This window comes from Maribacter algae (assembly GCF_047345745.1).
In the GTDB taxonomy this organism is placed as follows: domain Bacteria; phylum Bacteroidota; class Bacteroidia; order Flavobacteriales; family Flavobacteriaceae; genus Maribacter.
Genome location: NZ_JBLFES010000001.1, coordinates 173,015 through 230,685 on the forward strand (window position 1 = coordinate 173,015; position 57,671 = coordinate 230,685).

Below are 57,671 nucleotides of genomic sequence, written 5' to 3' on the forward strand. Positions count from 1 at the left end.
GATGGATTACGTATTTACACCACTATAGACTCTAAAATGCAAGCCAACGCGGAGGCTGCGGTAGAGGAACATATGTCTCGCTTACAAGCGGAGTTTTTCAACCAGAATACGAAAAAAAGAAATCCCACAACACCATTTTTAGATTTGACTACGGAAGAAACCGATCGCATTATGGAAAGAGCGATGAAAACTTCCGAGCGATGGCGAAAAATGAAAGCTGCCGGAAAATCCGAAAAGGAAATTAGAACTTCGTTTACTAAAAAGGCAGAAATGACGGTGTTTGATTGGAAAAGCGACACCCGTGAAAAAGATACTATTTTAACGCCTTTGGATTCCATCAGATATTACAAAACCTTTTTAAGGGCTTCCATGATGTCCATGGAACCACAGACCGGTCATGTTAAAGCTTGGGTGGGCGGTATTGATTACAAACATTTTCAATATGATAATGTAATACAAGGAGCTAGGCAGGCAGGCTCTACCTTTAAGCCATTTGTATATGCCGCGGCCATTGACCAATTGCGTTTGTCACCTTGCGAAACTTTGCCAGATACCCAATATTGTATTGAGGCCAATAAACATGGAAACCCTGAACCTTGGTGTCCAAGAAACTCCGATTTAAAATATTCGGGGAAAGATATGACCTTAAAGCATGCCTTGGCCAATTCGGTAAACACGGTCACTGCACAGTTAATAGATAAGGTGGGTCCTAAATCGGTTGTATCTATCGTTAAAAATCTTGGATTAACCAGGGAAATTCCTGAGGTACCTTCCATTGCTTTGGGAACGCCAGACTTCAATGTATATGAAATGGTGGGCGCTTACGGAACTTTTGCCAATCAGGGCGTTTATGTTAAACCGGTAATGGTCACGCGCATAGAAGATAAAAACGGTACGGTACTTTATGAATATGTTCCAGAAACCAAAGATGTATTGAGTAAAGAGGTTTCCTACGCCATGATAGATTTAATGAAAGGAGTTACCCAAGGGGGATCCGGAACAAGACTGCGCCATAGTTACAATAAAAATCAAACAGTCTATAAAGAGATTATTACGGGCTATCCGTATAATTTAACGAATCCGATAGCCGGTAAAACAGGAACTACGCAAAACAATAGTGATGGTTGGTTTATGGGCATGGTGCCTAATTTGGTCACTGGTGTTTGGGTAGGTGGTGAAGAACGCGCCACGCACTTTAAAAGCATTACTTACGGTCAAGGCGCATCTATGGCCTTGCCTATTTGGGGCTTATATATGACCAAAAACTATGCTGATGAGGAATTGAACGTTTCCAAAGAAGATTTTGAAAAACCTGAAAATATGAGTATTCAGACAGATTGTGTAAAATTTGCGGAAAACCAACAAACGGATGAGGATATCAAGGAAGATCTGGAAGATTTGGATTTTTAATTACCATCATTATAAATGGATTATAATAACCTGCTTTTCGGCAGGTTATTTTTTGCGTAAAATTTAAAATCAGGAACTAAAAAGTGGTACATTAGAAAAGGTTTTAATTTAAGGGATTATGATACGAAAAACAGTTCCAAATGTCGGCAGGGCGTTAGAAGGCGTCGCGGATAACATGACATTCATGCTCGGAGGTTTCGGGCTATGTGGCATACCGGAAAACGCGATTTCGGAATTAGTGAGGTTAGGCGTAAAAGACATTACCTGTATCTCCAATAATGCCGGTGTTGATGATTTTGGACTTGGATTATTGCTACAGCAACGCCAGATAAAAAAAATGATTTCCTCATATGTTGGGGAAAATGATGAGTTTGAACGGCAAATGTTAAGTGGAGAATTGGAAGTGGAACTTACCCCGCAAGGTACTTTGGCCGAAAAATGTAGGGCGGCTCAATCCGGATTCCCTGCTTTCTATACACCTGCAGGCTACGGAACTGAAGTTGCGGAAGGAAAGGAAACACGGGAATTCAATGGGAAAATGTATGTGATGGAGGAGGCTTTTAAGGCAGACTTTTCGTTTGTAAAAGCCTGGAAAGGTGATGAGGCCGGAAACTTGATTTTTAAGGGTACGGCAAGAAATTTTAACCCGTGTATGTGTGGTGCGGCCAAGATTACGGTCGCTGAGGTAGAGGAATTGGTTCCTGCTGGAGGATTGGACCCCAATGAAATTCATATCCCTGGAATATTTGTACAACGCATCTTTCAAGGGGAACACTATGAAAAGAGAATAGAGCAGAGAACAGTGAGGCAAAGAATTGATTAATTTAAAGATTTTTCAATTTGAAAATGAGAAGTGATAAGAAAAATTTAATAGTAGAGTTAACTTTCGAGTTTTCAATTAAAATCATTTCCTTTTCTGAGCAAATTAGGGATATAAAGAAGTTTGAGATGGCTTCCCAAATATTTAGAAGTGGCACTTCTATAGGAGCAAATGTAAGAGAAGCACAAAATGCAGAAAGTAAGGCAGATTTTATACATAAGTTAAAAATTTCTGCAAAAGAGGCTGATGAGTTGTTCTATTGGTTAAAGCTATGTGAGGCATCTAAACATTATCCAGCGCCCAAGCAAGAACTATTTCAAGAATTAGAATCGATTACATTGATTTTATCAAAAATAATAGGTACAAGCAAGAGAAGTAAATCTTCAAATTAGTACATCACCAAATTTTAAAATCGACAAAATGTTGGATAAGAACGGAATAGCAAAAAGAATAGCCAAAGAAGTACAAGACGGTTACTATGTCAACTTGGGTATTGGTATCCCAACCTTGGTGGCCAATTTTGTGCGGGAAGATATAAATGTAGAATTCCAAAGCGAAAATGGCGTATTGGGGATGGGCCCATTTCCTTTTGAAGGGGACGAGGATGCGGACATCATTAACGCTGGGAAACAAACGATAACTACCTTACCGGGAGCATCGTTCTTTGATTCTGCCATGAGCTTTGGAATGATAAGGGGCCAACATGTGGACCTCACTATATTAGGAGCTATGGAGGTTTCCGAAAATGGGGACATCGCCAATTGGAAAATACCGGGAAAGATGGTCAAAGGTATGGGAGGGGCTATGGACTTGGTAGCATCCGCAGAAAATATCATCGTGGCGATGATGCACACAAACAGAGCTGGAGCGTCCAAATTGCTTAAAAAATGCTCGCTGCCATTGACCGGAGTACAATGTGTTAAAAAAATAGTGACAAATATGGCCGTTCTAGAGGTAACTAAGGATGGCTTCTTATTATTAGAAAGAGCCCCCGGAGTTACCGTAACGGATATTGAAAATGCTACAGCCGGAAAGTTGATTGTTCCGAAGGATGTCCCGGAGATGATGATTGACTAGGGAAAGCGATTTTATCGACGAAAGGAAACCAATTGTTTTTTTCACAACATTTACGGGTGTGTTCACAACAATAATTTCAATAACAGTTCTTGTTGAGCGTATCTTTAACTCGTAGAAAATAAATATCCAAGTCAAAATATAACTTAGCCAAAATGAAATTCCGAAATAACATCGCATCAGAAGAAAGAGTACAAGTTTATAAAAACGATTTTTTTAGTGGAATTGTACTTCTGACCAAAAAACTATTTATGTTATAGATTTTTAAAAGAATCAAAACAAAAAGAGCAACCTCCCCAAGTTGCTCTTTTTTTATGCCCATTAATGAATGATTCTTTCACCATATTAAAATCTTTGGATTTTTTAATATTCCTGACTTAGTTCAAAACAAAATTTCTAGGAGAGTTTCATTTTATATTTACTCAGGTAGTATCACTTTATTAAATAATAAAATGTTAATAAATGCATTTCATCGATAAAAATTGTTTTTAATCGATGAAATTAATTAGATTTGTTTGGTTCGCAACAAGAATACTGTATTTGACCACAAAAATTACTATGTAGGAAAATTCTTTCATATATTTGAATTGTAATTAAAAGTGACCCCAAATCGCTTTATAAATCTTAACCTACAAATGAAAGTTTTTTTACAGTGCTTAGTAGTATGTGTCCTTGTTGTGTCTTGTTCAAAAATAGAGGAAAATAACGATGCCGTTATTGGAATTTGGAAAAATGAAGTAAAGACCGCGACCAATACCAATAAATTGGTAATCGATACTGAAGAGTGGATTTTTAATGATGTATATCTAGGTCGGTTTCACGGCTATAAAGATGGTGAGGTATCGTTTTTGAACGATTTTACCTGGACTTTGGAAGATAATGTTTACACCATTTCTTATACAGGGACTGATTTTCCAGATGAATATGTAATCATGGAGAAAACCGAAAACGGAACCATATTGAAAAAAGTATCAGGAGAGCTGTTCGCTAAGCGACAAAATTAAAATGTTTTATACCCAAAATGCCTACAATTATGCAAACCCAGATGAACCATAGACCAATTGTTCATGATGGCCAAAAGAAAACTCGTGGTAGTTTTTATGAAGGCCTGTTACAACTTACCAAGAAGTTATTCATGCTATAAACTTTTAGGTAAAAATCCCCCAGAAAGGAGCAAAATTATTTGCTCCTTTTCTTATTTTAGGGAATATGGTACTTCAATATGAAAAATGTGACGAAAGTAATCTTGAACAACTTTTAGAAATCTCTAAGAAAACCTTTAGTGATGCTTTTGAAACTGACAACGACCCAAACGATTTTAAAACGTATTTGAATGTCGCCTTTACCAAAGAAATACTTAATTCAGCCATAAACAATCCTAATATCGCTTTCTTTTTCACATACCTAGGCGAAAAACTTGTTGCTTATTTTAAACTAAATACGAGTGAGGCCCAAACCGATGTAAAATTATCGGAAAGTATGGAGTTGGAACGAATCTATGTCTTAAAAGAATTTCAGGGAAGAGGAATTGGGGAAGCCATACTTACCAAAATCAAAAAAATTGCATTTGAATCGGAAAAGGCATTTTTATGGCTTGGGGTCTGGGAGGAAAATCAAAGAGCCATAAAATTTTATCAGCGGCACGGTTTCTCCAAATTTGGAACACACCCTTACTTTATTGGAACAGACAAGCAGACCGATTGGTTAATGCGATATGATTTGGTTAACTTCATCCCTAAATAAAACCTAAAAATGAAAAAACTCGTTTACGGCTTCATTCTATATACCATGACCTTGCCCGTAAGAGGTCAGGAATACTATTTTCCAAAGAAAAATGAAGTTTGGGCAGATAAACCTGCCAAATCCTACAAAATAGACACAGAAAAGCTGGATGATGCCGTTTCTTTTGCCGAAAAAAATGAATACTCTGGCTCAAGAGATTTACGCATGGCCATTTTAAAAGGCTTCGAAAGAGAACCTTTCCATGAAATCCTAGGACCCACAAAAAAACGTGGTGGTCCTGCAGGAATAATTCTTAAAAACGGTTATATCATTGCCAAGTGGGGAGATACCAAACGGGTAGATATGACTTTTAGCGTGACCAAAAGCTTTTTGAGCACTATGGCAGGGCTGGCGGAGGATAAAGGTTTGATTGCCAACACAACCGATAACGTTATAGATTATATATGGGACGGTACTTTTGATGGGACTCACAACTCAAAAATCACTTGGGAGCATCTTTTACAGCAGAATTCGGCATGGTCCGGGGAGCTTTGGGGTGGAAAGGATTGGGCTGACCGTCCACCACGTGAAGGAGGCTTGGACGATTGGAAATTAGAAAAACCAAAAGAACCGGGTACTATGATGGAATATAACGATGTGCGGGTAAATGTTTTGGCCTATGCACTCACCCATATTTGGCGAAAGCCCATGCCATTGGTACTTAAGGAAAATATCATGGATAAAATAGGTGCTTCTACTACGTGGCGCTGGTATGGGTATGACCATGCATGGACAGAGGTGGACGGGTTGAAGATGAAATCGGTTACTGGTGGAGGGCATTCCGGGGCAGGGCTTTTTATCAATACAGAAGATATGGCGCGTTTTGGGATGTTGTTTCTAAATAATGGAAAGTGGAACCAAGAGCGGTTAATTAGTGAGTCTTGGATTCAAAAAGCTACAACACCTTCCAAACCTAATGCAAATTATGGTTACATGTGGTGGCTTAACAAAAAAGGAGAACGCCATTGGGAAGGACTTTCAGAAAATATATATTACGCAGCAGGGTTTGGCGGCAACTTCATTATTATTGATAAGGAACACGATTTAGTGGTAGTGACACGGTGGCTGGAACCTAACAAAATAGGAGAATTTATGAAATTGGTGAACGCTGCTTTAGATTAAAGTCCGTTAAGTATAGTTGCTGCTTTTCGTAAAGTTTCCTCCTTTTTGGCGAAACAGAAACGGAGCATATGATCATTTCTATCATTGAGGTTAAATTCGGAAACAGGGATACTTGCTATTTGGTGTTCCACTATCAATCGCTTTACGAATTCATCATCACGTTCATCCGTAATCTTGGAATAGTCCAAAAGCTGAAAAAAGGAACCTTGGCTCGGCATAAAGGTAAAACGGGAATCCTTAATGGCATTTAAAAAGAAGTCGCGCTTCTGTTGATAAAAAGCACCAAGGTTTAAATAATGACTTTCCGTTTTAAGATAGGTCGCCAATGCGTGCTGTACTGGTCTCGGCGCACAAAAAACATTAAATTGATGCACTTTTTGAAATTCTTGCATCAGTTCTTTGGGAGCCACACAGTAGCCAATTTTCCACCCGGTCACGTGAAAGGTTTTGCCGAAGGAAGAACAAATAATACTTCGGGAAGCCAAATCGGGAAAACGGGAGGCGCTTTGATGTTGTTCGCCATCAAAAATTAAATGTTCATATACTTCATCACTCAATAAGATAATATTGGTATCGCTCAAAATCTCCTGTAATTGCAGCATATCTTTCTTTGAAAAAATACGTCCGACAGGATTGTGAGGTGTATTGATGATGACCATTCTTGTTTTAGAGCTTATTTTCGTCTTAAAAAACTCCCAGTCTATTTGATAGCACGGTGCCTCTAATGATACATGAACAGGCACACCACCGTTTACCTTTATGGCCGGTTCATAACAATCATATGCAGGTTTTAGGACAATAACCTCATCGCCGGGGTGAACAAATGCGGTAATTGAGGTGAAGATAGCCTGTGTAGCTCCTGCAACCACGGTAATTTCCGAAATTGGGTCATAATATTTTTTATGCAGCTTTTTTATTTTGTGGGACAAAACTTCTCTTAATTCCAAAAGCCCCTGCATAGGTGAATATTGATTATGACCGTTTTCCATGGCTTGGTTTACCAACGCGATCAAGGAGGTATCTACTTCAAAGTCTGGAAAGCCTTGTGAAAGGTCTATTGCCTTATGCTTTCTGGCCAAATTACCTACGGTAGTGAAAATAGTGGTCCTTATTTTTGGTAACTTGGAGCGTATGTTCGGAGTCATTTTTAAAAATACACATTTATAGGATAAAAAAAGCCCGACATTTCTGTCGAGCTCTATACTGAATCATATAATGATTATGCATGTTGCGCTTCGTGCTTTCCTTCCTTAATCTCTTCGATTAATTTTGCGTTAAAGGCGGGTAAATCATTTGGATTTCTACTGGTTACAAATCCCTCGTCTACCACTACTTCTTGGTCTACCCAATGTGCTCCTGCGTTTACCAAATCATCTTTGATAGAATTAAAAGAAGTCAACTTTCTTCCTTTTACGACATCAGCACTAATCAATATTTGTGGTGCATGGCAAATGGCCGCTACCGGTTTCTTCGCCTTAAAGAAATCACGCACAAACAAAAGTGCATCTTCATTTCTTCTTAAGGTATCCGGATTAATGACTCCTCCTGGTAATACAAGCGCATTATACTCATCAACTTTAGCTTCGTTTAAGCTTCTGTCTACGGTATATGAATTAGACCAATTTCCGTTGGCCCAACCTTTGATTTTCCCTTTTTCGGGACTAATTACATCTACTTGGAAGCCTTCTTTTTCCATGGCCTCTTTTGGAGATTTTAATTCACTTTCTTCAAATCCATTTGTTGCTAAAATTGCAATCCTCTTCATTTGTTTTTGTTTTTAAGATTAATAATTCGTTTTCATTTAATATAAAATATAGAAGTGAAAATATCCGTTAAAACCCCTTTAAAATATGGGATTGAAAGGTTAATCGTATGTTAAATCAAATTGACGAATGTTAATTTGGGATAATATTTTTTAGATGGGCAATAACTTTCTGAAGGCAACTATCAAGATTCTTTTTGATTTCACTTTCCCAAAAACGAAATACAGTATTGCCCAATCTTTTAAGTTCGGCATTCACTTCTTGGTCACGTTGCATGTTACGTTCTATTTTAGCGATCCAGAAGTTGCGGTTTTAATTTGAGTTTACGTGCTGCCTAATGATGACCGATTTTGCATATGAAGTTGAAATATGGTTATAAAAGGTCGTTTAAATATTTCTTATCACCCTCTGCCTGTAACTGTAATGCCAATGAATTGTCAAAAGCAACTTTGGTCAATGCGATGATCGCTTTTGAGTTGGATTTTGTTAAGCTGTTAGTTCTATATACCACATCTCTAATGGTAGAAAAACTAATGCTTGTAAGTGCCGCTATATTGGCAAAATCATCTTTAGAGGTATTTCTTCTTAAAATAATCGATAATTTTTCACTAATGGGTTTTCCATAGTCATTTTCACTGAACATTGGCTGCAATGTATTAATCGTTGGTATTTTATCTTATTCTTCAGAACATATCATTAAGAATTGGCTTCTGTAATTTATTTACAAATAAAATAGTTACGCATTTTGCTATATTTGTTTGTAAACGAATTACAAATAGTGTAATTAATCTGCGTATTCAACAAAATATGTAAGAATATTACGCAATAATACAATATTATGTTTGTATTGAAAGAGCTGAGGCGAAAAAAAAATATAAATCAGACCGATTTGGCCCATGCGATAGGTGTTAGTTTGCGAACCATTCAATTATATGAAAAAAAAGATGCTAACATACCCATAAAAAATCTCACAAAAATTGCTCAATATTTTGACGTAAGTATTGCCGATCTATATTCACATGAAAGCGTGAACGAGAATGGAAGCACATATAGAAGGGAATCTAAAAAGCCGGATAAGCTCCATACGATATTTAAATTGAATCCAGGTAAGTATCTACTTGAAGTCCCTTTGGTAGTGGCGGAAGTATTTACGGAATATATACTTGAATATCAAAGCGTTACCTTTATGCAATCGTTGCCACATGTTGGTTTCATTATAGACCAAGTAGCGGTAAGCGATTACATAGCTTTTGAGATTACCAATGACGCTATGGACGATAATACTATATACAGGATTCCAAAAAAAGCCATCGCACTCGGTAAATCTATTTCAATACCTAATGTGAAGAAAAGATTGAAAAACACGTATGATGCCCATTGGATTATTGTTCATCAACGGGGTATTATGTGTAGGCAAATCATAGCGTATAACGCCAATCAAAAAACAATAACCTGTCATAGTCCGAACAAATCCCCGGAATATGTGGATTTTGATATCCATATGGATGAAATAGAACAGATTTTTGAAGTGGTGGGGATGCAGATTTAATCTATTTTGCTTTCTAAATGGGCAATAACCTCTTGAAGGCAACTATCAAGATTCTTTTTGATTTCGCTTTCCCAAAAACGGAACACCGTATAGCCCAATCTTTTAAGTTCGGCATTCACTTCTTGGTCGCGCTGCATATTGCGTTCTATTTTAGCGATCCAGAAGTCGCGGTTTGTTTTTATTTTGGGTTTGCGTGCTGCCCATTGGTAACCGTGCCAATATTCCCCATCAATAAAAATAACGGTCTTATATTTTTTTAAAGCGATATCAGGCTTGCCAATGAGCTTTTTATAATCTACCCGATAGCGATAGCCAGCAGCATAAAGCGCTTTTCTAAAAGCTAGTTCGGGCTTGGTATTCTTGCCCCGAATTTTACTCATGATTTTGGAGCGTTGGGGTGTAGTGTAAAACCCAGACTCTTCGTTGAAACGAGGGACTTTAATGCGCTCTTCCGAGTAATTCTTGGCCATATCCTAAATATATTAAATGTCTTGACGGATAGAAAACTAAACCGAAATTTAACAAATCTTGCGACCTTTAGGGCTATACTTTATCCGATATGGATAAACATTTATTTTTAGAAGTCAAAGTGACAGATATGAAAAATGAGCAACAAATCTTATATATCAACAGAATAAATAAAGTAGTAGAATATATAGATGCCAATCTGGACGCTGATTTGTCCCTGGAAAAATTGGCGGACATAGCCTGTTTCTCTCCTTTTCACTTTCATCGCATTTTCACCGCTTTATTAGAGGAAACACCGAACAACTATATTACAAGGGTAAGAATTGAAAAGATAGCTGGGCGCTTATTATTTAATGGGAATACGAATACGTTGACCAATCTAGCGCATCAATACGGTTTCAAGAGTATTCATTCATTTTCTAGAACGTTTAAGAAGTTTTACGGCATCAGTGCTTCTGAGTTTCAGAGAAGGGGGCAAAACGAGTTTAGCAAGATTGGTAAAATTGAAAGCAAGAAAGGAGAAAATAAAGTTTCCTTTCAAAAATACTTTTACACTATGGATAATCTTAAAAACTGGTTAGAGATGAAAACAAAAGTAGAAGTAAAAGTGATGCCCGAATTAAAGTTGGTACAGGTAAGGCATCAAGGGGCCTATGACAAAATTGGAAAAGCGTTTGAAAAATTGATGCAATGGGCAGGGCCGAGAGGATTATTGAATTTTCCAAAAACAAAAATGGCGGCAATCTACTACGATAGCCCTAGGATAACCGATGCTTCAAAAATGCAATCAAGTGCTTGTATCACTATTGATGATGACGTTGAGGTCACGGGCGAAGTTTCAAAAAACACCATTCCTGAAGGCAAGTTTGCTGTAGGTAGTTTTCAAATAAAGGCGGAAGAGTTTGAGAAAGCATGGAACAGTATGTCACTTTGGATTCCGGAAAATAATTTTGAATTAAGAGACGGTCATCATTATGAAATCTACCATAATGATGGTATGAGCCATCCCGAAGGTTTATTCTTTGTAGATATTTGTATCCCCGTTAAATAAAAAAATCCTGTGTTTCCTTATCATACGAAACACAGGACTTAAATTTTAACGGACGTAAAACCTATCCCTTGATATTTGCCGCTAAATATTCCCTATTCATACGGGCGATGTTCTCCAAGGAAATTCCTTTGGGACATTCCACTTCACAGGCTCCTGTATTGGTGCAGTTCCCAAAGCCTTCCAAATCCATTTGGCGAACCATATTCTGAACGCGGTCCGTAGCTTCTACCTGCCCTTGCGGCAGCAGTGCATACTGGGATACCTTGGCGGAGGTAAATAACATGGCACTTGCGTTTTTACAGGCTGCGACACAGGCTCCGCAACCAATGCAGGCAGCAGCGTAGAAAGCATCGTCCGCATCCGCTTTTTCAATGGGAATAGCGTTGGCGTCTATGGTGTTTCCGGATGTATTTACCGAAACATATCCGCCGGCTTGCTGTATTCTATCAAAAGCACTTCGGTCTACGATTAAATCTTTGATGACCGGGAATGCCTTTGCCCTGAACGGTTCAATAACAATTGTATCGCCATCATTGAACTTACGCATGTGTAACTGGCATGTAGTAATCAATCTATCCGGTCCATGGGGCTCCCCGTTAATCTGCAACGAACACGATCCGCAAATACCTTCGCGGCAATCATGGTCAAACTCTACAGGCTCTTCACCTTTTGTGATAAGATCTTCGTTCAGAACATCCATCATTTCGAGAAAAGACATATCTCCGTCTATTCCACCAATGGTATAATCCACCATCTTCCCTTTAGTGTTGGCATCTTTTTGACGCCATATCTTCAATGTTAATTTCATAACTATTTAGTTGTTCGTTGCCCGTTGCCCGTTGTTGGTCTTCACCTTCAGCGTACAACTACAACTATTTATAACTTCTAGTTTTTAATTCGATATTCTCATATACCAACGCTTCCTTATGAAGCACGGCATCCTTGGGCTCTCCTTTGTATTCCCATGCGGATACGAATTTGAAGTTTTTATCGTCACGCAACGCTTCACCTTCCGGGGTCTGGTATTCCTCGCGGAAATGACCTCCGCAGGACTCATTTCTCGTTAAGGCATCCTTTGCGAACAGTTCGCCCAATTCAAGGAAATCCGCTACACGGCCTGCTTTTTCCAATTCTTGGTTCTTGCTATCGGCCGTTCCGGGTACACGTACGTTTTCCCAGAAGTCCTTGCGCAGGGCGGAAATCTCATCAATGGCTTCCTGTAGCTCTTTTGCATTCCTGCTCATGCCACATTTGTTCCACATGATCTTGCCCAATTTCTTGTGATAGTAATCTACGGAATTGGTTCCTTGCCCGGTCATTAATTTCTCGATCCTATCGCGAACTTCTTTTTCAGAAGCGTCAAATTCTGGAGTGTCCGTTGGAATTTTACCGGTCCGGATATCTTTGGACAGATAGTCGCCAATGGTGTAAGGCAATACAAAATAACCATCGGCCAAACCTTGCATTAATGCGGAAGCACCCAATCTATTTGCGCCGTGATCACTAAAATTCGCCTCACCGGCCGCATAGCAACCTTCAACCGTAGTTTGCAGATTATAATCCACCCAAAGACCCCCCATGGTGTAATGTACCGCGGGATAAATCATCATTGGGGTTTTATATGGATTTTCATCTACGATTTTTTCGTACATCTGGAAGAGGTTTCCGTATTTTGCTTCTATGACTTCTTCACCTAGCGCCCGGATTGCTTTGTCATCGGCATCTTTCATACCGGAAGTCAATGCCTTTTCCTTTCCGTAACGCATAATGGCGGCATCGAAATCCAAATACACCGCTTCTCCCGTTTTGTTTACGCCAAAACCGGCATCACAACGCTCTTTCGCAGCTCTGGAAGCTACATCGCGTGGTACAAGGTTTCCAAAGGCGGGATAGCGTCTTTCCAAATAGTAATCCCTATCCTCTTCTTTAAGCTGTGTGGGTTTCAATTTTCCTTCACGTATGGCCTGGGCATCTTCCAATCTGGCAGGAACCCAAATGCGACCATCATTACGAAGGGATTCCGACATCAACGTTAGTTTGGACTGTGATTCCCCGGAAACCGGAATACAGGTAGGGTGAATTTGTGTGAAACACGGGTTGGCGAAAAAAGCCCCCCTACGATGCGCTCTCCATGCTGCCATAACATTGCTTCCCATCGCATTCGTGGAAAGGAAGAATACGTTGCCATAGCCCCCTGTGGCCAAAACCACGGCATGGGCAGAATGTCTTTCAATTTCCCCTGTAACCAAATTGCGTGCAATAATACCTCTCGCCTTACCATCGATTTTTACCAAATCCATCATTTCATGACGGTTGTAAGGCTTTATTTTACCGCGGTTTATTTGACGGTTCATAGCGGAATACGCACCTAACAATAATTGCTGACCGGTCTGTCCTTTCGCATAGAAGGTTCTGGAAACCAAAACCCCGCCAAAAGAACGGTTATCCAATAAACCACCATATTCACGGGCAAAAGGAACACCTTGGGCCACACATTGGTCAATAATATTGACCGACTCTTGTGCCAACCGATATACGTTGGCTTCACGAGAACGATAATCACCGCCTTTCACGGTATCATAAAACAGTCGGTAAGGACTATCACCGTCACCTTGATAATTTTTCGCTGCATTGATACCACCCTGTGCCGCAATGGAATGTGCACGTCTTGGTGAATCTTGATAGCAGAATGTCTTTACATTATAACCAAGCTCCGCTAAGGTTGCTGCGGCAGAACCTCCTGCCAAACCGGTACCTACTACGATTATATCTATGTTTCGTTTGTTTGCCGGATTAACAAGGTCAATTTCGTTTTTATGTTTTGTCCATTTGTCCGCTAACGGTCCAGATGGTATTTTAGAATCCAATACTCCCATACTTAATGTGTTATAGGGTTAAGGTGATGATATATTGCGATAAAGGCAAAACCTAAAGGAATTGCGACCGCAAAGATTTTAGTGAACGTCTGTATGGCAGGAGTGTACTTATTGTTGACGCCCATGGTCTGGAATGACGAAGCAAAACCATGCAATAAATGTAAGGCCAATAGTGCAAAAGCGATTACATACAGTACCACTCTCCAAATAGGCGCAAATTTTTCAACAGTTTCCGCATAATATCTTGTAGGGTCCTCCGGATTTGACTCAATGTACTTGTACGCCATTTCATGTACCCAAAAATCATACATATGCAACCCGATAAAAGCCAATACTACGGCTCCGGAAATAATCATGTTTCTGGAAATCCATGGTGCATTGGCACTTCCTTTATATTTTACATATCCTGTTCCACGGGCATTTCTGTTTTGAATTTCCAGAATAAAACCCATCACAAAGTGAATGATAACACCTGCAATCAATATAGGCTGCAATACATACTGTACCAAAGGGTTATAACCCATAAAATGGGACCAAGCGTTAAACGTATCAGGGTCTATTACAGAAGTAATATTAATGGTGAAGTGCTGACCAAGGAAAAAGACTAAAAAGAGACCGGATAGGGCCATTATGACTTTTCTAGCTATCGAAGATTTTATAAATCCGCTCATTTGTTGGTTTTTTAACTACACAAAGTTACGGCACGAACAAGTTATTAACAACTTTTCTACAGCTTTAGTATTCTATTTAGATAGATTTTAAGCAACTTGAAAAGGGTGTTTAATTTTTAACTAAAAAAGACTTGAAAAACAGGAAGAAGCCTAAACAAAAACCCTTGAAATGTCAAGGGTTTTATAAACTGGTCAAAGTAAGTTAAGCGAAGTAACTATTTCTTCAACATGAATTTAATTAAAATCTTCTCCTCACCCTAAAAAGGATGAGGGAAGAAACCATTTATTCAATAATATCAAAGTGGGCCATGATATCTTCGTAGGACATTTTGGTGTAGTCTATTTGAGACGTTTTGCTAGAGTTGTCGGAAGCTGGCTGACCACCGGGTATTAGTATATACCTGTACTCTTCAAATAGAGGGGTTCCGACAGAACTCCCATCTATTGATGAGACTTGAAACCTTAATATGCCCGGATCTTCAGCTCTAATGGAGTATTGGTTTGATGAAGATATCACAGGGAGCTGAAAAACATCCGGAGTGCCTATGAGAGGAATATTTTTTCCAAATCCCAAGATAACACCGTTGTTAATGATATCTTCGGTTAAATCGGGAGCATCCACCTCAAAACCTGAGCCTGTAGCAATGATGTTATTATCTAACTCCGAATCCATCCATTCGGAATAGATAACATTGGCCGTACCCGGTTCGCCCTGTTCTCCTTGAGGGCCCTCGGCGCCCGCTGGCCCTTGTTCCCCTTGAATGCCTTGAGGACCAACAGCACCGTCCTCCCCATCTTCAGGTGAACAAGCCATAAATAACGACCCTGCACAAAGAATTGTAAAAAATTGATTTCTGAATTTGATTGCTTTCATAATTTTAATTTATAATTATGCGGCAAACCTAATGGAGATAGGTACTTGGAGCGTCCTATATCTTTTAGTATGAAAGAATCAGGACAAAATCAAGCGTTTTTCTCGATATTCTGATGGCGTTAGTCCCGTATGCTTTTTAAAAGCGGAGTAAAAGGCCGATTTTGAGTTAAATCCGGCCTCCAGGCCAATGCCCAAAATAGTATAATTGGAAAATTTGGGGTCTGTCAATTTTAATTCGGCATCCCTTACCCTATACTGATTGATATAGTCGGAAAAGTTTTGATTGGAAATGGTATTGACCAATTGGGATAGGTATGTAACGCTTATATTCAAACGCTCGGACAGGGAAGATAAGCTCAACTCCGCATCCCGATAAATATGCTCCTTTTCCAAAAGGCGGGAAAGTTCTTTGAAATAGGCATTTTCATTGCTGATGGAAACAGTCGCTTTTTTAGAGATCTGGTTCAATTTTGCAGCGGTCAGTTTGCCGATCAACTGGAAAAGCAACAGATGTTTTTCCTTGAAAAATCCTTTTTTGGAATGCTCCGAATCCAGCACACCAAGGATGACACCCTCATATGTAATCGGCACTGCCAGTTCGGACTTTCTACGGATATCATCTTCGATATACCTTTTGTCGAGAGCAAGATTATCGATCAATTCCGGTATTCCCGTTTGAGCAACGGAACCTACAATACCCTTTCCCAAAGGTATTTCAATGGGGCTTAAAATCTTACGCGGCCCTACTTGTTTATTTCCAAAGGCTGCTTTTTGTATAAGTGTATTGTTGTCCTTGTCCAAAATATAGATAACACAGTCTTCCAGATTCAACTGGGAAATACAATTTCCCGTTATGCTCCACAAAACATCTTCCGGCTTATTTATGCCAAATAATGATGAGGCAAAATAACTTAATATGCCCGTAATGTCATATTGGCTTTCCTGTAGGGACTGTAATTCAGAGGAAGTGAATATCCTGTTCAATCTTTGCACTTGAAAATTTCCTGCAATTTCCTTCAGTTTTTCTTTTTCGCTCTCCTTCTCTCTTTTCAATTTTTTCAAGTGTTTGGAGCCATAAAACCAAAATGCATAATAAAAGCATAGAAACAAGAACCAAAGGGGATAATAAGGCCCATGCCCTCCAACATCAGGGTCTGCTTTGATATACATGATAACACCGACCCAAAGAAGGCATAGGACAACAAGCGTAGAATAAGACCGCCTGAGCCATTTGGTTTTTTTCATTACAATCTGATAGGGAAGCGAGCCCAAACCGTTCTCATATTTTCTAATGATCAAATAATTACAAACGCCCATGAACAATGAAAAGGATACCGCTAGATTTTCATCAAACTCCGCTCCTATGTATGCTACGGTCCGTTTGGAAATCCATGCATATCCAAAAACCGCATTTATTTTGACGAACGAATAATATAGGAAAGACAAAATGAAGGGGATTATTAGAAAATACCTATATCGTCTAAAAAGAGAAACCTTGTCCAAATAGGAGCAGGTAAATGCGGTAAAAAGTACGGGGGATAAAAATTGAAAAGGGATAAAAAGCAGCAGTAAGACCGGGTATGCTTGTACCGCTTTAGTATCTATCAACATGAGTTGCAACACTACAATATTTCCGGTGATAATAAACCAATATAGATATTTTGCCGTTCTATTTTTTTTAAAATACAACAGTTTTTCAATAGATAGCAATGTAATGGCACAAGAGGCTATTATTATGATAGTGTTATAGATATTCAATGTATTGGGGCATTTATTCTATATAAAAATAGGTTTAAGAAAGATTAATTTTTCTAATTTGTTTGCCGTTTGCACCGATACCTGTACGGTTGAGTAGAAAGCTAGTGTGGTTGGTAAAAACAGGACACTTTAAGAATTAATATCAAAATGAATTGGCTCAAATCCCTTTTTTGACCGATATTGATGATTCATTAATAAAAGACTGTTCCCAAGCAATGAATATTGGACTTCTTTCCGTAAGTATGAATGTATATTCTACTAAAAGAATTGCTGAGGAGGCTCAAAAAGCCGGACACTACATTGAGCAAATTGACCACACCAAGTGCTCCGTAAAATTGGGGTCCGGAAAACCTAAAATTTTTCTTAGGGAAGAAGATATTACAGGGGAGTTTGATGCCATTATTCCCAGAATAGGGACAAAAGTAACACGTCACGGTGTTGCCATCGTAAAGCAGTTTGAAATGAACAACGTCTTTAGTACCGCACGTTCCTTGAGTATTGCAAGGGCACGTAATAAAGTCAGGACGCTTCAAATTATGGCGCGAAAAGGAATTCCTATTCCGGAAACGTTGTTTTCCATTAATCCGGACAACATCAAAGAGCAGATAGAAATCTTGGGCGGCACTCCTGTTATCATAAAAATTCAGGAAGGCACGCAAGGGATGGGGGTCATCTTGGCGGAATCAAAAAAATCGGCAAAATCCATCATCGATACTTTTTATAAGATGGATACGAGTATTTTGTTACAGCGATATATTGAAGAAAGCAATGGAGAGGACATTCGGATTATTGTTGTAGGGCACAAAATTGTGGCCAGTATGAAGCGCACGAGCGAACTCGGTGATTTTCGTTCCAACGTACACCGTGGCGGTACGACCGAGGCCGTAAAACTTTCGGCCAAGGAACAATTTATTGCACTCAATGCCACAAAGTATTTGGGACTTGGTGTTGCCGGGGTAGATTTGATCCGCTCCAAAAAAGGACCGTTGTTGATAGAGGTGAACGCTTCGCCAGGCTTGCAGGGCATAGAAGCAGCTACGGGAGTGAACGTAGCCGAGGAGATTATAAAATTTGTGGAGAAGAATGGACGTAGAAAGCGCAAATAAAAGTATTGTTATAGGAGGAGTATCCGTATCTCCGGGAGAGGAGAAATTGCTCAAAATAGGGATTGACCGTTTACCAACGGGTACTCTTATAGATATACCGGTCTATGTATTCAACGCCAGAAAACCAGGACCAACAGTATTGATTCAGGCAGGACTCCATGGCGATGAAATCAATGGTATAGAAATAGTGAGGCGCATGCTGGAGGAGAAATCCCTGAATGTCATCTCAGGTGCCATCATTGCCGTTCCCATTCTGAATATTTTCGGATTCATTCATTTTTCCCGTGATGTACCGGATGGTAAAGATGTAAACCGAAGTTTCCCAGGAACCAAATCCGGTTCTATGGCCAGCCGCATCGCCTTTCATTACGTTACCGAAATTATGCATCAAATTGATGTTGCTATAGACTTGCACACAGGGGGAGGCCAGCGTCATAATTATCCCCAAATACGTTTTACCCAAGAAGATGAAAGAAGTGCCCATTTGGCAAAAATTTTTAATGCTCCTATTTCCTTTCCTTCCAAGCTCATTAGAGGTTCTTTTAGAAATGCAGCTTTTAAAATGGGCAAACCAACTATTGTTTATGAGGCAGGGGAGAGTATGCGTTTTGACGATTACTCCATTCAAAAAGGAATCGAAGGCATTGGGAACATATTGCAATATTTAAAAATGATCAGTAAGAACGAATCAAACCTTCATACTGAAAATACTACCGTTCAACTCAACGATCGCAGATGGCTCAGAGCCCCAACGGCAGGGATGTTCGTTCCAAAAGTAATCAATGGCGGAGAGATCCATAAAGGTCAGGAACTAGGATTGGTCTCCGATACGTATGCCAAGAAAACCAAAAAAATAAAAGCTCCTTTTGATGGCCATTTGATCTGTATCAATCACCAAGCGGTGGTCAATCAAGGAGATGCACTTTTTCATGTCGGGAGTGTTGTGAACAACAAATCGTAAGGGGTATGAAAAATCATTGGAAAGCACTAAGCTACACCTCTAAATTCTCTATCATTGCCTGCTTGGTTTGTTTTGTTCTGGGTTTTTTAAGTATGGGACTCACGGGAGGACTGCTTTATTATACGGTATTTTTCGTTTTGGGAAATTTTCCACACTTAGACGAAATCCACGGGGATTGGGTCTGGCCGGCAATGCTTCTTATAAGTTGGCTTTTTCCCTTGGGTTTTATTTTTGGAGGACTTGCATGGCATTATTTAAAAGAAAAGGTAGAAAGCAGGATACTACTTGTAGTTATATATGTAGTCACTGTGTGGTCATGGATAGCTTTTCTTTGGTATATGACTCTATTGGCAAATAACAAAGTGATGTGACCGCAATACTAGTCTTATTCTTTTTGGGAAGCGAGTTTTTCCAAACTCCATGTGATAGCTTCTTCCAAATCTGTAAACTTAGGGATGCTTTTTCTAAAAAAGAACCGCTCCAAGATAAGGCTGGACATACTTCCCTGAGTGCTTCCCACAACGGAATAAAAGTTGAGCTTCGCTCGGTTTCTATAAAATTTTATCCAGTCCAACGGCATAATGTAGTAATTGTTTATTCGATTTGAAATGTAAACGACCGGAGCTTTGTTCCCATTAATTTGGTGTGCTGCGTGCATAGCCTTCTCGGCCATTTTCCAACTGAAAATCACGCCTTCGTTCATTTCGGAAATGACCAAATCGTCAAAAAAATAGAAAACCCCAAATTCAAATTCCCTTACCTCTCTAATATTTTTGAAAAAGCCGAGCTCTTTGACGCGCTTCATAGGTGGTTGGTGTTTTAAGCGGAGGTAAATATAATGATATCTTATAATTTTTTTCGCAATGATAAGATTAACAAGAAGTTAGAATTTTGTGATATACTATATTTCCGTCGAAAAAACGTTTTTATAACAATATTTTAGCTAAAGATTTTAGTGCCCAGGAATGTTCTCGATAACGGATTGTTTTAGGAGACATTTTGAATCTGAGAATCTTCATTTTTATCAAGACTCCATTCAATGGCAGTTTCCAAATCTATAAATTGCCGTAAGGAATCCTTGAAAAACATTTTTTCCAATAAAATACTACTGAGGGTAGAAGCGGAGTTGCCCACAACGCAATAGCGCAACAGTCTATGCCTATGCTTATAAAACTTTAACCAATCCGTTGGAATTAGACTATAACTGTTTATTCTGTTAGAGATGTAGGTCAACGGCTTTTCATCACCGAAAATTTCTTGTGCGGCATCTAGAGCTACTTTGGCCATTTCCCAATTGAAAACGACGCCTTCATTGATTTCTGAAATAACGACACTGTCAAAATAATAGAAAGTACCAAAAGGAAATTCTCTTGTTTCTCTCACGTTTTTGTAAAAATCTATTTCCCTTACTGAAGTCATAGTATAAAATTGCAAGAAATTCTTTTGGTAAATACAAATCTACCAAATTGGTTTAATCTGGGGAGAACAAAGTAAGTATAGCGGCATGCTTGACCATTAAAAAAATTGATATAAAACACTTTTTGAAGGTTCTTTTGCAGAAATATAGATATAGCGTTTGTTTTCTTGGTTGAAAGAAATGAACCGCAATCAAGACCAAAGTCAATAACGCTCGATTATCGGTCTCGTTTGGGTTTGTTCCAGTTTTTAAGCTTCACTACATGTATGTTATTTCAATCTAAAAGAAAAGTTAATCATTTTCGCTCTGCGTCCAAAATTTTGATAATCGATAAATCTTGTCTTCAGAAGTCGTGATGCCTTTAAAGTTATGTGCTACTCCATGTCCTTAAGTTGGATTTCCAAAGCCTTTGTGGACAGTTGTACTTCAATAAATGATAATATCAAGGAAAGCATTAATGCCAAAAGGCTTAGGCCAAAAACGAGATTGGCCCAAAAACGTAATTCTACATAAATGAGGGACATCGTGATAACGGCAAGCAAAAAACTGAATATGGCGGTAGCCTGCATCTGTTTAATGATGGCAAGTCTTTTTTTCAACTTGCGCACCTGCAGCCGTACGGACTGCGATTCCGTTTCTTCATACTGTCGGTGTAATTGGCGTATTAGCGCTGCAATAGCCAGATACCGCGCATTATAAGCCAACATGGTCAATGAAATTGCTGGAAAGAGTAGCGCGGGGATACTAAGGTTCAGTTCCATATCCTTTATTATTCAGGAGTTCTAGAACTTGTTTTTTCGGCTGTGGGGAAATCTCCTGGAATTTCTTGCGTTACCTTTCCGGTGGCCGCCCATTCGGTGCCACGGAGCATGGTAGTTATAAACCCGACACAATTAACGGAATAATCTGCATGCCCCATGATGTTATGGAAAACACGGCCTTTTCCATAGGAAATTGTCATCAAAGCAGGTTCGTGACGCCCCGTTCCGTTGTTTTTTGGGTCGGCGTAGGCAGTAGCCAAAATTTCCATATTTTCTGCCGGACCTCGAAGACTATTGTACAATTCATCTTTTGTGTGCATCCAGGTTATGGGCATGTCTTTTGTAATAGGATGTGCTGTATTTCTTAGTTGAACCTGATATTCGCTTTGGGGTCCATGGGCACCTCCTTTCCCCGGTGATATGTCCCTAATTTCCTCACCTGCGTCATTAAAATAAACATAAGGCCCGTTTTTTTCCGTTCGGTTTCCCCACCCCCCTAGACCAATCATTTGGTTATAGGCTTCCCATTCTGGAAAAGAATTGTCAGCAGCGTGAAAAACTACCAAACCACCACCGTTCTCCATATAGGTTTCAAAGGCTTTTTGAGTAGTTTCCGGCCAATTGGCCGCGTTCCATCCGAAGTTGGAAATGACTACATCGTATTTTGAGAAATCAGGACTATAATCTGGATCGGTTTTCGGTTCTTCTAAAGACTGGGTCTCGGCTAGACCTTCTATGGCAAATTCTGCCAAGTAATCATTTCCTTTCCAAGTATATGCTGTTCGGCTTACAGCTACCGAAAAAAGTGTAGTTTCTTCTAAATATTGCTTTAGCATATAAGTGATTTTAGGCCATTGGTCGTGATTATTTTGACCATCAATAATCAAAACTTTTATGGGCATATCATCTTCTTGTGCCATTAGGTTTTGAGAAAACAGTACTATAAAGAGTGCAAGTATTAGGAGTGGATTTTTGTTCATGTGTTTAATTTTATGATAAAATATATACATTTTACTCCAATTGATTTAATGTTATTGATGTTTTCATAGGATTTACGAATAATCAGTCTATAGCAAAGTTGAGCTCTTGTTTTTCCCCGTTCCCTTTCAATATTACTTTATAATCGCCTTTAGGCAAATAGGTCTTCCCATTTTTGGCTTCGGTCAATTCGGTTTTATGTTTTTTAAGGTAGTTGGTTTTGCCGGTTTTGGAAAAAGCCACATCAAAAGAAAGGATGTTCAGCCCCTTGTCCGCAGGAACTTCCACGGTACTTACCGCAATGTTGTCCGATGATAGAACGGTCGCCTCAAAACGGCCCGCTTTGCCACTATAAAAAACAATATCCAATCCTGGGGTAGAAGGTTCTGCCCACGAGCTCCAGGCACTGCCCCAATTTTTAGAGTGTTTGATGTTTTCCAAGGAAAAGGCATGTAATTTTTTGTCCATTATTTCCGGGGTGAGTAATTGTAGCTTGGAAATATCTGCTTTATAGATACTTCTGCCATGGGTACCCACTAAAAGATGTTTGGCCTTGGGTTGAACGACCAAATCATGAATGGCCACATTGGGCATATTTTTTTGGAATGCCTCCCATGTTGTTCCGCGATCGAAAGATGCGTAAAGTCCATTATCCGTTCCCACGAATAACAGATCCTCGTTTTCGGGGTCTTCAAGAATTACGTTTACGGCAGCGGTCGGAATACCTTCACCAATGTTTTTCCACGTTTTCCCATAATCGTCGCTGCGATATACATAAGGTGTAAAATCATCCCATCGGTATCCATTGAGTGTCACATAAACACGCTCTTTTTTATGCTTGGAAGCTGCTACACGGCTTACCCATAAATCTTTTGGGAAGGCGTTGGAAATGATTTTCCAACTGCCACCAGCGTTTTTGGAAACATGTACCAGGCCATCATCACTTCCTGTATACAGAAGTCCGAATTTAAGCGGTGATTCCGAAATTGAGGTCAACGTGCCGTAAGCTACATTACCCGCTTTTCCCCCTTGTGTCAAGTCATCTGAGATGGCTTCCCAATCGTCTCCTTGGTTCATGGAACGGTGTAATTTATTTCCGCCCAAATACAAGATATCCTGATTGTGAGGGGAGAGCAGAATGGGGGTTTGCCAATTAAAGCGGTAAGGCGTTTCGCCCAATTCATGTTTTGGCTGAATGTATTTTTGACTTTCTTCGGAAAGATTCAATCTATAATAATTCCCAAATTGAAATCCGGTATACACCACATCGGCATTTCTGTTATCAACCTGTACTTGCATTCCGTCACCGCCCATAATCATCTCCCAAGGATATTTTCCCGTTTGGTGCCACCGGGTATGTTCGGGAGCGTTGTGCGGTCCTTTCCAAACCCCATTATCTTGCAAGCCACCGTAAACATTATAGGGTTCTTCATGGTCAACGTTAATGGCATAAAACTGCCCAACCGTTGGAGCGTTGTTCTTGGTCCAACTTTCGCCATCATCGTATGAAATATTTATGCCCCCGTCGTTTCCGTTAATAAGATGTCCCGGCATATTCGGGTTCACCCAAAGGGCATGGTGATCGGCATGTACATTATGCCCTACGATAGATTCATACGTTTTACCCGCATCGTTGGATTTAATAATGGGGACGCCGGCCAAATAGATTTTATTTACATCCGAAGGGTCTACATTGACCTGTGCGAAATAATAGCCATAACTATAAAAAAGGTCGTCTATATAATCTTCGTTCTGTTTTGTCCAAGTTTCTCCCCCATCATTACTCCTATAGACTTCCGCTCCGATAACGGGAGTATCGAACAAAGCAGTATTGGCATTCTCTAAATATTTAGCTAAATCTACGGGCTGCACCGCACCACTGCGTACCATTTGTTTTACGTTCTCCGAACGATATTTTTCCTGAAAGTTGTTGTTCTTTAGAAAGTCGTTCAATTTTTTATCCGAGATATTTAAAAAATCCTTGGCGGACATGTTTTTAAAATCGTCCTTGGTCAAACCTTCCGATTTCTTTTTCTCTTTTAAGGTGGAGGGTCTCCTAAACTGATTGTCATGAACGGCATAGATGGTATTTTCATCAAAAACGGCCAACCCGATTCTACCTACGCCTTCACCCGTTGGAAAACCACTTTTCTCCGTAGAAACTTTTGTCCAGTTAGTACCACTGTCCACACTTTTGTAAATACCGGATGCATTTCCGTTACCCTTAAAGTCCCATGCCTTTCTGTCTTTTTCCCATACGGCTGCAAAAAGAATATTGAAGTTCTCCGGAGCATGGGCCACATCAATAATTCCCGCTTCATCTGATATGAACAGTGTTTTTTTCCATGTATCGCCCCCATCAACTGTTTTATAAATACCCCTTTCGGAATTAGGGGAATATAAATGCCCCGTAACACCTACTATGACCTCATCCGGATTTTTTGGATTGATGAGCATCCGCCCTATATGGTGCGAGTCCGGTAGCCCCATATTTTTCCACGTTTTGCCGTTATCCGTAGTTTTTAAAACTCCTGTCCCAGCATAAGAAGACCTTGAAGAATTGTTTTCCCCAGTGCCTACCCATAGGGTGTTACTTTCCCAATGAACTGCAATATCGCCAACATTTTGTGTGCCGGAGTTATCCATGATGGGAGTGAATGTAGTTCCGTTGTTTTTGGTATGCCAGACTCCGCCAGAAGCATAACCAACATAAAATTCTGTTGGGTTTTTTGGGTTCACCGCCACATCGACCACTCGTCCGCTCATTACTGAGGGACCTATATTTTTAAGTGGAATATTTTTAACGATGGATGTTGCTTCCATTGTCGCTTTCTGCTCCAAGCTTTGGGTAATCTCATTTACGGGAGTAGGGTTTACTTGTGCAGTGGCCAGAGAAAAACACAAAAGGGATAAAAGGTAAAAAAGTCTCATAAGTTTCTAGTGTTGTAATAAAGTGTGGAAGTTAGTGATTCTTATAGCTGAGGACAAACAATTTAGTTTGTAGGATTTTATAACATTTATATTATCGATAATATAAATACATTACTATAAAATTGTTTAAATGATTAAAATATTGTTAATTTATTATGATATAACCAATTAAACAATTAAAAATGGAAGAGTATTTACCGTTAATAATTCAATTGATCTCCGGTGCGGTCGGAGGAAACGTGGCAGGAAAACTGCTGCCCAAGTTAAGTTTGGGGACATTGGGCAATTCTATCTCGGGAATTTTAGGAGGTGGTGTGGGAGGATATCTTTTAGGGATGCTTGGCCTTGGAACAGATGGCGGAATGGACGTTTCCGGAATTTTAGGAAGTGTAGCAGGCGGTGGTGTCGGTGGCGGTGTGATTATGGCCATTATCGGAGCTATAAAAAATGCGATGTCAAAATAAACGATAACTTGACCAACCTATAAGGGAAGGGGCTTTTTAGTCCCTTTTTCATTTATTTAATCTCTCAATATACCTCTGGTTGCGCTTTTTCAATCGTTCCTGGGCTGCTTTAATTTTATCTTTCAATTCTGGAATGCTCCGTTGTTGCATATCCATTACCGTTTCAAAGGATTTAGTATACCAATCTTCCCATGTTTTTAGAATTTTGGCCTGTAAGGTGTGCGACCCGTTTTCAGCGATAGCTTTTTTACCAAGTTTAAATTCGGTTAGGAGTCGCTCATTTGCGGCCGTTTCCAATTGTATTAAAATATTTAGCGCGGCATCAGTATCCGAATTCACCAATTGAAGTCCACTGGCAAGTGCGGCCACTCCAACGTTTTTCAGCGTTTCTTGTGACACCTTGTCCAAACGGTCGTTATCCGTATGGTAAAACTGATCTGTAAAATGCCATAACAACAATCCGGGAATACCTGCGTCTAAAAACGGAGTATGGTCGCTACCCCCTTCAAAAGGATTTGTATTTACTTGCCAATTAGCGTATGCTCCTTGTTTTTCAAAATTTGCAATGATAAAATCGTTGAGGTAATGCGGTGTCATGTCCGTTGACGATAATACTTCCCCGCCCCATTCGGAATGTTTGTCATTCCCTCTGGTCCAAATGGCACTGGGGTCCGGCATTTTTTCGATTAAAAAAGAGCCACCGGTCAGTGCAGTATTTTCACCCACCATGTCCAGACTAATGCCCCATTTAATTCCTTTGGCCCTAATCTTATCTTCTTGGATAAATCTTCTGGTGGAAATAATCTCGTCACCCCATAAGAAGGTAAGGGTCCTATCAATTTCTATTTTACCCTGACGAAACATATTGGCCGCCAAAATGGCCATTTCCAATTGCGCGCCTACACCTGTAGCATTATCATTGGCTCCGGGTTCCTGTATGTGGGCACTAAAGACCAATCTCTCATCGGGTAAAGCGTTTCCCCGAATATTAGCGACAACGGTAAGTTCTTCAGAAGGATAAATTTTGGTTTGGATGTTAACGTAGGCTTTGTTGTTTCCTTCTTTTAAAGCGACTTTGAGTTTCTCTTTGGCTTCGTACGAAAGGGCAATGCCCCAAAATTTTGTATCGGTTTGTGGCGGCAAACTTCTAAACTGGATGGAGGTGCTGTTTTTTTCGGGCTGTAGATAAGCCGGATTATTATAGGTAATAATTCCCAAGGCCCCTTTTTGTATCAGCTCTTTATAAAAGCGGCCGGCACTAGCTTCGGTAAACACTACTTTTCCTGTAACATCAATCTCGCCAATAGCCTCATCAATAGATACAATTTGAACATGTAGGCCTTCTTTTGGCGTGGATGCCGAGTTAAGATAGGTCATATTTCGGTTAGTTTCGGAAGATAATAATGGTTTATCCGAACCTGCTAATTTCAGTTCTGCAGAAATAGGTTCCCACGTAGGGTTTTCCATTTTTCTTTTTTCGATGCGGTAGATGAATCGGTCACTAGCCTTAGCCTCACTTTCCTCAACATAGCCCTCTTTTTCCAAATGTTCCGCAATCCAATATACCGTTTTATTGAAACCTGTATTTCCGGCCACGCGCCAGTATTTTTCCACATAAGCAGTGGTTTCGTAGGCTAGGTCGCCCGTAAATTCTGGACGTATGAGATCAAAATAGTTTTCGGGTCGAGGCTCTTGTGCACAGCTTGTGACAAGTCCAAAAAACAGCAATAACCATATTTTATTGTTCATAACACAAAAGTCTCAATGTAAGGCCAAGGTACTAAATTATGGAAGCAAGCAAATGCCGTTCTAGGAATGTATTCGTAATTTTAGGCTTTATTGAAATGGATTATGAAATACGAACAGATACCCAATACCTTATTTATAAAAAACCGTAAAAAGTTTATGGACCGGATGATGCCCAAAAGTATTGCCGTGTTCAATTCTAACGATATTTATCCGATAAGTGCGGATAGTACGCTTCCTTTTGAGCAACATAGGGATATTTTCTATTTGAGCGGAGCCGATCAGGAAGAAACAATTTTGCTGCTCTTTCCCGATGCGTTGAACAAAAAACATAGAGAAGTAATTTTTGTCAGGGAAACGAACGAGCATATTGCCATTTGGGAGGGAGAAAAGCTAACGAAGGAGAAAGCCACGGAAATATCGGGCATCGAAACTATTTATTGGTTGTCCGATTTTGATAAGGTGTTCTTTGATTTGATGACCGAAGCGGAGACCATTTATTTCAATACCAACGAACATTATCGCCAAGCGGTAGAAACCCAGACACGGGAAGACCGATTCATTATTGATTGTAAACAAAAATTCCCGGCACATAAAGTAGCAAAGAGCAATCCTATTTTACAAGAACTTCGTGGAGTAAAAGAACCAGAGGAAATTCACCTCATGCAGACCGCCTGTAATATCACGGAGAAAGGTTTTAGGCGTTTGCTCGGGTTTATAAGACCGGGCGTTTGGGAATATGAGATCGAAGCGGAATTATTGCATGAATTTGTTCGCAACCGTTCCAAGGGATTTGCCTATACCCCTATCATAGCGTCCGGCAACAATGCCAATGTGCTACATTATATAGAGAACAACCGACAATGCAAATCAGGGGATTTAATATTGATGGACGTAGCCGCGGAATATGCCAATTACTCCAGTGACTTAACACGTTCCGTTCCCGTGAACGGGAAATTCTCGGACAGACAAAAGGCCGTTTACAATGCCGTATTGCGTGTAAAAAAAGAAGCGACCAAATTACTGGTTCCCGGTACCCTATGGACGGAGTATCACAAGGAATGTGGTAAACTCATGACCTCGGAATTATTGGAATTGGGATTATTGGACAAGACCGATGTAAAAAACGAAAACCCAGATTGGCCCGCTTACAAGAAGTATTTTATGCACGGTACCAGTCACCATATAGGTTTGAACACACATGACTACGGTGTGTTGAAAACCCCTATGGAAGCCAATATGGTCTTCACGGTAGAACCGGGTATTTATATACCTGAAGAAGGTTTTGGTATTCGAATAGAGGATGATGTGGTCATTCAAGAAAACGGCGAGCCCTTTAATTTGATGAAAAACATTCCTATCGAGGTTGAAGAGATCGAGGAGCTGATGAACGGCCAATAACAATTACGGTCTTTATAAATAGATTTCTCAACCTATGCCCTACACCTCATTTCAAAATGAGAGCAAAATCCTTAATTTATTTTCTAGTTAAAGTTTAAGACCCTGCAATTTCATCGCAGTTACTTTTAGTTCCCATAAACTTTTAAGAGTATCTGTCATTTCGAACGCAGTGAGAAATCCCATGATGAATCGATACCATGGGATTTCTCGTCGCCGTGCTCTGTCGGAACGACTCTCGCTCAAAAAGAATTTCATTCTTCAAAGAAAACTATGGATTTTAAATCTATAGTTATCTATTCTTTTGATTTACGGATAAAAATAGTTAACCATATTAATTATTTTGCATATCCTTTTAAATCAGATGCTTACTGTTTATATTTGAAGTAAACGATACATCATATGGGAACAACGGTAAATAGAAGAAATTGGTTAAAGACGGCAGGTCTGGGCATCACCGGACTGGGTTTGAGCGCTTTTGAAGGATTGGCCTACGAGAAGGATTTGGTTGCGTCTCGCGAACTTTTGGAAGATTCCCGGATATTTCTGAACGCAAACGAGAATCCGTATGGTCCCTCGCCGATGGCAAGAAAGGCTATGGCCGAAAGCATTGAAAAAAGTAACCGATATGGAATGAAGATGATTTCCCAGCTGGTTTCCGCAGTGGCGGAGAAGAATGGGGTTACCGATAAAAATATATTGTTCGAAGCCGGCTCTACCAAAATTTTGGATTTAATATTACGTTATGCCGGAACGGAAGGTGGTAGTTTCATCACTCCTTCCAATACTTTTGATTTTTGGATGCGTCCTGCCGAACAATTTGGATTTGAACGTATTTCCGTTCCGTTGACCAAAGACCAAAAACATGATTTACCGGCAATGTTAGCGGCCATACGGCCTAATACCAAACTTGTGTATGTATGTAATCCCAACAATCCTACCGGGACCATTTGTAAGCATGAAGAACTGTTGGATTTCATTGAAAAAGCTTCTCAAAAAGCCATGGTTTTAGTAGACGAGGCCTACATTGAATTGACCGATGAAAAATCCATGGCAACGCTCATATCGGAAAACAAAAATGTGGTGGTTGCCCGTACTTTTTCCAAGCTTTATGGGATGGCAGGCGCTCGTGTTGGTTATGCGATGGCCCACGAGGAAACCTTATCAAAAATCAAGGCATTACAATCTTGGCCGCATGGAGGTGTTAGCAAGGTTTCCGTAGCAGGGGCATTGGCGGTCCTAAAAGATGATACTTTTCTGCAAGATGTAATTGTAAAGAATGCCGAGGCTCGTTCTTTTGCCATTTCAGGAATGGAAAAACTAGGGATTAAATGTATTCCATCCTATACCAATTTTTTTTACTTTTCCTTGGCCAATTATGAAAAAGACTTTTTTGAACAATTGGAAAAAAATAACATCCTTGGGACGCGAATGTATGAAGAAGATGGGAAATGGTCCAGAATTACGGTAGGCACCATGGATGAAATGAAAACGCTTATTAGGGCCCTGGCTTAAAAAAACAAAAAAAGCAGGTGAACTAAGTTCACCTGCTTTTCAACTACCTCAAACTTAACTTAAAACACAAACTAACTTTTTTTCATCTTTTCTTTTTTCATTTCGGCTTTTACCATTTCCTTCTTTTTCATCTCTTCTGCCTTCATCATTTTTTCCTTTTTAATGGCGGCTTCCTTTTTCTCGGCTTTGGCCATTTTTTCCTTTTTCATCATGGCCTCTTTTTTTGCCATTTCCTCTTTCTTCATGGCGTCCTCCTTTTTCATTACAGCAGTTTTATCATCTGCTTTCGCCATTTTATCCTTCTTCATGGACACTTCTTTTTTCATTTCCTTTTTTTCCATTTTATCTTGTGCATTGGCAGAGAAAGAAAATGCTACGGAGAATATGGCCAGTACTAGTAATTTTTTCATGATTTTATATTTTAAGATTAATTACACTCCAAAAGTACAGGTAGGGCTCGATTCAAATATAACAGCGCAATAAACTTTTTATACGGATGTTGTGAGATGTTGTGATATTTTGGTTAGAACGGAAGTCAAGTATTGTGTAGTCAATCATTTATAGTAGTTGATTCAAAGAATAATCATTTCGAACCTGCCTGCCTCAGGCAGGTGTATATGAGAAATCTCAATGATGTCCTATTTGAAAACGGATATTCAGTGTCAAGACCTTGTAAAGTAGTTTATCTTGATTCTTACACTGAAAACAACGAACTTCACTCATCAATAATTAAATAGAAGTTAAAACTTCTTTTAACTTAATGATAAGTAACACTCAAAATCAAGCTTTTCTTTTTCCGATCAAATTCATCAACACAAAAACTACCAAAGCGGGTAGCACCCATCCCATTTGAAACTTCGCTAAAGGAATCCATTGGAAAGTTTTTTCGGGGATTTCTAAAAAAGGGATACTCGATAGAAAATCAGGAAGACTGAATATCAGAGTCGTCACCACAACCGCTTTAAAGACTTTTGGGGAAGTAAATTTTTCGGGAAGAGCATTGAGAACAATCAATACAATGGTCAAGGGGTAGACCAACATCAAAAACGGAAAAGCAACCATAATAATGTCCCCAACATTCAACTGCCCCATGACGACACCCAAAACGGCACCGATAATAGCGGTAACCAGATACGCATTTTGGGAACCATTGAACCTCGACTTTACAAAATCGGCAGCGCCGGTCACGATCCCAACAGCAGTGGTAAAACAGGCCAAACTTACCAAGGCGCTCAAAAACAGGTTCCCGATACTGCCCAGGGTTTCCAAACTAATACTTCGCAAGAGTTCTGTTCGGGTAGTAAGTTCCCCAAATTCGTTTCGGAACAGTGCCCCGGTTACGATCAGTCCGGCATAAATAAGAAAAAGTCCGAGCCCGGCCAACCAACCCGCTTTTTGGATGAGCGCCTTCTTTTCGGCATAAGAGTCTTCTTTGTACTGTAGGTTGATGGAAACAATGATAACGCCTCCCACTACAACGGCTCCAATGGCATCAAAAGTTTGATAGCCTTCCAAAATACCATTGGTAAAAGGATTCTCATAAGTCAAGGTCATGAACTCAAACTTGAAATTGAAAAAAGCTACTCCTATGATGGCCAATAAAATAAGAATAATGCCTGGGGTCAACAGTTTCCCGATAACGTTCAAAATTTTAGAGCGGTTCATGACAAAGACAAAGACCAACGCAAAATAAACGATACTTGTTACCCAAGACGGACTGTCAAAAAAGGGCTGTATGGCCATCTCATGGGTTACCGATGCCGTTCTAGGGGAGGGCAGGCTTATTGAAATGACATAAATGATAAAGGAATATATTAAACTAAAGGTAGGGGAGACCTTTTTCCCAAAATCAAAAATGGTTCCCTGTAATTTGGCATGCGCTAAAATTCCAAGAATGGGAACAAATACTGCGGATAGGCAAAATCCCAACGCGACCCACAGCCAAAGTTCTCCGGATTGAAACCCTAATTTTGGAGGTAGGATCAAATTTCCGGCCCCAAAAAAAAGGGAGAAAAGTGCAAAGGCCGTTACAAGGATTTTTTTACGGTCATTCATAGTTGGAAATTCTTTGGGAAGATACGTGAAAATCAGGAAAGCAAAGGATTTCAAAAAAACAATACCTATGAAAAATACGGGTTTACAACAAGATTTAATTATCTCACAACAAATTATGGTTCAGGTCCTTAAATGAGCGTATATTGAACTTGGAAATAATAAAGCAATTTAGTTCTTATTTATTTTCACCAACAAAACAACGTTTAATTTAGCATTCTTCCGATTCCCAAATCGTACCAATGCACCCTAAAACTTAACAACATGAAAAAAATATTCTGTAATATTTTTGGCCACCACTATTCCGTATCAAAGAAAGTAACATCCCACATTAAAGAGTACAAATGCATTCATTGCCAAAAGCAGGTAACTACGGATGTTAGTGGAAATCTTTCTATTCTTACACCGGAACTTCAGGACATTAACAACACCTTGGAGACAATCTACCAAAGAAGACACGCTTCACAGCAAGTAGCTTAAATTTCCCCTATCCCATTAGGCCTTTACATTCCAACCCATTAGGGTCAATGGAATTCACAAACTTATTCCTGGAGATTAAGTACGTAACTATATGCTTACCTGTCGTATCGCCCCACAACGGATAAGTTAGAGTACACGCTTGGTTTTCGGGAATTTTTAGTTCTTATCCCCCTTTTCTTGCGTTTAGAATAATTTTATCGGTAATGCGCCCCATTGCATGGTACGGTAGGTCATGTCCCATATTTTCAATATAAAGTGTATCCGCGTTTGGAATGATTTTCGCCATTTTTTTGCCATGTGCAATCGGCATGACAGGATCTTGAACGCCATGGATAATCAACGTGGGCACGGATACTGTTTTTAATTTTTCTTCTCGTGACGATGCTTCGAGTATGGCGGCATAGTGATGCCTTGCGGTCATCAACCGATAGCCCTCCCTTTTTTTGAGATTGTAAAAAGCGATTTCTGCCATTGATTTTACGTCAATAGTTCCAGAAGCCTTGCCCATCAAAATACGCCGCTGAACAATTTGACGTTTTATTTGTCCCTTTTTGCTTCCGAGGAGACCGTGATGCAACACGGCACTGATCATTTTTGGGAGCACTTCGTCGGACATGGGTGCTAATTCACTATCCATAATATTGGCGGATGACATTATCGATGTAAGACTGGCCGTTCTTTTGGAATATTCCAAAGTAATGATTTGCGCGATCATCCCACCCATGGAAACCCCAATGACATGAGCTTTTTCAGTTTCCGTGGCATCGAGAACGGCCAAGGCGTCCTTGGCCATATCCGCTAAGGTGTATGGATTCTTTTTATCCCATTTTTCTTCTGCTAGGGAAAGGCCCGTTCCCCTATGGTCATAACGGATAACAACGTAGCCCGCATCTACAAGGTTGGAAATAAATGTAGGGGGCCAAGCCAGGGCATCCTGTCCGTTTCCCATAATGAGCAACATAGTTCCTTTTTGGGATGTAGAGGGCGATATTTTTTCAAACCAAATTTTATGGTTGCCCGATGTGGCAAAACCGGTTTCCCCCGTTACAACTTCTGGAATGGGAGATTGTAAAACCTTTTTTATAGTGGCTCTGTTCTCCTTGGATAATTTGGGGATGGAGGCGCAACTATAAACCCATAAAGTAAGCATGAACAGGCTTAACAATAAACCAGAATACCTGATTCCTTTTTTGAACATCTTCACGCTTCGCTTTCAAAAGAGTTCCAACCCTGCGCCGTTAGCGGAATTTTGGTATTTGCCCTTGTGATGAGACTAGTGCCCTCGCTTTCATCGGTCATATGGCCTATTACGGTCAAACTTGGATTTCCTTTTATGTTGTCAAAATCGTTTTGGGCAATCGTAAAAAGCAATTCGTAATCTTCTCCGCCACTGAGGGCTACCAAGGTACTGTCCAATTTAAATTCCTCACAGGCAGAAATTACGGTGGGATCCAATGGAATTTTATCTTCGAATACATTACAGCCCACAGCACTGCTTTTGCATAGGTGTAGAATTTCCGAAGAAAGGCCGTCGCTAACATCTATCATGGAAGTGGGCTGCACATTTAACTGCGCTAATAGCTCGGGAATATCTTTTCGGGCCTCAGGTTTTAATTGTCGTTCTACAATATAGGAATAGGGTTCCAGATCGGGCTGGTTGTTCGGGTTCACTTTGAACACTTCCTTTTCACGTTCCAATACTTGAAGCCCCATATACGCACCTCCTAAATCTCCTGAAACGACCAATAGGTCATTTGGTTTTGCACCTTTTCTGTATGTTATTCTTTTATCGGAAACTTCGCCCAAAGCGGTAATGCTCAGTAGCATTCCGGTTTTGGAAGAAGTAGTATCGCCTCCTATTAAATCTACACCATAGATTTTACAGGCCTGATGAATTCCTGCGTATAATTCTTCCAAAGCTTCCAAAGGAAAGCGATTGGATACGGCTATGGAAACCGTGATTTGCGTTGCTTTGGCATTCATGGCGTAAACATCGGATAGGTTCACCATAACCGCTTTATAGCCCAAATGCTTTAGGGGCATGTAACTTAGGTCAAAATGAATGCCCTCTACTAATAAATCCGTGGTGAGTACTGTTTTGACATCCTTAAAATCCAAAACGGCGGCATCGTCCCCAACCCCCTTTACGGTAGATTTTTGTTTGACGGAAAAGTTGGAAGTCAAATGTGCTATCAATCCAAATTCACCTAGTTTTTCAAGGTCGGTTTTCTGCGGATTTTTATCTTCTATCATTTTGCAAAAGTAAACAGTTCACTTAAAATTTTGAGTATAAAAAAACCGAAGGATAGTACTTCGGTCTTTTCTATTTAGCTTCAATAGCTTATCCTAACGAATAGCCTTCCCTATAATTGCGTCTTACAAATTTATTGGCAGGTTCAAAATTGGTAACCTTCATGTTTTTTGCATCCCATTGCAATCGTTTTCGACCATAATACTGTTTGCCACCGCCCCAAAAGCTTTGGTTTTCTACCGTTGGATCAACTTCAAAGTAGGCTTTTAATGCTAAATTTCCGATTAGGATACTCTCCGTAAAAGGTCCGGCAAAATCAAAAGAAGAGCTTGTCTCCGCATTGCCATAACCGGCCATACAAGCGTTGACCCATTGCAAATAGTGACCTTCGGGAACACGTGCCAGGGTTTCTTCTACTTCAAACTGTTCATTTAAGGATAATGGGAGCAATCTTGGATTTGCGCCATAACAATCACCCAATAGTTTTCCTTTATCTCCAATAAAGAGTACGCCTCCGTCCCAATTGCCTAATGCCTCGTCGTCTCCCATCTCTTCAGGTCGCTCCGGCAACAAACCACCATCCATCCAAGTGACTTTAATGGTTCCATTACCGTCCGTTCTTGGATAGCTCAAATGTATTTTGCTTGAATTAGGAAAACTTTTTGGATAGTTCTTGTATTGAAAATTGCCCAAAAAGGAATCGGAAACACTACATTCTACCGAACTTGGATATAGAATAGGCAGAATTCTATAAACAGGGTCCATGATATGGCAGGCCATATCGCCGAGTGCACCGGTACCAAAATCCGACCATCCTCTCCAGTCAAAAGGAAGATAGGCATCGTTGTAATCGCGCATTTGTGCGGTACCTAGCCAAAGGTCCCAATTGAGCCCTTTTGGAATTTTATCTTTTTTGGCGGGGGTCTGCAAAGCTTGTGGCCATATAGCCCGGTTGGTCCAACATTTTACCGTATGCACATTGCCAATGATTCCGGTATCGTAAATCTCTTTCATTTTTCTTACCCCATCACCGGAAGCGCCCTGATTGCCCATTTGGGTGACGACCTTAAATTTTTCGGCAGCCTCGGTAAGCATTCTTGCCTCCCAGATGTCATGGGTAAGGGGTTTTTGTACATAAACGTGTTTCCCTATTTGCATTGCCTTATACGCGGCCACGGCATGATTATGGTCCGGTGTGGAAACAGAAACCGCATCTATATTGTTTTTCTCCTTATCCAGTAATTTTCTAAAGTCATTGTAATAACTGGCTTTAGGGAATGCCTCCCTAGAGGCCACGGCCTGCCTGTCGTCCACATCACAAAGTGCCACGATATTTACATTGGGACTTTCGGCAAGCGATGCGATGTCGCTTTGTCCCTTGCCTCCAATACCAATACCGGCAATGTTCAAAGTGTCGCTAGGGGCAACATAGCCCTGTCCCCCTAAAACATGTCTGGGAACAATCATAAAACCTGCCGCAGCGGCACTGGTTTTTTTCACAAATGATCTTCGGGAGGTATTCTTTATCATATCGTTTTTGCTTGACATAAGGGAATCTAATTAATTTGAAGTTGTACTATTTTTGCTTAAGATACTGCAATTATTTAAATTTTGTAAGTGATAAAACAGATATCCGGAAGGAGCTTGAATTTCATGTTTTTCTAAGTTCGGTGTAAATGCGCTTCATGGCCTATCTTTACAAAAGGGTATAATTTTTGCTATTACATTGATTTATGAAAAACCTTTACTTCTTAGCATCGGTACTAATATTATTTTCCTGTTCAAAAAATGACGACCCTTCTTCTAACAATGATAATGGTATGCAAGATGGGGATATGTTCGGTAATACTAATGACCCAAGGTCTTTTGCCCCATGCGAAAATGGTAGTGCGGACGGTTTCCCCTGCAATGGGATAGATTTATTGGGCACTGTTCCTTTGACGACATTTCAAGCTGCTTCGGGGAACGATGTTTGGGGTTGGACCGATACTACTACTGGAAAAGAATACGCATTGATGGGCCTGGACAATGGTACAGGCTTTGTAGACATATCGGATATGGAAAATATCGTTTATCTAGGAAAACTTCCAACGGCGACCAATGCTAGTTCATGGAGAGATGTTAAAGTACTTGGAGATTTTGCCTATGTTGTTTCTGAAGCCGCAGGGCATGGGGTTCAGGTATTCGATTTGAAAAAATTACGAAATGTGACTAACCCTCCAGTCACTTTTTCAGATGATGGCAGGTATACGGCCATTGGAAACGCCCATAATATCGTGATTAATGAAACTTCTGGATTTGCCTATCCCGTCGGTACGGCTCGCGATGATACCTTTAACGGCGGCGTACATTTCTTGAACCTCCAAAACCGTACAACACCTACTTTAGCGGGAGGTTGGGGAGACAATGGTTATACCCATGATGCCCAAGTGATAACCTATCAGGGACCGGACACTAGCTATGTCGGAGCTGAAATTTTTATCGGGGCCAACGAAGATCAGGTAGTAGTAGTTGATATTACCGATAAAACGGCTCCCGAAGAAATAGCTACATTGCCCTATCCAAACATAGGGTACACCCATCAAGGTTGGTTCACGGAAGATCAGCGTTACTTTATTTTGGGCGACGAGCTAGATGAGATTCGTTCCGGTTTCCGGTCAAGAACCTTAATATTTGACATGACCGATTTGGACAATCCTGTTCTGCACGACACATATTTAGGGCCTACAAGTGCCGTAGACCACAATGGTTACGTACTTGGGAATGAATTTTATTTGGCCAATTACACGGCAGGAGTACGAATTTTGGATATTTCCGGAATTGAAGAAAAAAACATTGTCGAGACTTCATTTTTTGATACGCATCCAGAAAATAACAATACGCAGTTTGATGGTGCTTGGAGTATCTATCCCTATTTTGACAGTGGTAAAATTTTAGTGAGCGATATCAACAGAGGTCTTTTCATCATCCAAAAATCCAACTAAACAATGCTACGTAGACCTATAACGTTTTTGATATTGATGCTTATCTGTTCCTGTTCCAAGGATGAGGTTGTACCAGAAAATCTGGGAACACAGACTTCTTTTTTGGGAGAATTGGAATGGGTCAAAAATTTTGGTGGAACAGGGGAGGAAACAGGTCAGTCCATTATTAAAACTACGGATGGAGGTTATGCCGTTTTAGGATATACCAATAGTTTGGACGGGGATATTCTGGACAAGGATCTGCCCGTGAACGATTATTGGCTTTTAAAGTTGGATGCTGAGGGCAATATGGTTTGGAACAAGACGTATGGAGGCAGCAAAGATGACCGTGGGCAGAGTCTGGTACAAACCTTTGATGGCGGTTATGCGTTAACGGGCTATGCCATGAGTGATGATGGCGATGGATCTATAAACAACGGGTTCCACGATAACTGGTTGTTGAAATTGGATGCTTCCGGGATAATAGAATGGGAAAAAAGCTTCGGGTTTTCTGGACACGACCATTCCTATGATATTTTACAGACCGAGGACGGTGGATTCTTTTTCACCGGTTTTCTGGACATCACCTCCGCTCGCGCCGATGGGAATGCCGAAAAAGCAAATACACTCACAAGACATGGCGTAGGAGAGTTTTGGGGCACTAAAATAGATGAAAAGGCACAGTTGCAATGGCGAGGGTATTTTGGGGGCACCAATAACGACCGTGCCCATGCCGTAGTCCAGGCAGAGGACGACGGTTTTGTAATGGCAGGTTTTTCGGAGAGCAATGATTTTGATATCAGCGATACGCAGGGGAGCTATGATTTCTGGATGGTAAAAGTTGATAGTAAGGGAAATATGCTCTGGGAAAGGTCCTTTGGCGGTTCCGGGATAGAAATCTCCTATGACATCGCCAAGACCAGTGACAACGGCTACGTACTCGTCGGGAATACTTTTAGTACGGATGGCGATATTTCCAATAATAAAGGAGAATCGGATATTTGGATGATAAAGGTGAACGACGCTGGCAGTTTGGTCTGGGAAAAGACTTTTGGCGGTTCGCAATTTGAGGCCGCCCAAGCGGTGATACAAAGCGCGGATGGGGGTTTTATGCTTGTCGGGAATACCAAAAGTACGGATAAGGATACCAATACCAATGTTGGGGAAAATGATATTTGGCTCATAAAAACCGATGCTGAGGGTAGTATGGTCTGGCAAAAATCCTTTGGCGGAACGGGAATTGATTTCGGCTTCGATTTAGTTGAAAATTCGGATGGTAGTATTTTGGTCGTTGGCCAAACGGAAAGTCAGGATTTCCCTTCCATTACTTCAAAAGGAAAAACAGATGTGGTCGTTCTAAAGATCAAATAATTGGCATGTCGTTCTGTTTAAACTTTCCATAGGAAAAGCTTATCAAAATATACGTTATAATAATGTTAGGATTAGTGGTAAAAAGCTACTGATAGCCTATATTTGTGAATTATTTAGAATAAATCTAGTTAGTTATGATTCAAGTATCGGAAACGGCGAAGCAAAAGGTCATAGCCCTCATGACAGAAGATGGTTATGATGCTACTACGGATTATGTTCGCGTGGGAGTGAAAAGCGGTGGCTGCAGCGGACTTTCCTATGAACTGGACTTTGATAACAAGATGGGTGAGACCGATAAGGTTTTTGAGGATAATGATGTACGTATTATCGTTGATAAAAAGAGTTTTTTATATCTAGTAGGGACCGTGCTGGAATATTCGGGCGGATTAAACGGTAAAGGTTTTGTTTTCAATAATCCAAACGCGCAAAGAACCTGTGGTTGTGGGGAAAGTTTTTCATTGTAGGCCCCCAGCTCCCAAAGGGAGAATTAGCAGGTTATGAAAACAAGTAAAAAGATTAAGGTTTGAGATTTTCAAGTTTATAAAATAGTAGGATTAAATTTCCCCTTTTTGGGGGATTAAAGGGGGGCTTATGGCATACACAGAAGAAGAATTAAAGAAAGAGCTGGAAACCAAAGAGTATGAGTATGGTTTCTATACGGAAATAGAGTCGGATACGTTTCCAAAAGGATTGAACGAAGACATTGTTCGTGCAATTTCAAAAAAGAAGAACGAACCACAATGGATGACGGATTGGCGTATTGATGCCTACCGAATCTGGGAAAAGATGGAAGAACCGGAATGGGCCAATGTCAACTACGAAAAACCAGACTTTCAAGCCATTAGTTATTATTCGGCACCCAAAAAGGCGGACCCCAATAAATCCTTGGACGATGTTGATCCGGAATTGCTGAAAATGTACGAGAAGCTGGGTATTTCCGTAGACGAGCAAAAGAAACTACAGAACGTAGCGGTTGATATTGTGGTAGACTCCGTTTCCGTGGCCACTACGTTTAAAAAGACCTTGGCCGAAAAGGGAATCATTTTTATGCCTATTTCGGAAGCGATTCAGGAACATCCGGAATTGGTAAAAAAGTATATGGGTACCGTAGTCCCTAAAACAGATAATTTTTATGCGGCATTGAATTCTGCCGTATTTACGGATGGTTCGTTCTGCTACATTCCAAAAGGGGTAAAATGCCCGATGGAACTATCTACTTATTTCAGGATCAATGAAGGAGGTACAGGTCAATTTGAGCGTACCTTGGTCATTGCGGATGAAAGCAGTTATGTGAGCTATTTGGAAGGATGTACCGCTCCGTCCCGTGACGAAAACCAGCTGCATGCGGCCGTTGTGGAACTCATTTCGCTGGAGAATGCGGAGATAAAGTATTCTACCGTACAGAATTGGTTCCCTGGAGATGCATCTGGAAAGGGTGGTGTATATAACTTCGTGACTAAGCGGGCCATCTGCGAGAAAAATGCAAAAGTAAGTTGGACACAGGTCGAGACAGGCTCTGCCGTAACTTGGAAATATCCTTCCTGTATTCTAAAGGGCGATAATGCTATCGGGGAATTTTATTCCATTGCCGTGACCAACAATTATCAACAGGCGGATACGGGAACCAAAATGATTCATTTGGGCAAAAACACCAAGAGCACCATTATCTCTAAAGGTATTTCTGCTGGAAAATCCCAAAATAGTTACCGTGGTTTGGTACAGGTGAACGGTCGTGCGGAAAATGCCCGTAACTTTTCACAGTGCGATTCGCTTTTAATGGGCAACGAATGTGGCGCACATACCTTCCCATACATTGAAGCAAAAAATAAATCGGCTCAAATAGAACATGAGGCCACAACCAGTAAAATTGGGGAAGACCAAATTTTCTATTGTAACCAAAGGGGAATAGATACGGAAAAAGCCATTGCGTTGATCGTAAACGGATTCAGTAAGGAAGTACTGAATAAATTACCGATGGAGTTCGCCGTAGAAGCCCAGAAATTATTGGAAATAAGTCTGGAAGGCTCTGTAGGATAATTTAATTTGATGTCGCTTTGAGCACTGCAAAGAGGTAATTAAGTAATTCTCTACACAGCCTGTTTTGATTGGAGCCAAAAGGCTCGAACAGACAAATAATATAAAAATGAAAAGATTAATCATAGCAATACTAATAACCACATTCTTCTCCTGCAAGGAAACAAAGAAAGAGGTAACCGAGGTAGCATTAGAATCCGATAAGATTGAAAAGCCAGCAGTAAAACTATATACTTTTAACGGTGGAACCGTGATGGCCAATAAATTGGAATTGTTTTCACAAGATACTACCTATCAGGGCCAGTCCAAAGAATTTGCAGACCCTTTTTATGTGATAGTTCACCCAAAAGGAACCTTAATGTGGGATGCCGGTCTTCCTGAAGGTTTAGTGGCTTCGCCCGAGCCCATAACTCCTCCGGGAGGCGCTTTTACGATTTCCAGGAAAGATTCGGTCATAAATCAATTAAAAAGTATTGATATGACGCCAAAGGATATTGATTATATCGCGCTCTCACATTCTCATTTTGACCATACAGGTCATGCAAATGTGTTTAACGAATCCACTTGGTTGGTACAAGAAACGGAATATGATTTTATCACGAGTGATGAGGTCAAAAATTCTGGACAAGGTTTATATGAGGCCATTCAGGAACTGACAAATGTGAAGAAGATAAATGGAGATTTTGATGTCTTTGGAGACGGCAGCGTGGTCATCAAGTCCATGCCGGGCCATACCCCGGGCCATCAAGTTCTATACTTGGATTTAGTGGAAAACGGACCAATGTTGTTAACGGGAGATTTATATCACTTGTACGAAAATAGGGAACACAAAAGAGTACCTAGTTTTAATACGGATGTAACACAGACAAAAGCTAGTTTTGAAGCTTTTGAAACCTTTGTAAAGGAAAAAGATGCAAAGGTATTTATACAGCACGCAAAGAAAGATTTTAATAAAATGCCAAAGGCACCAGAATATTTAAAGTAACGGTTATGTTGAAAATTAACAATCTACACGCTCAAGTAGAGGACAAGGAAATATTAAGAGGTATCAATCTAGAGGTAAAAGCTGGGGAAGTCCATGCCATTATGGGACCGAACGGTTCCGGGAAAAGTACATTGGCTTCCGTAATCGCCGGGAAAGAAGAGTTTGAGGTCACGGAAGGTTCCGTTGAACTGGATGGTGAGGATTTAGAGGATATAGCTCCCGAGGAAAGGGCCCATAAAGGCATATTCCTTTCGTTTCAATATCCAGTGGAGATTCCTGGGGTTTCGGTAACGAACTTTATGAAGACGGCAATCAATGAATCCAGAAAAGCCAAAGGACTAGAAGATATGCCCGCCAATGAGATGTTAAAAATGATTCGTGAGAAATCGGAATTATTGGAAATCGATAGAAAATTCTTGAGTCGCTCTTTAAACGAAGGATTCTCCGGAGGGGAAAAAAAGAGAAACGAGATATTTCAAATGGCCATGCTAGAACCTAAAGTTGCTATTTTGGATGAGACGGATTCCGGTTTGGATATTGATGCGCTTCGTATCGTAGCCAACGGGGTGAATAAATTAAAGAGTAAGGATAATGCGGTTATCGTGATTACACACTATCAAAGATTGCTGGATTACATTGTCCCGGATTTTGTACACGTATTACATAACGGAAAAATTGTTAAATCAGGAGGAAAGGAACTGGCCTTGGAACTAGAGGAAAAAGGATATGACTGGATTAAACAAGAAGCAACGGTTTAAAAAAGTACATAGTGAAAAGTAATCAGTGTACAGTACTTTTTACTTTATACGCTCTACTTAATACTTTTTAAAAATGGATTTAAAAGACAAATTAATATCTTCTTTCATGGCGTTTGAGAATAACGTGGACTTGGACCATCCCGTTCACGAAGTTCGTACTGCTGCGATAAAGAATTTTGAGGAAAAGGGTTTTCCCAGTAAAAAGGAAGAAGCCTGGAAATATACTTCGTTGAATAGCCTACAAAAAATTGATTTCAGTATTTTCCCTAAAGAGGAAAATGCCTTGGAATATAAAGACGTAAAACGCTATTTTCTTCATGAGATAGATACTTATAAAATCGTTTTTATCGATGGTATTTACAGCTCTTATCTTTCGGAAACCACACATGATGGTGTTGACATTTGTTTGATGAGTTCCGCTTTGACCAAAGAAATGTACAAGCCCGTCATAGATGTATATTTCAACAAGGTTGCTTCAAAGGAGGAGTCGTTGACTACGCTGAATACCGCTTTTAGTAGAGAAGGGGCTTACATCTACATTCCTAAGAACAAGATGCCTAAAAAGCCTATCGAAATTTTAAATTTTGCAACGGGCAATGAGGCCTCTTTGATGTTGCAGCCGAGAAATTTGGTAGTTGTAGAAGAAAACGCAGAAGTTCAGATTATTGAGCGCCATCAAAGTTTAACAACGAACGAAATCCTCACCAATTCGGTTACCGAAATTTTCGCAGCGGAAAGTGCTATTGTAGATTACTATAAAATTCAGAACGATGCCGCTACCGCATCATTGATAGACAATACTTATATCAATCAAAAGAATAAAAGTGTTGTAAAGGTGCATACCTTTTCATTTGGTGGAAAGTTGACAAGGAACAATTTGAATTTTTACCAGAATGGCGAGTATATAGATTCCATCATGAAGGGGGTCACTATCTTGGGCGAAAAGCAACATGTAGATCATCACACTTTGGTACATCATATAGAACCAAACTGCGAGAGCCACCAAGATTATAAAGGAATTTACGGCGAGAACTCCACCGGGGTCTTCAACGGTAAAATTATAGTGGATAAGATTGCGCAAAAGACGAATGCGTTTCAGCAGAACAACAATATTCTAATCAGCGATAAAGCTACCATTAATACAAAACCGCAATTAGAGATTTTTGCGGATGATGTAAAATGTTCTCACGGTTGTACGATAGGTCAATTGGATGAAGATGCTTTGTTCTACATGCAATCTCGAGGTATTCCTAAAAAAGAGGCTAGGGCACTTTTAATGTATGCATTTGCCAATAACGTTCTGGAGAGCGTAAAGATTCAGGAAGTTAAGGCAAGAATCAATAAGTTGATAGCCAAAAAACTTGGGGTGAATCTTGGGTTTGATTTGTAGGAATCTAAAAACAAGTTATGAAAACTCCCTCGTCAGTATTTGACGAAGGAGTTTTTGTTTTATATTGCGTTTCTCATTTGAATTTGCCAATTCCAGCTCATGAAAAATCTAACGTTACTTGTATTCATCCTCATATCTTGTTGTTCCAACATTCAATCGCAGGAGATTAATTTTGGAGTTAAGGGAGGGTTGAATTTGTCAACGGTTACGGGAGATGTTAGTGATGCTGTTAATCCTAGGTTGGCTTATCATTTTGGAGGATTTATGAATCTACCTATTTCAAATAGAATATCTGTAAATCCTGAAATTTTATATTTTTCTATAGGCAGTACAACTAATATTTCAATTGAAGAGCTTCGAATTTTTAATGTTGAACCGACTCCAGTTTTAAACTCAAATTTAAGATCGGTGCAAAGAGCTAATTTTTTAGTGATTCCTTTGAACCTGAGATATAATTTTACCAATAGATTTGGTTTGGATTTTGGTCCTCAAATAGGTTTTCTACTCAATACAGTAAACAAACTAAAAGAATCCTTTCAAGCGGATGATAATTTGGAGAGACAGTCTAGTCCTGGAGATTTCAGAACAGATTATGGTGCTAATCTGGGGCTTACCTTTTTTGTTAATGATCAGTTGAACTTTCAACTCAGATACTATCAGGGGCTGAAAAATTTAAACAGAGGAAGGTTTGCAGCGGAATTTCAAACATTTAATGTTGCACTACAACTTTCCGCTGGCTACGTGCTTTTCTAAAACCGGCTCAAAAAAAGAATCCTGTTAGGAATTCATTAAGCCACTATTAACGCTTCTTTGTGTTAGTATTAACTATTTGTTAGATTTTCCTACACTGTATTTCAACTAGTTTAGCAGTTCAATCTTAACCAAAAAACAATTAAAATGACAAAAAAATTACTTTTTTTAGGTTTTCTTTTTACTATCTTTTTTTCCAACGCACAAGATAAAAAATGGAGTTTAGAAGCTAGTTATCCCTTATGGGTTGGTGATAATTTTGGGAATGATGCAGATGGAATATTAGATATTGGAATTAAATACAGAGTTTTGGATTTTAATATTGTTGAATTGGGAGCTAGCATGAACACTGCGTTATTCCATGAAAATATTAGGTCGTTCGATATACCTCAGTCAGATGATTTTGACGAAACTGATTGGATATTCCAGCCAAGAATCTTCGGAGAATTTCAAATACCAGGCATTAAAAAATTACGTCCAAACCTTGGACTTGGGTATACAATCGTAAGCTCAAATTTTGAAGGCATGCTTAATGGTCAAGATTTTTCAAACAAGAATTCATACGGTGGTTTCAATATTAATTTAGGGATTTCATACGATGTATGGAATAACTTTTTTATTCAGGCGCAATACGATTATATTTCGTTGGATGTTGAATTCCGGGACAATCTTGATTTAGGTATTTTTAAAGCCGGGATAGGATATCGATTCTAAACCTCTAAATTCTAGTATATCTCCACCAATTTCATAGGTATTGTGGGTATCTTTGTATTCTATTTGAAAGACTATGTTGAATGTAAAAGAAATCCGTAAAGACTTTCCGATTCTTAGCAGGGAAGTTAACGGGAAACCTTTGGTGTATTTGGATAATGCAGCTACTTCGCAGACGCCACTGCAAGTGATTGACGCCATAACGGATTACTATCAAAACTATAATGCCAATATACATAGAGGGGTTCATGCGTTATCGCAAGAAGCCACGGATAAATATGAGGAGGCACGTCAAAAAATACAGCAACATTTCAATGCTGCAAAAGCACATGAAATCATTTTTACCTCGGGTACAACGCATAGTATCAATATTGTTGCGAACGGATTTTCATCGCTTATAAAAAAGGGAGACGAAATTTTGGTTTCGGCCATGGAACACCATTCCAATATCGTACCCTGGCAAATGCTCTGTGAACGTACAGGGGCTGTTTTAAAGGTAATCCCGATGAACCAAGAAGGAGAACTGCTGATGGATGTCTATGATGAGCTCCTTTCGGATAAAACGAAATTGGTTTTTTGCAACCATATTTCCAATGCGCTAGGGACCATTAATCCCATTGAAGAGATTATTGAAAAAGCACATGAAACGGGAGCGGCCGTTTTAATAGACGGTGCACAAGCTGCTCCACATTTAGTGGCAGATGTCCAAAAATTGGATGTAGATTTCTATACGGTCTCGGCACATAAAATTTGTGGACCTACAGGCGTTGGGATGCTTTACGGGAAGGAAGACTGGCTCAAGAAACTTCCACCGTATCAAGGTGGTGGGGAGATGATCGCGGAAGTCACTTTTGAAAAAACGACCTATGCAGATTTACCGCACAAGTTTGAGGCAGGAACGCCCAATATTTGTGGAGGTATCGCTTTTGGGGCTGCTCTGGATTACATGAACGCTATCGGTTTTGAGGCTATTGCGGCGTATGAACACGAACTTTTGGAATATGCTACGGAAGAATTGCTAAAAATAGAGGGACTCAAAATTTATGGTACCGCCAAAAATAAAACTTCCGTGATTTCTTTTAATATTGATGGGTTGCATCCTTATGATATCGGCACTATTCTGGACAAGTTGGGGATTGCAGTACGCACAGGACATCACTGTGCACAACCTATTATGGACTTCTACAAAATTCCGGGTACCGTTCGCGCAAGTTTTTCTTTCTACAACACCAAAGAAGAGGTCGATGTGCTGGTCGAGGGAGTTAAAAGAGCAAGAAATATGCTGCTATAAGCCAATTGTTATCCTTCTCTTAAACAATTGAAAACCAAACTTACTTATCGTATTTTTGTGAGTATAAAAATTTCTCTCCTTTGGGGAGATTAAGAGGGGCTAATGCAAATAAAGGAAATACAGGAAGAGATTGTAGAGGAGTTTTCAATGTTCGATGATTGGATGCAGCGCTATGAATATATGATCGAGTTAGGGAAATCGCTTCCATTGATAGAGGAAGAGTACAAGACAGACGATAATATCATAAAAGGTTGCCAAAGCAAGGTTTGGGTGCATGCGGAACTGAATGATAACAAATTGGTATTTACGGCAGATAGCGATGCTATTATCACCAAAGGCATCATTGCAATCCTGATCAGAGCTTTTAGCAATCAAAAGCCCCAGGATATTATTGATGCGGATACCCAATTTATAGACGATATTGGACTTAAGGAACATTTGTCCGCCACTAGGGCCAACGGCCTGGTAAGCATGATCAAACAGATCAAGTTGTATGCTGTAGCGTATCAAACTCAATTAAACTAAAAATTATGAGCGAAGAAATACAAGATGCAGATCAGCCAGAATTGGGCGAAAAAATCGTAAAAGTGCTGAAGACCATTTATGATCCGGAAATACCGGTGGATATTTATGAATTGGGCCTTATTTATGATGTTTTGGTCAATGAAGAGAGCGAGGTAAAGATTCTCATGACCCTAACATCACCCAACTGCCCCGTTGCGGAAACACTTCCGGTCGAGGTAGAGGAAAAGGTAAAATCTATCAATGAAATAAAGGATGCCGAGGTCGAGATTACTTTTGACCCTCCTTGGACGCAAGATGCCATGAGCGAAGAAGCCAAGCTGGAATTGGGAATGTTATAGATTTAAGAGGTAAGATATCAGATGTCAGTAGATAAGGGTTTTGAGCAAATTATATCATGGAAGAAATCCAGGGAATTAAACAAAAAAATTATAGACTTACAACAAAAAATAATTTTTCAAAAGATTTTGCATTAAGAGACCAAATAAGAAGAGCATCAATATCGATTTCATCTAACATTGCCGAAGGGTATGGACGAAAAACAAATAAAGAGTTTGTCTATTTTCTAAATGTGGCCCAAGCTTCATGTTATGAAGTAAATCGCAGCTATATCTCGCCTTGGATATTAAGTACGTTGACCAGCTAGAATTCGATAACGTATATTTTACTTGTGATGAAATATCTAGAACTATTCATGGGTTGATAAAGCATCTAGAAGCTAAAATCTGATAACTGACAACTGATTTCTTATGTCTGAAATAGTAAATAAAGTAGCACAAAGCAAACTCGTTACGTTCGATTTGGAAGACTATTATCCAAAGGGGCAACGAATAACACTCGACATTAAAGATTGGCTTTATGAGGGTCTTATTCTTCGGGAAAAGGAATTTAGAGCACGTCTTAATGAGCAGGACTGGTCAATTTATCAAGATACCTACGTTGCCTTAGGATGTTCTACCGATGCCATTATCCCGGGTTGGGCCTATATGCTGTTGACTACAAAACTTCAGCCTTATGCCAAGAAAATAGTTCAGGGGAGCTTAGAAGATTTGGAGACCTCCTTATATCAATCTATAATAGAGAACTTGGATGTAACCAACTTTAAGGATAAACCCGTAATCATAAAAGGGTGCAGTAACAAGCCTGTTCCGCCCAATGCATATCTAATGCTCGCACAGCGATTACAACCTGTCGCAAAGTCCGTTATGTACGGCGAAGCATGTTCTTCCGTTCCACTTTACAAAAGAAAATAGAATTATTTTTCCTGTTAAAAATGCTACTATTCTTACATTTGTGTTTATAAAACACTAAACACTATTATCATGAAAAACATTTTTTTAATCGCTATTATGTTACTTGCCTGCACTCTTGGATTCTCCCAAACCGATATGCAGACGGCGGAAGAACTGAAGGCTCAAATGGGTCCTAAGAAAGATTCTATTGCTGCGATTCAGGGTAGAATAGATGCGATACAAGGTAAAATAGATGCGTTGCCCGGTTGGAGAAAAGGCGCTTTTGGAACTTTGGGCCTAAATCTTTCGGGGTTCAATAATTGGTACGGGCAGGGAACACCAAATAACTCATCCGGTAATATTGGTATTACGGGAAATGCCTTCGCCAATCTAAAACGGGAAAAATATTTCTGGAACAACTCCTTAAATGTTAATCTCCAATGGGTAAAATTAGACGATAAGGACGACCCGGACGATAGTGAGGATTTTAATGGAACTACTGATGTTTTTAATGTTACCTCCCTATTTGGTTATAACCTGAGCAAGAAGTTCGCTATTTCTGCCTTGGCAGAGTACCGTACCTCAATCATCAATAATTTTAATGATCCCGGTTACCTGGATTTTGGTGTGGGAGCAACGTGGTTGCCCATTGAAAACATGGTCGTTGTTATTCATCCGTTAAACTACAATTTTGTTTTTGCTGAAAACGATGCCGTTTATGAGTCTTCTACAGGTGCCAAGATAGTAGTTGATTATACGAGGAGCATTGGTGCGATAAACTTTAAGACAAACTTTTCCACCTTCCAAAGTTATAAGAGTGGAGACCTCTCTAACTGGACATGGATCAATTCCTTTGGATATACCTTATGGAAAGGTATTGGGCTGGGATTTGAGTTTGGATTGAGAAATAACAAACAAGAAGCATTGGCCAATGCACTTGCAACAGGAGTAACTCCTGTACCAACATTTGAAAACGTAGACAACCCTGTGCAGAGCTATTGGTTGTTCGGTCTTAATTATTCCTTATAATTCAACAGGAAATACTACAATAAAAAAGCCCTCTATTCAGAGGGCTTTTCAGGTTAAGTAAGTATCGTAAAATTTGGGGTTTTTACGCTTTGTTATGTAAGCTAAATATCAATTTGGGGTTAATACCATTGCTTAATCACACTGTAAATCTACGGCAACAATTCACCTTCACAGCATTTATGTTGTGAACGTATTCTAAAATGTGGTGAATAATATCAATGGTTTGTTCTGATCGATGAACTACCTAAAATAGGTGTGTAGTTCATCGTCAATGTGCATCCAAATGCTCAGGGTAAAGGAAATTGTTATAAGGAAAACGGGTTACTTGAATGTCTCTCACCTCATCATAAACTCGCTTTCTAAATTCGTCTAAATTTTGTTTGTTCAGTGCAGAGATGAACAAGGCCCTATCACCTACTTTTTCCATCCAGGTTTTTTTCCAGTCGGCAATGGTGAAATGCTTTGTAGTTTTTTCGGTCACCAAATCGTCTTCAGCTATGGTTTCATTTTTATGAAGGTCTATTTTGTTAAAGACCATAATGGTCTTTTTATCGGCACTTTTAATTTCGTCCAATATTTGATTAACGGAATCTATATGCTCCTCAAACTGCGGATGCGAAATATCCACAACGTGAAGTAACAGATCTGCTTCGCGAACTTCATCCAAAGTACTTTTGAAACTTTCAACCAATTGTGTGGGGAGTTTTCTAATAAAACCTACGGTATCGCTCAGTAAAAAAGGCAAATTCCCGATGACTACTTTACGAACGGTCGTATCCAAAGTGGCAAAGAGCTTGTTTTCCGCAAAGACATCGCTCTTACTAATAACGTTCATCAACGTAGATTTCCCCACATTGGTATAGCCTACCAAGGCTACGCGGACCAATGCACCTCTGTTGCCCCGTTGTGTCTCCATCTGCCGGTCAATTTTCAGCAACTTCTTTTTGAGCAAGGTAATGCGGTCACGGACAATACGCCTATCGGTTTCTATTTCTGTTTCCCCTGGACCGCGCATTCCAATACCGCCCTTTTGCCGTTCCAAGTGCGTCCAAAGTCCGGTAAGCCGTGGCAAAAGGTATTCGTACTGTGCCAGTTCTACTTGTGTACGGGCATAGCTTGTTTGGGCACGTTGTGCAAAAATATCAAGGATAAGACTGGTCCTATCTATAATTTTACAGCGCAATTGTTTTTCAATGTTGCGTTGCTGGGCCGGGGTAAGCTCATCATCAAAAATGACCGAACCTACCTCGTGTTCCTTTACATAGGCTTCTACCGTCTCCATCTTACCGGAACCGATTAAGGTTTTGGGATTGGGCACATCCATACGTTGCACAAATCGTTTCATCACTTCCCCACCGGCGGTATAGGTGAGAAACGCCAATTCGTCCAAATACTCCGTTACTTTTTCTTCGTTCTGCTCCCTATTGATAATTCCTATAAGGACAGCTTTTTCATATTCTGTTTTTTTCTTCTCTAACATATATCCGCAAAGTGCAAAATTAAATAAAAGTCTCTAAGCTATTTTAGTAAATTTATGGTCCTAATCACTTAGAGTCTGTTAAGGTTTTAGTGATAAGAATTGTTATAGACTATTTTTGGTGTTGTTTTAGGCAAAATTTTATAGCATAGCCGTAGCCTATGGTAGAAAATTTTAACGAAGAACGGCGCAAAAAGAAGCATAACAAAATAATTGAATAAAATTTAAACAGGCTCTTTAATCCCTTATGCGTTTTTCATTGTTCAAAAAGAAAACAAACAAACAGTTGTACACGGTTGCATTCTATAACTTGGAAAATCTTTTTGACACCCATAATAATAATCACACGTTGGATGATGATTTTACCCCAAGTGGATTCAAGGAATGGACACCAAAAAGGTACAGTAATAAATTGAATAAACTGGCGAGGACTATTTTTGAAATAGGAAAAGACCTTAATCAGCACGCTCCTGTTCTTGTGGGCGTAGCGGAAGTAGAGAACAACAAGGTGCTAAAGGACCTATTGAATACGAAGCCCTTACAAAATGTGGACTATGGATTTGTACATTATGAATCTCCCGATGAACGGGGTATTGATACGGCACTTCTATATAGAAAGAAGTATTTTGAAGTATTGGAAACGGCTCCATTGCTTTTGATGATCGATAATATAGACGGAGTCAGGGATACAACAAGGGATATATTATACGTTCACGGAAAGTTGAATAAGGAAGAGGTGCATCTTTTTGTAAACCATTGGCCTTCGCGAAGAGACGGTAACGATATCACCGAATATAAGAGAGTGAAAGCTGCTGAGGTCGTAAAAAGGAAGATGGAGGAAATTGAGCTATTGGACCAGAACCCCAATTATATTGTTATGGGCGACTTTAATGATGACCCAAAATCGTTGAGCATTCAAACCTTGATGGAAGACACTAGCTTATTCAATCCTATGGAAAAGCTACACTTGCCGAAAGAGCGTGGGAGTTCTAATTACAAAAAGAGTTGGAGCCTTTTTGATCAGATTATCCTTTCCCATAGCTTTTTCAATTATCAAAAGGGAACCCATAGTTTTTCCAAGGCCAATATTTTTGACGATAAATCCTTAAAAGAGAATAAAGGAAAATATAAAGGAAGTCCTTTCAGGACTTATGTCGGCAAGAAATATTTAGGTGGATATAGCGACCATTTTCCCGTATACATTCTATTGAAATATAATAAGTAGCACTTTTTTATTGAATTAAATTTGTAAGAAAAAACCTATAAACATCAAAAATTAGCACTTTCACAACAACATTATGGTATTGATGATGTCGTTCATCGAATAAACTATTCTTTTTGGATAGAGTCGTTATTTCCATTTATATATTTGTAGTCCAAATCTTACAATTTAACCTACGCACCGATGGATTATCAAAAACTAATGACCAATAGGAAAGCTTCCCCCACTTTTTTATTGGTCTTTTTTCTCTCTATTACTTTTACTTGGGCACAGTCCGAAAAGTTAAAATCGATTATAGATAAGGAATATGATTTTTCCAAAATCGGAGCCATGCAGGTAGACCTTGAATTCGACTATGAGGCGAGCAGGGAAAAGACATTAAAGATGGCAAAGTCAAATCATTGGAAGGTCAAAGAAGTGCTTCCTAATGGAAAAAGAATAGAACTTCAGGACGTAGGTACAGATGGTACTCCTCTTTATTATGAAACCTATTCCGATAACGCAAGCCAAGTTTCCAGAGCAGATAAACTACATACAAATGGTGCCATGGGATTGGATATTAATGGTTCCGGAATGCAAATAGGTGTTTGGGATGCGGGAGTTGCCCGTGCTACACATCAAGAATACGACAGCCGGGTGACCATCGCCGATGGAAGCACGGAAATAGATCCGCATGCCACGATGGTCACCGGAAGTATGATTTCCGCCGGAATAAAGAAAGAGGCCAAAGGAGTAGCTTATGCGGCCAGTGTTATTTCACATGATTGGACAAGGGATAAGTTAGAAGCTATGGAAGCTGCCGCAAACGGACTTTTGGTCTCCAACCATTCTTATGGGATCAAGACCGACCGTGTGCCGGACTGGTATTTTGGTTCCTATATCAAAGTAGCGCAAGACTGGGACAAAATAATGTTTAACGCACCTTATTACCTAATGGTTACGGCCGCTGGGAATGCAAGGAACAGTAGGGATAATGAAAGTCCTATTGCAGGGAACGCTACGGATGGTTTTGACTTAATGCTAGGGTTTACCCTGACCAAAAATGGAATTACCGTTGCAGGCGCCGATACCCGGATAGATAAAAACGGAGAACTGAAAAAAGCTACCGTTTCTTCTTACAGTAGTTTTGGACCTGTAGATGACGGTAGAATTAAACCGGACTTAGCTGGTGACGGATCTTCCATTCTTTCCACACATTCTTCCAACAATACCAGTTACAATGTTTCTTCGGGAACCTCTATGGCCACGCCAGGGGTAACGGGTTCATTACTGTTATTGCAACAATATAACGAGCAGTTGTATGGCTCATACCTGAGAGCCGCTACCCTAAAAGGATTGGCTTTGCATACTGCGGACGATGTAGATTCCAAAGGGCCGGATTACAAAATGGGATGGGGAGTAATGAACACACAAAAAGCGGCAAAACTGTTGTTGAACAAAGAATACAGTACCCAAGTGACAGAGGATAATTTAGAAGAGAACGAAACGATACAATTTGAAGTTGAAGCTTCAGGAGATGAAGCTTTGATAGCTTCGATTTCTTGGACGGACCCAGAATCCGAATATCTTAATAGAGGCGTGCTAAACGATAAAACTGCCGCTCTAGTGAATGACTTGGACATCCGTGTTACCAAGAATGGCACCACTTTTTATCCATGGACATTAAATCCTGCCTCTCCAAATGCGGCTGCCGTGCAAGGGGATAACAAAGTAGACCCTTTTGAAAGGATAGAAGTATCAAATGCTGATGGGATATATACGATTACCATAAGTCATAAAGGTACTTTAAAGTATGGGGCACAGGACTTTTCACTTTTGGTATCTGGTGTTAAGATGACTTCTTGTAATGCTGAAGTTCCAGAAAATTTAAATTTGACCGATGCTCAAGAAAATGGTGTTCATTTAAACTGGGAAGGAACGGCAGACGGTTTGTTCGAGGTTCAGTACAAAAACGTTACCAGTGATGATTGGAGAACGACATATGTTTCCGAAGGGTCAAATGAATTAAAAAATTTGGTGGAAGGGGAAACCTATACGGTAAGATTGCGTACGTTTTGTACTAAAAATTTGGCTTCTGAATATACACCGGAATATGAATTTACTTTTGAGGGTACGGAAACAACCCTAGGAACTTTATTAGGGAACGAAACCTTAAGCCATACCGCTGAAATCAACTTTTCCGTGTTTCCAAATCCGGCAGTAGATGTGATACAGTTCAATACCGAGTTCAGCGATACGGCTATGTATCGTATCGTAACCGCTACAGGTGCCGAAATGAAAATAGGAATGGCAAAAAATGCTGAAATCAATGTTTCTGATTTGGCTACCGGATTATACATTATCCAAATACAAGATTTTGGAATGGAGAAAAGCACCAAGTTCTATAAAAACTAATTTGCTGCGACTAGCTTTTTTGGTGATATGATAGAGATGAGCAGTATGAGGTGAAATTCCTTTTAATCAAAATAATTCTCCGATGGCTCCGCCTCACGGTTTCCGGATTCACCTCCCCTTGGGGAAGTCGGAATTGACTTTTGCAATTCTGGGTGGGGCAAGAAATTTTTATTTCAGGGAACTATCTTTTTGATGGCATCGGGCTCCAGTAAAGGCTCATTGCGCAATCGCAAGAAAACCTGAGCGGTGGTTACCACATCCAATTCACAATAAGTGACGATGCGTTCCAAATCCTTGTCCTCATAAAAGACATCTCTCACCATACTCCCATCTATGTCCTCCTTGGGCGATGGAATGCCGAGTACGTGCGCCATCAACTTTAGGGAAGTGTAATGTTTATAATCGCCAAATTTCCAAAGGTCCATCGTATCCAGATGGGGAACTTCCCAAGGCTTCTTACCAAAAAGGTCTAATTTATAGGGTAGCGAAATACTATGGATAATCATCCTTCGGGCAATGTATGGATAATCGAACTCCTTCCCGTTGTGGGCACACAATAGATGTTTGGATTGGTTAAAATGGCCGTTCAACAAGTTTTTAAACTCCTTTAGCAGTTGTACTTCATCCCCATGAAAAGTGGTGACCCTAAAATTTTTGGTATCTCCGTTAATTTTAAAATAACCTACGGAAATACAGATGATTCGTCCAAATTCTGCCCAAATACCGGCCCTGTCGTAAAATTCTTCCGGTGAGAAGTCGTCTTTACGCTGATATCTGGATTTTTGTTCCCAAAGTTCTTTTTTGGCATCGTCCAGCTCATGAAAATTTTCCTTCTCCGGAACCGTTTCAATGTCCAAAAAAAGAATATGTTCCAGATTAATTTTGTAAAGCATGCCTATTTCTTAGGATTATTATTTCAATTTATGATTTTTCCGTCATGAAATCCCGCTCTTTTCCAATTATCTGACTCATATACCCAAATATGGGTCACCCTAAATACACTCTTCCTAATTTCCCCCTTAACTTTATTTTTTACGCTTACCTTTCCCGTAATGACAGCAGTGTTGTCGTAAAAACTCATTTCAATATCATTCATCGTATAGGAAAGAACTTCCAGCGCTCCAGAAATTATTTCTTTTTGCCTTTTTCTTAAATAATTGAACCAAACCTCCTTTCCTATAGCTTTTGAATTCCCATTGGTATGTTGATAACTCTCAGTTACCATGTCATTCAGTTTTTCAATATCACCTTTTTCAAAAGCAGAATTAAAATCATTAAGGGCTTTTAATAGGGTTTCTTTCTTATTGTCTAACTTCTCTGAGCTTGTCTTTTGGTTCTTACAATGGCAAGCAAGTAAGACCAATAACACCAGAAAAAACTTTTTTACTATTGATATTTTAAATGTGATAGTGTTCATCTAAAAGGTATGATTTATCATAATATTTGAAAACAGTTGATCTAGGGTAAAAAAAGATATTTGGATTCCTCCCTAAAAGAGGGTTTGCTGTTTTACAGGGCTTTCATGGTCCAAAAGCCATTTTTTACGGTATAGACCGCCTGCATATCCGGTTAAGGAACCATCACTTCCTATAACTCTGTGACAGGGAACTATAATCCACAAAGGGTTTTTGCCATTGGCGGCAGCTACGGCACGTATTGCTTTTACATCGCCTAGTTTTTTGGATAGCTCCATATACGAAAGGGTCTTGCCGTACGGTATTTTCAATAACTCCTCCCACACGTTTTTTTGAAATGGAGTTCCGGACGCATTTAAGAGAAGGTCAAAATTCTCCCGTTTTCCTTCAAAATATTCCTGTAGTTGATACACGGCATCTTCTAAACTTTCAGGTATTATTGAAGTTACGGGCGCTTCGGAATTCAATACGGTAATTGTGGAAAGTCCGTTTTCATCTCCTTCTATTTTAGCAATTCCCAAAGGCGTATGTACATGTGCGATATCCACAAATGGGTTGAATTAGTTTTCTTTTTTGATGTCGGCTTCCGTTTCGGATACTTCCACTTTAGGGGTCGTAGGTTCTGGTATAACGCCTGCCTCTTTGGCCCTATTTTCCCAATTTCTCCGCGCCAAAACTTGTAAATCGGCCACATTATCGCTTTCATCCATAATTTCTAGGCCTAGCAACGTTTCAATAACATCTTCCATGGTTACGATACCGCTCACGGACCCGTATTCATCCACTACAAGTGCTATATGTTCCCTTTTTGCGATCAAGGTATCGAACAATTTAGGGATGGGAGTGCTT

59 protein-coding genes (2 of these 59 running past the window's edge) are annotated in these 57,671 nt (G+C 39.9%); 33 read left to right on the forward strand and 26 right to left on the reverse strand.

Annotated elements, in window-relative coordinates; translation table 11 throughout:
- From ACKWBX_RS00795 to ACKWBX_RS00825, 7 genes are all read left to right on the forward strand, one after another.
- Window positions 1-1,410, forward strand: the 3' portion of a protein-coding gene (locus tag ACKWBX_RS00795) for a penicillin-binding protein 1A (RefSeq protein WP_413966733.1). It extends 933 nt beyond the left edge of the window; the window shows 1,410 of its 2,343 coding nt (coding positions 934-2,343); its start codon lies beyond the left edge, outside the window; its stop codon occupies window positions 1,408-1,410.
- 118 nt (window positions 1,411-1,528) lie between these two features.
- Window positions 1,529-2,233, forward strand: a complete 705-nt coding sequence (locus ACKWBX_RS00800; protein ID WP_413966734.1) for a CoA transferase subunit A — start codon at window positions 1,529-1,531, stop codon at window positions 2,231-2,233.
- Window positions 2,234-2,256: 23 nt separating this feature from the next.
- Window positions 2,257-2,622 (forward strand): four helix bundle protein, encoded by a 366-nt coding sequence (locus tag ACKWBX_RS00805; protein WP_413966735.1) that lies wholly within the window; start codon window positions 2,257-2,259, stop codon window positions 2,620-2,622.
- A gap of 28 nt (window positions 2,623-2,650) precedes the next feature.
- Window positions 2,651-3,307: a 3-oxoacid CoA-transferase subunit B gene (locus ACKWBX_RS00810; protein WP_413966736.1), complete on the forward strand. Its 657-nt coding sequence runs from the start codon at window positions 2,651-2,653 to the stop codon at window positions 3,305-3,307.
- A gap of 632 nt (window positions 3,308-3,939) precedes the next feature.
- Window positions 3,940-4,308: a hypothetical protein gene (locus ACKWBX_RS00815; protein WP_413966737.1), complete on the forward strand. Its 369-nt coding sequence runs from the start codon at window positions 3,940-3,942 to the stop codon at window positions 4,306-4,308.
- Window positions 4,309-4,513: 205 nt separating this feature from the next.
- Window positions 4,514-5,047 (forward strand): GNAT family N-acetyltransferase, encoded by a 534-nt coding sequence (locus ACKWBX_RS00820; protein WP_413966738.1) that lies wholly within the window; start codon window positions 4,514-4,516, stop codon window positions 5,045-5,047.
- 9 nt (window positions 5,048-5,056) lie between these two features.
- On the forward strand, window positions 5,057-6,208 hold the full coding sequence (locus ACKWBX_RS00825) for a serine hydrolase domain-containing protein (protein WP_413966739.1): 1,152 nt from the start codon (window positions 5,057-5,059) through the stop codon (window positions 6,206-6,208).
- Here the strand turns inward: ACKWBX_RS00825 and ACKWBX_RS00830 are convergent.
- From ACKWBX_RS00830 to ACKWBX_RS00845, 4 genes are all read right to left on the reverse strand, one after another.
- Window positions 6,205-7,353, reverse strand: coding sequence for a methionine aminotransferase (locus ACKWBX_RS00830; protein WP_413966740.1), 1,149 nt, complete (start codon window positions 7,351-7,353; stop codon window positions 6,205-6,207). The two genes, ACKWBX_RS00825 and ACKWBX_RS00830, sit on opposite strands and share 4 nt — an antisense overlap.
- Before the next feature lie 74 nt (window positions 7,354-7,427).
- A complete protein-coding gene (locus tag ACKWBX_RS00835; protein WP_413966741.1) occupies window positions 7,428-7,973 on the reverse strand; it encodes a type 1 glutamine amidotransferase domain-containing protein in 546 nt (181 codons plus the stop codon).
- A gap of 130 nt (window positions 7,974-8,103) precedes the next feature.
- Window positions 8,104-8,247: a DUF559 domain-containing protein gene (locus ACKWBX_RS00840; RefSeq protein ID WP_413966742.1), complete on the reverse strand. Its 144-nt coding sequence runs from the start codon at window positions 8,245-8,247 to the stop codon at window positions 8,104-8,106.
- A 97-nt stretch (window positions 8,248-8,344) separates the two neighbouring features.
- A complete protein-coding gene (locus ACKWBX_RS00845) occupies window positions 8,345-8,614 on the reverse strand; it encodes a hypothetical protein (RefSeq protein ID WP_413966743.1) in 270 nt (89 codons plus the stop codon).
- Window positions 8,615-8,809: 195 nt separating this feature from the next.
- Here ACKWBX_RS00845 and ACKWBX_RS00850 point away from each other — a divergent pair, with 195 nt between their 5' ends.
- Window positions 8,810-9,520 (forward strand): helix-turn-helix domain-containing protein, encoded by a 711-nt coding sequence (locus ACKWBX_RS00850; protein ID WP_413966744.1) that lies wholly within the window; start codon window positions 8,810-8,812, stop codon window positions 9,518-9,520.
- Here the strand turns inward: ACKWBX_RS00850 and ACKWBX_RS00855 are convergent.
- Complete coding sequence (locus ACKWBX_RS00855) at window positions 9,517-9,990, reverse strand: very short patch repair endonuclease (RefSeq protein WP_413966745.1); 474 nt, start codon at window positions 9,988-9,990, stop codon at window positions 9,517-9,519. The genes ACKWBX_RS00850 and ACKWBX_RS00855 overlap by 4 nt on opposite strands.
- A gap of 89 nt (window positions 9,991-10,079) precedes the next feature.
- Here ACKWBX_RS00855 and ACKWBX_RS00860 point away from each other — a divergent pair, with 89 nt between their 5' ends.
- Entirely contained in the window at window positions 10,080-11,039 is a 960-nt protein-coding gene (locus tag ACKWBX_RS00860; RefSeq protein ID WP_413966746.1) for an AraC family transcriptional regulator, read from the forward strand.
- 61 nt (window positions 11,040-11,100) lie between these two features.
- Here the strand turns inward: ACKWBX_RS00860 and ACKWBX_RS00865 are convergent, their stop codons facing one another.
- The 5 genes from ACKWBX_RS00865 to ACKWBX_RS00885 form a co-directional block, all read right to left on the reverse strand.
- Window positions 11,101-11,847, reverse strand: coding sequence for a succinate dehydrogenase/fumarate reductase iron-sulfur subunit (locus ACKWBX_RS00865; RefSeq protein WP_413966747.1), 747 nt, complete (start codon window positions 11,845-11,847; stop codon window positions 11,101-11,103).
- Window positions 11,848-11,911: 64 nt separating this feature from the next.
- Window positions 11,912-13,915, reverse strand: a complete 2,004-nt coding sequence (locus tag ACKWBX_RS00870) for a fumarate reductase/succinate dehydrogenase flavoprotein subunit (protein WP_413966748.1) — start codon at window positions 13,913-13,915, stop codon at window positions 11,912-11,914.
- 2 nt (window positions 13,916-13,917) lie between these two features.
- Window positions 13,918-14,586 (reverse strand): succinate dehydrogenase cytochrome b subunit, encoded by a 669-nt coding sequence (locus ACKWBX_RS00875; protein ID WP_413966749.1) that lies wholly within the window; start codon window positions 14,584-14,586, stop codon window positions 13,918-13,920.
- 283 nt (window positions 14,587-14,869) lie between these two features.
- Window positions 14,870-15,460 carry a hypothetical protein gene (locus ACKWBX_RS00880; protein ID WP_413966750.1) on the reverse strand — a complete coding sequence of 197 codons (591 nt, stop codon included), beginning with the start codon at window positions 15,458-15,460 and terminating at the stop codon, window positions 14,870-14,872.
- Window positions 15,461-15,538: 78 nt separating this feature from the next.
- Window positions 15,539-17,218: a helix-turn-helix domain-containing protein gene (locus ACKWBX_RS00885; RefSeq protein ID WP_413966751.1), complete on the reverse strand. Its 1,680-nt coding sequence runs from the start codon at window positions 17,216-17,218 to the stop codon at window positions 15,539-15,541.
- Between the two features lie 152 nt (window positions 17,219-17,370).
- Between ACKWBX_RS00885 and ACKWBX_RS00890 the strand changes: the two genes are divergently transcribed.
- The 3 genes from ACKWBX_RS00890 to ACKWBX_RS00900 are packed head-to-tail and all read left to right on the forward strand — an operon-like array spanning window position 17,371 to window position 19,656.
- The gene (locus ACKWBX_RS00890) at window positions 17,371-18,324 is read left to right on the forward strand and encodes a RimK family alpha-L-glutamate ligase (protein WP_413966752.1); all 954 of its coding nucleotides are present in this window, start codon (window positions 17,371-17,373) and stop codon (window positions 18,322-18,324) included.
- Window positions 18,302-19,285, forward strand: a complete 984-nt coding sequence (locus ACKWBX_RS00895; RefSeq protein ID WP_413966753.1) for a succinylglutamate desuccinylase/aspartoacylase family protein — start codon at window positions 18,302-18,304, stop codon at window positions 19,283-19,285. Before ACKWBX_RS00890 ends, ACKWBX_RS00895 begins: the two co-directional genes overlap by 23 nt.
- Window positions 19,286-19,290: 5 nt before the next feature.
- Entirely contained in the window at window positions 19,291-19,656 is a 366-nt protein-coding gene (locus tag ACKWBX_RS00900) for a hypothetical protein (protein ID WP_413966754.1), read from the forward strand.
- A gap of 14 nt (window positions 19,657-19,670) precedes the next feature.
- Here ACKWBX_RS00900 and ACKWBX_RS00905 read toward each other — a convergent pair whose 3' ends face one another.
- The 5 genes from ACKWBX_RS00905 to ACKWBX_RS00925 form a co-directional block, all read right to left on the reverse strand.
- Complete coding sequence (locus ACKWBX_RS00905; protein ID WP_413966755.1) at window positions 19,671-20,090, reverse strand: hypothetical protein; 420 nt, start codon at window positions 20,088-20,090, stop codon at window positions 19,671-19,673.
- Window positions 20,091-20,272: 182 nt separating this feature from the next.
- On the reverse strand, window positions 20,273-20,704 hold the full coding sequence (locus tag ACKWBX_RS00910) for a hypothetical protein (RefSeq protein ID WP_413966756.1): 432 nt from the start codon (window positions 20,702-20,704) through the stop codon (window positions 20,273-20,275).
- Window positions 20,705-21,076: 372 nt separating this feature from the next.
- Window positions 21,077-21,463, reverse strand: coding sequence for a DUF2721 domain-containing protein (locus tag ACKWBX_RS00915; RefSeq protein WP_413966757.1), 387 nt, complete (start codon window positions 21,461-21,463; stop codon window positions 21,077-21,079).
- 8 nt (window positions 21,464-21,471) lie between these two features.
- Complete coding sequence (locus ACKWBX_RS00920) at window positions 21,472-22,443, reverse strand: ThuA domain-containing protein (RefSeq protein ID WP_413966758.1); 972 nt, start codon at window positions 22,441-22,443, stop codon at window positions 21,472-21,474.
- An 82-nt stretch (window positions 22,444-22,525) separates the two neighbouring features.
- A complete protein-coding gene (locus ACKWBX_RS00925) occupies window positions 22,526-25,372 on the reverse strand; it encodes a VPS10 domain-containing protein (protein ID WP_413966759.1) in 2,847 nt (948 codons plus the stop codon).
- A 182-nt stretch (window positions 25,373-25,554) separates the two neighbouring features.
- Between ACKWBX_RS00925 and ACKWBX_RS00930 the strand changes: the two genes are divergently transcribed.
- A complete protein-coding gene (locus ACKWBX_RS00930; RefSeq protein WP_413966760.1) occupies window positions 25,555-25,836 on the forward strand; it encodes a hypothetical protein in 282 nt (93 codons plus the stop codon).
- Between the two features lie 48 nt (window positions 25,837-25,884).
- Here the strand turns inward: ACKWBX_RS00930 and ACKWBX_RS00935 are convergent, their stop codons facing one another.
- The gene (locus ACKWBX_RS00935; RefSeq protein WP_413966761.1) at window positions 25,885-27,585 is read right to left on the reverse strand and encodes a M28 family peptidase; all 1,701 of its coding nucleotides are present in this window, start codon (window positions 27,583-27,585) and stop codon (window positions 25,885-25,887) included.
- Between the two features lie 102 nt (window positions 27,586-27,687).
- Between ACKWBX_RS00935 and ACKWBX_RS00940 the strand changes: the two genes are divergently transcribed.
- Entirely contained in the window at window positions 27,688-28,983 is a 1,296-nt protein-coding gene (locus tag ACKWBX_RS00940) for an aminopeptidase P family protein (RefSeq protein WP_413966762.1), read from the forward strand.
- Window positions 28,984-29,382: 399 nt separating this feature from the next.
- On the forward strand, window positions 29,383-30,495 hold the full coding sequence (locus ACKWBX_RS00945; RefSeq protein WP_413966763.1) for a pyridoxal phosphate-dependent aminotransferase: 1,113 nt from the start codon (window positions 29,383-29,385) through the stop codon (window positions 30,493-30,495).
- A gap of 71 nt (window positions 30,496-30,566) precedes the next feature.
- Here the strand turns inward: ACKWBX_RS00945 and ACKWBX_RS00950 are convergent, their stop codons facing one another.
- Together ACKWBX_RS00950 and brnQ are read right to left on the reverse strand one after the other, a co-directional pair.
- A complete protein-coding gene (locus ACKWBX_RS00950) occupies window positions 30,567-30,905 on the reverse strand; it encodes a hypothetical protein (protein WP_413966764.1) in 339 nt (112 codons plus the stop codon).
- A gap of 370 nt (window positions 30,906-31,275) precedes the next feature.
- The gene (gene brnQ, locus ACKWBX_RS00955) at window positions 31,276-32,550 is read right to left on the reverse strand and encodes a branched-chain amino acid transport system II carrier protein (protein WP_413966765.1); all 1,275 of its coding nucleotides are present in this window, start codon (window positions 32,548-32,550) and stop codon (window positions 31,276-31,278) included.
- A gap of 261 nt (window positions 32,551-32,811) precedes the next feature.
- Between brnQ and ACKWBX_RS00960 the strand changes: the two genes are divergently transcribed.
- Window positions 32,812-33,027: a hypothetical protein gene (locus ACKWBX_RS00960; RefSeq protein ID WP_413966766.1), complete on the forward strand. Its 216-nt coding sequence runs from the start codon at window positions 32,812-32,814 to the stop codon at window positions 33,025-33,027.
- 163 nt (window positions 33,028-33,190) lie between these two features.
- On the opposite strand, the gene ACKWBX_RS00965 is transcribed toward ACKWBX_RS00960, so the two are convergent.
- From ACKWBX_RS00965 to ACKWBX_RS00975, 3 genes are all read right to left on the reverse strand, one after another.
- Window positions 33,191-34,225 carry an alpha/beta fold hydrolase gene (locus ACKWBX_RS00965; protein ID WP_413966767.1) on the reverse strand — a complete coding sequence of 345 codons (1,035 nt, stop codon included), beginning with the start codon at window positions 34,223-34,225 and terminating at the stop codon, window positions 33,191-33,193.
- Between the two features lie 2 nt (window positions 34,226-34,227).
- Complete coding sequence (thiL, locus tag ACKWBX_RS00970; protein ID WP_413966768.1) at window positions 34,228-35,280, reverse strand: thiamine-phosphate kinase; 1,053 nt, start codon at window positions 35,278-35,280, stop codon at window positions 34,228-34,230.
- 88 nt (window positions 35,281-35,368) lie between these two features.
- Window positions 35,369-36,808 (reverse strand): Gfo/Idh/MocA family protein, encoded by a 1,440-nt coding sequence (locus ACKWBX_RS00975; protein ID WP_413966769.1) that lies wholly within the window; start codon window positions 36,806-36,808, stop codon window positions 35,369-35,371.
- A gap of 203 nt (window positions 36,809-37,011) precedes the next feature.
- On the opposite strand from ACKWBX_RS00975, the gene ACKWBX_RS00980 reads away from it, so the two are divergent.
- From ACKWBX_RS00980 to ACKWBX_RS01050, 15 genes are all read left to right on the forward strand, one after another.
- Complete coding sequence (locus ACKWBX_RS00980; protein ID WP_413966770.1) at window positions 37,012-38,262, forward strand: choice-of-anchor B family protein; 1,251 nt, start codon at window positions 37,012-37,014, stop codon at window positions 38,260-38,262.
- A 3-nt stretch (window positions 38,263-38,265) separates the two neighbouring features.
- On the forward strand, window positions 38,266-39,612 hold the full coding sequence (locus ACKWBX_RS00985) for a hypothetical protein (protein WP_413966771.1): 1,347 nt from the start codon (window positions 38,266-38,268) through the stop codon (window positions 39,610-39,612).
- 134 nt (window positions 39,613-39,746) lie between these two features.
- Window positions 39,747-40,076 (forward strand): HesB/IscA family protein, encoded by a 330-nt coding sequence (locus ACKWBX_RS00990; protein ID WP_413966772.1) that lies wholly within the window; start codon window positions 39,747-39,749, stop codon window positions 40,074-40,076.
- Window positions 40,077-40,203: 127 nt separating this feature from the next.
- The gene (gene sufB, locus ACKWBX_RS00995; protein ID WP_413966773.1) at window positions 40,204-41,649 is read left to right on the forward strand and encodes a Fe-S cluster assembly protein SufB; all 1,446 of its coding nucleotides are present in this window, start codon (window positions 40,204-40,206) and stop codon (window positions 41,647-41,649) included.
- A gap of 106 nt (window positions 41,650-41,755) precedes the next feature.
- Complete coding sequence (locus ACKWBX_RS01000) at window positions 41,756-42,631, forward strand: N-acyl homoserine lactonase family protein (RefSeq protein WP_413966774.1); 876 nt, start codon at window positions 41,756-41,758, stop codon at window positions 42,629-42,631.
- 5 nt (window positions 42,632-42,636) lie between these two features.
- Window positions 42,637-43,389 (forward strand): Fe-S cluster assembly ATPase SufC, encoded by a 753-nt coding sequence (sufC, locus tag ACKWBX_RS01005; protein WP_413966775.1) that lies wholly within the window; start codon window positions 42,637-42,639, stop codon window positions 43,387-43,389.
- A 73-nt stretch (window positions 43,390-43,462) separates the two neighbouring features.
- On the forward strand, window positions 43,463-44,779 hold the full coding sequence (sufD, locus tag ACKWBX_RS01010) for a Fe-S cluster assembly protein SufD (protein ID WP_413966776.1): 1,317 nt from the start codon (window positions 43,463-43,465) through the stop codon (window positions 44,777-44,779).
- Window positions 44,780-44,878: 99 nt separating this feature from the next.
- On the forward strand, window positions 44,879-45,532 hold the full coding sequence (locus ACKWBX_RS01015; protein ID WP_413966777.1) for a porin family protein: 654 nt from the start codon (window positions 44,879-44,881) through the stop codon (window positions 45,530-45,532).
- A 144-nt stretch (window positions 45,533-45,676) separates the two neighbouring features.
- Window positions 45,677-46,243 (forward strand): outer membrane protein, encoded by a 567-nt coding sequence (locus tag ACKWBX_RS01020; RefSeq protein WP_413966778.1) that lies wholly within the window; start codon window positions 45,677-45,679, stop codon window positions 46,241-46,243.
- Window positions 46,244-46,316: 73 nt separating this feature from the next.
- Complete coding sequence (locus tag ACKWBX_RS01025) at window positions 46,317-47,531, forward strand: aminotransferase class V-fold PLP-dependent enzyme (RefSeq protein WP_413966779.1); 1,215 nt, start codon at window positions 46,317-46,319, stop codon at window positions 47,529-47,531.
- A gap of 102 nt (window positions 47,532-47,633) precedes the next feature.
- Window positions 47,634-48,056: a SufE family protein gene (locus ACKWBX_RS01030; protein WP_413966780.1), complete on the forward strand. Its 423-nt coding sequence runs from the start codon at window positions 47,634-47,636 to the stop codon at window positions 48,054-48,056.
- A 5-nt stretch (window positions 48,057-48,061) separates the two neighbouring features.
- Window positions 48,062-48,394 (forward strand): SUF system Fe-S cluster assembly protein, encoded by a 333-nt coding sequence (locus ACKWBX_RS01035; RefSeq protein WP_413966781.1) that lies wholly within the window; start codon window positions 48,062-48,064, stop codon window positions 48,392-48,394.
- A gap of 56 nt (window positions 48,395-48,450) precedes the next feature.
- Window positions 48,451-48,699 carry a four helix bundle protein gene (locus ACKWBX_RS01040; protein WP_413966782.1) on the forward strand — a complete coding sequence of 83 codons (249 nt, stop codon included), beginning with the start codon at window positions 48,451-48,453 and terminating at the stop codon, window positions 48,697-48,699.
- 103 nt (window positions 48,700-48,802) lie between these two features.
- Window positions 48,803-49,306, forward strand: coding sequence for a DUF2480 family protein (locus ACKWBX_RS01045; protein ID WP_413966783.1), 504 nt, complete (start codon window positions 48,803-48,805; stop codon window positions 49,304-49,306).
- A gap of 69 nt (window positions 49,307-49,375) precedes the next feature.
- Window positions 49,376-50,314, forward strand: a complete 939-nt coding sequence (locus tag ACKWBX_RS01050; RefSeq protein WP_413966784.1) for a DUF3078 domain-containing protein — start codon at window positions 49,376-49,378, stop codon at window positions 50,312-50,314.
- A gap of 268 nt (window positions 50,315-50,582) precedes the next feature.
- Here the strand turns inward: ACKWBX_RS01050 and hflX are convergent, their stop codons facing one another.
- Window positions 50,583-51,794 (reverse strand): GTPase HflX, encoded by a 1,212-nt coding sequence (hflX, locus tag ACKWBX_RS01055; protein ID WP_413966785.1) that lies wholly within the window; start codon window positions 51,792-51,794, stop codon window positions 50,583-50,585.
- 256 nt (window positions 51,795-52,050) lie between these two features.
- Between hflX and ACKWBX_RS01060 the strand changes: the two genes are divergently transcribed.
- Together ACKWBX_RS01060 and ACKWBX_RS01065 are read left to right on the forward strand one after the other, a co-directional pair.
- Window positions 52,051-53,016 carry an endonuclease/exonuclease/phosphatase family protein gene (locus ACKWBX_RS01060; RefSeq protein ID WP_413966786.1) on the forward strand — a complete coding sequence of 322 codons (966 nt, stop codon included), beginning with the start codon at window positions 52,051-52,053 and terminating at the stop codon, window positions 53,014-53,016.
- Window positions 53,017-53,196: 180 nt separating this feature from the next.
- Complete coding sequence (locus tag ACKWBX_RS01065; protein WP_413966787.1) at window positions 53,197-55,407, forward strand: S8 family serine peptidase; 2,211 nt, start codon at window positions 53,197-53,199, stop codon at window positions 55,405-55,407.
- Window positions 55,408-55,580: 173 nt separating this feature from the next.
- Here the strand turns inward: ACKWBX_RS01065 and ACKWBX_RS01070 are convergent, their stop codons facing one another.
- The 4 genes from ACKWBX_RS01070 to ACKWBX_RS01085 all read right to left on the reverse strand — a co-directional run.
- Complete coding sequence (locus ACKWBX_RS01070) at window positions 55,581-56,300, reverse strand: 3'-5' exonuclease (protein ID WP_413966788.1); 720 nt, start codon at window positions 56,298-56,300, stop codon at window positions 55,581-55,583.
- Between the two features lie 23 nt (window positions 56,301-56,323).
- Window positions 56,324-56,824 carry a nuclear transport factor 2 family protein gene (locus tag ACKWBX_RS01075; RefSeq protein ID WP_413966789.1) on the reverse strand — a complete coding sequence of 167 codons (501 nt, stop codon included), beginning with the start codon at window positions 56,822-56,824 and terminating at the stop codon, window positions 56,324-56,326.
- Between the two features lie 72 nt (window positions 56,825-56,896).
- Entirely contained in the window at window positions 56,897-57,370 is a 474-nt protein-coding gene (locus ACKWBX_RS01080; RefSeq protein WP_413966790.1) for a methylated-DNA--[protein]-cysteine S-methyltransferase, read from the reverse strand.
- A gap of 12 nt (window positions 57,371-57,382) precedes the next feature.
- Window positions 57,383-57,671 carry the end of a CNNM domain-containing protein gene (locus tag ACKWBX_RS01085; RefSeq protein ID WP_413966791.1) on the reverse strand. It continues 875 nt past the right edge of the window, so the window shows 289 of its 1,164 coding nt (coding positions 876-1,164); its start codon lies off the right edge, out of view; the stop codon is at window positions 57,383-57,385.

Excerpts from the sequence above, each read along its gene's own strand:
- ACKWBX_RS00800 (WP_413966734.1), top strand. The coding sequence starts at position 1,529 with ATGATACGAAAAACAGTTCCAAATGTCGGCAGGGCGTTAGAAGGCGTC.
- ACKWBX_RS00805 (WP_413966735.1), top strand. The coding sequence starts at position 2,257 with ATGAGAAGTGATAAGAAAAATTTAATAGTAGAGTTAACTTTCGAGTTT.
- ACKWBX_RS00810 (WP_413966736.1), top strand. The coding sequence starts at position 2,651 with ATGTTGGATAAGAACGGAATAGCAAAAAGAATAGCCAAAGAAGTACAA.
- ACKWBX_RS00815 (WP_413966737.1), top strand. The coding sequence starts at position 3,940 with ATGAAAGTTTTTTTACAGTGCTTAGTAGTATGTGTCCTTGTTGTGTCT.
- ACKWBX_RS00820 (WP_413966738.1), top strand. The coding sequence starts at position 4,514 with ATGGTACTTCAATATGAAAAATGTGACGAAAGTAATCTTGAACAACTT.
- ACKWBX_RS00825 (WP_413966739.1), top strand. The coding sequence starts at position 5,057 with ATGAAAAAACTCGTTTACGGCTTCATTCTATATACCATGACCTTGCCC.
- ACKWBX_RS00830 (WP_413966740.1), bottom strand. The coding sequence starts at position 7,353 with ATGACTCCGAACATACGCTCCAAGTTACCAAAAATAAGGACCACTATT.
- ACKWBX_RS00835 (WP_413966741.1), bottom strand. The coding sequence starts at position 7,973 with ATGAAGAGGATTGCAATTTTAGCAACAAATGGATTTGAAGAAAGTGAA.
- ACKWBX_RS00840 (WP_413966742.1), bottom strand. The coding sequence starts at position 8,247 with ATGCAACGTGACCAAGAAGTGAATGCCGAACTTAAAAGATTGGGCAAT.
- ACKWBX_RS00845 (WP_413966743.1), bottom strand. The coding sequence starts at position 8,614 with ATGTTCAGTGAAAATGACTATGGAAAACCCATTAGTGAAAAATTATCG.
- ACKWBX_RS00850 (WP_413966744.1), top strand. The coding sequence starts at position 8,810 with ATGTTTGTATTGAAAGAGCTGAGGCGAAAAAAAAATATAAATCAGACC.
- ACKWBX_RS00855 (WP_413966745.1), bottom strand. The coding sequence starts at position 9,990 with ATGGCCAAGAATTACTCGGAAGAGCGCATTAAAGTCCCTCGTTTCAAC.
- ACKWBX_RS00860 (WP_413966746.1), top strand. The coding sequence starts at position 10,080 with ATGGATAAACATTTATTTTTAGAAGTCAAAGTGACAGATATGAAAAAT.
- ACKWBX_RS00865 (WP_413966747.1), bottom strand. The coding sequence starts at position 11,847 with ATGAAATTAACATTGAAGATATGGCGTCAAAAAGATGCCAACACTAAA.
- ACKWBX_RS00870 (WP_413966748.1), bottom strand. The coding sequence starts at position 13,915 with ATGGGAGTATTGGATTCTAAAATACCATCTGGACCGTTAGCGGACAAA.
- ACKWBX_RS00875 (WP_413966749.1), bottom strand. The coding sequence starts at position 14,586 with ATGAGCGGATTTATAAAATCTTCGATAGCTAGAAAAGTCATAATGGCC.
- ACKWBX_RS00880 (WP_413966750.1), bottom strand. The coding sequence starts at position 15,460 with ATGAAAGCAATCAAATTCAGAAATCAATTTTTTACAATTCTTTGTGCA.
- ACKWBX_RS00895 (WP_413966753.1), top strand. The coding sequence starts at position 18,302 with ATGGACGTAGAAAGCGCAAATAAAAGTATTGTTATAGGAGGAGTATCC.
- ACKWBX_RS00900 (WP_413966754.1), top strand. The coding sequence starts at position 19,291 with ATGAAAAATCATTGGAAAGCACTAAGCTACACCTCTAAATTCTCTATC.
- ACKWBX_RS00905 (WP_413966755.1), bottom strand. The coding sequence starts at position 20,090 with ATGAAGCGCGTCAAAGAGCTCGGCTTTTTCAAAAATATTAGAGAGGTA.
- ACKWBX_RS00910 (WP_413966756.1), bottom strand. The coding sequence starts at position 20,704 with ATGACTTCAGTAAGGGAAATAGATTTTTACAAAAACGTGAGAGAAACA.
- ACKWBX_RS00915 (WP_413966757.1), bottom strand. The coding sequence starts at position 21,463 with ATGGAACTGAACCTTAGTATCCCCGCGCTACTCTTTCCAGCAATTTCA.
- ACKWBX_RS00920 (WP_413966758.1), bottom strand. The coding sequence starts at position 22,443 with ATGAACAAAAATCCACTCCTAATACTTGCACTCTTTATAGTACTGTTT.
- ACKWBX_RS00925 (WP_413966759.1), bottom strand. The coding sequence starts at position 25,372 with ATGAGACTTTTTTACCTTTTATCCCTTTTGTGTTTTTCTCTGGCCACT.
- ACKWBX_RS00930 (WP_413966760.1), top strand. The coding sequence starts at position 25,555 with ATGGAAGAGTATTTACCGTTAATAATTCAATTGATCTCCGGTGCGGTC.
- ACKWBX_RS00935 (WP_413966761.1), bottom strand. The coding sequence starts at position 27,585 with ATGAACAATAAAATATGGTTATTGCTGTTTTTTGGACTTGTCACAAGC.
- ACKWBX_RS00940 (WP_413966762.1), top strand. The coding sequence starts at position 27,688 with ATGAAATACGAACAGATACCCAATACCTTATTTATAAAAAACCGTAAA.
- ACKWBX_RS00945 (WP_413966763.1), top strand. The coding sequence starts at position 29,383 with ATGGGAACAACGGTAAATAGAAGAAATTGGTTAAAGACGGCAGGTCTG.
- ACKWBX_RS00950 (WP_413966764.1), bottom strand. The coding sequence starts at position 30,905 with ATGAAAAAATTACTAGTACTGGCCATATTCTCCGTAGCATTTTCTTTC.
- brnQ (WP_413966765.1), bottom strand. The coding sequence starts at position 32,550 with ATGAATGACCGTAAAAAAATCCTTGTAACGGCCTTTGCACTTTTCTCC.
- ACKWBX_RS00960 (WP_413966766.1), top strand. The coding sequence starts at position 32,812 with ATGAAAAAAATATTCTGTAATATTTTTGGCCACCACTATTCCGTATCA.
- ACKWBX_RS00965 (WP_413966767.1), bottom strand. The coding sequence starts at position 34,225 with ATGTTCAAAAAAGGAATCAGGTATTCTGGTTTATTGTTAAGCCTGTTC.
- thiL (WP_413966768.1), bottom strand. The coding sequence starts at position 35,280 with ATGATAGAAGATAAAAATCCGCAGAAAACCGACCTTGAAAAACTAGGT.
- ACKWBX_RS00975 (WP_413966769.1), bottom strand. The coding sequence starts at position 36,808 with ATGATAAAGAATACCTCCCGAAGATCATTTGTGAAAAAAACCAGTGCC.
- ACKWBX_RS00980 (WP_413966770.1), top strand. The coding sequence starts at position 37,012 with ATGAAAAACCTTTACTTCTTAGCATCGGTACTAATATTATTTTCCTGT.
- ACKWBX_RS00985 (WP_413966771.1), top strand. The coding sequence starts at position 38,266 with ATGCTACGTAGACCTATAACGTTTTTGATATTGATGCTTATCTGTTCC.
- ACKWBX_RS00990 (WP_413966772.1), top strand. The coding sequence starts at position 39,747 with ATGATTCAAGTATCGGAAACGGCGAAGCAAAAGGTCATAGCCCTCATG.
- sufB (WP_413966773.1), top strand. The coding sequence starts at position 40,204 with ATGGCATACACAGAAGAAGAATTAAAGAAAGAGCTGGAAACCAAAGAG.
- ACKWBX_RS01000 (WP_413966774.1), top strand. The coding sequence starts at position 41,756 with ATGAAAAGATTAATCATAGCAATACTAATAACCACATTCTTCTCCTGC.
- sufC (WP_413966775.1), top strand. The coding sequence starts at position 42,637 with ATGTTGAAAATTAACAATCTACACGCTCAAGTAGAGGACAAGGAAATA.
- sufD (WP_413966776.1), top strand. The coding sequence starts at position 43,463 with ATGGATTTAAAAGACAAATTAATATCTTCTTTCATGGCGTTTGAGAAT.
- ACKWBX_RS01015 (WP_413966777.1), top strand. The coding sequence starts at position 44,879 with ATGAAAAATCTAACGTTACTTGTATTCATCCTCATATCTTGTTGTTCC.
- ACKWBX_RS01020 (WP_413966778.1), top strand. The coding sequence starts at position 45,677 with ATGACAAAAAAATTACTTTTTTTAGGTTTTCTTTTTACTATCTTTTTT.
- ACKWBX_RS01025 (WP_413966779.1), top strand. The coding sequence starts at position 46,317 with ATGTTGAATGTAAAAGAAATCCGTAAAGACTTTCCGATTCTTAGCAGG.
- ACKWBX_RS01030 (WP_413966780.1), top strand. The coding sequence starts at position 47,634 with ATGCAAATAAAGGAAATACAGGAAGAGATTGTAGAGGAGTTTTCAATG.
- ACKWBX_RS01035 (WP_413966781.1), top strand. The coding sequence starts at position 48,062 with ATGAGCGAAGAAATACAAGATGCAGATCAGCCAGAATTGGGCGAAAAA.
- ACKWBX_RS01040 (WP_413966782.1), top strand. The coding sequence starts at position 48,451 with ATGGAAGAAATCCAGGGAATTAAACAAAAAAATTATAGACTTACAACA.
- ACKWBX_RS01045 (WP_413966783.1), top strand. The coding sequence starts at position 48,803 with ATGTCTGAAATAGTAAATAAAGTAGCACAAAGCAAACTCGTTACGTTC.
- ACKWBX_RS01050 (WP_413966784.1), top strand. The coding sequence starts at position 49,376 with ATGAAAAACATTTTTTTAATCGCTATTATGTTACTTGCCTGCACTCTT.
- hflX (WP_413966785.1), bottom strand. The coding sequence starts at position 51,794 with ATGTTAGAGAAGAAAAAAACAGAATATGAAAAAGCTGTCCTTATAGGA.
- ACKWBX_RS01065 (WP_413966787.1), top strand. The coding sequence starts at position 53,197 with ATGGATTATCAAAAACTAATGACCAATAGGAAAGCTTCCCCCACTTTT.
- ACKWBX_RS01070 (WP_413966788.1), bottom strand. The coding sequence starts at position 56,300 with ATGCTTTACAAAATTAATCTGGAACATATTCTTTTTTTGGACATTGAA.
- ACKWBX_RS01075 (WP_413966789.1), bottom strand. The coding sequence starts at position 56,824 with ATGAACACTATCACATTTAAAATATCAATAGTAAAAAAGTTTTTTCTG.